Origin of the sequence: Streptomyces sp. NBC_01233 (assembly GCF_035989305.1) — a bacterium.
Taxonomy (GTDB): Bacteria; Actinomycetota; Actinomycetes; order Streptomycetales; family Streptomycetaceae; genus Streptomyces.
In genome coordinates this window covers 4,213,024-4,267,357 of record NZ_CP108514.1, presented here as the reverse complement: position 1 = coordinate 4,267,357, position 54,334 = coordinate 4,213,024, and the positions used below count along the sequence as shown (strand labels likewise).

Below are 54,334 nucleotides of genomic sequence, written 5' to 3'. Positions count from 1 at the left end.
GCAGCGTCACCTCGACCGCGCCGCCCGGCGGGCTGAACTTCACCGCGTTGTCGAGGACGTTGACCACCGCCCGCTCCAGCGCGGCCGCCTCGCCCCGTACGTACCAGGGCGCCAGGTCCGAGTCGAAGGTGAGCTCCGGACCGCGCAGCCGGGCCCGGGACAGCGCGGCCCCGGTGATCTCGTGCAGGGCGACCACCTGGAGCGGGTTCCCCGCCCCGGCGTCCGGCCGGGACAGCTCCTGCAGGTCGCCGATCAGCGAGGCCAGTTCCGTCATCTGCGCCTTGACCGAGGCCAGCAGCTCCCGCCGGTCGTCGGGCGGGATGGCCCGGCCGGTCTCCTCACTGCGCGCCAGCAGCTCGATGTTGGTGCGCAGCGAGGTCAGCGGGGTGCGCAGTTCGTGCCCGGCGTCCGCGATCAGCTGGGCCTGGCGGTCCTGGGAGGAGGCGAGGGCCGCCGTCATCGAGTTGAAGGACCGCGACAGGCGGGCGATCTCGTCGTCGCCCTCGTGGGGGATCCGTACGGTGAGGTCCTCGGTGCGGGCGATGTGCTCGACGGCGTCGGTCAGTTCGTCGACGGGACGCAGTCCCGTACGGGCCACCCACAGGCCGGCCGCGCCGGCGCCGACGACTCCGATGCCGCAGACCAGGAGCAGCACCCAGGCCAGCGTGGACAGGGGCTTGTCGACATCGGCGAGCGGCTTCGCGACGGACAGCGCGGCCAGTTGCCGGTTCACCAGGGCGGGCTGGGTGTAGACGCGGACCGGGACGCCGTCGGAGGTGGTCGAGTCGTACAGGACCGGGCCGCGACGGCGCTGGGCGACCTCCACGTCGGTCTCGGTGGCCTTCAGGGTGTTCTTGCCGTCGACCCAGCAGGTCTTGCCGTCCGGCAGCACGATCTGCACCTGTGCGCTCAGGTTGTTGGCGGGCCGCTCCGGCAGGGCCTGGCCGGACACACAGCCGCCGAACGCGTCGAACACCTGGTTGGCCTGGGCCGCCGCGTTGGTGGCGCGCAGGGAGCTGTCCAGCTGGTCGCGGAGCTGGGTCCGCACCATCACCCAGGACACCGCCGCCACGGCGGCCACGGCCAGGGCCACCGCCACCGTGACGAGCAGGGCGAGCCGGGAGCGCAGCGGGAGCGCGCGGAACCTGGCGGTCGGGCTCACTCGGGCCCGCTCTCGCCGGCGCGCAGGACGTAGCCCACCCCGCGCACCGTGTGGACGAGGCGGGACTCGCCGCCCGCCTCGGTCTTGCGGCGCAGGTACATCACGTACACGTCCAGGGAGTTGGAGCTGGGCTCGAAGTCGAAGCCCCAGACGGTCTTGAGGATCTGCTCGCGGGTCAGGACCTGGCGCGGGTGCGCGAGGAACATCTCCAGCAGCGTGAACTCGGTACGGGTCAGCTCCACCGGCCGCCCGCCCCGGGTGACCTCGCGGGTCGCGAGGTCCATGCGCAGGTCGCCGAAGGTCAGGGCGTCCTCGTGGCTCTCGCCGCCGGCCTGCGGGGCCGCGTAGGAGCTGCGGCGCAGCAGGGCGCGGACGCGGGCGAAGAGCTCGTCGAGCTCGAAGGGCTTGACGAGGTAGTCGTCGGCGCCCGCGTCGAGGCCGGTGACGCGGTCGCCGACGGTGTCGCGGGCGGTCAGCATCAGGACCGGCGTGACACTGCCGGAGGCGCGCAGCCGGCGGGCCGCCGTCAGCCCGTCCATCCGGGGCATCTGGATGTCCAGGACGATCAGGTCGGGGGAGTACGAGGCCGCCCGGTCGAGGGCGTCGATCCCGTCGACGGCGGTCTGCACGGCGTACCCCTCGAAGGCGAGGCTGCGGCGCAGGGCCTCGCGTACGGCCGGTTCGTCGTCGACGACGAGGATCCGCGCTTCGCCTTCGGCGGGAATCATGGATGGGTCTCCCAGGGGTGGTGGTCGGCCGTGGAATCCGACGGGTGACGGCGCTTCCAGCCTGCCACGGACGGGCTAGAACGAGGTGCCGAAGCCGTTGGCGGCGGAGCCGCTGCCGGAGGAGCCGCCGGAGCCCGAACCGCCGGGGCCGCCCTTGCGGAGGGACTCCAGGTCGGCCTTGACGGTGTTGACCGGGATGGCGAAGCCGAGGCCGACGCTGCCCGCGGCGGAGCCGCCGGACGAGGGGGAGTAGATCGCGGAGGGCATGCCCACGATCTCGCCGTTCATGTTGACCAGGGCGCCGCCGGAGTTGCCGGGGTTGAGGGAGGCGTCGGTCTGCAGGGCCTTGTACGAGGTGGTGTTCGAGCCGGTGTCCCCGTTGAACTCGCGGCCGCCGAAGGAGAAGGGCCAGCCGTCGCCGTCCTGCTGCCGGCCCTGCGGGGACTGCTGCTCGGACTTCGCCACCTTCACCTCGCGGTTCAGCGCCGAGACGATGCCGCTGGTGACGGTGCCGGTGAGTCCGTCGGGGGAGCCGATGGCGACGACCTGGTCGCCGACCTTGACGCTGCCGGAGTCGCCGAGCTTGGCGGGCTTGAGGCCGGTGGCGCCCTGGAGCTTGATCAGGGCCAGGTCCTTGTCGGGATCGGTGCCGACGATCGCGGCCTTGTACTTCTTGCCGTCGCTCATCGTCACCTGGATCTCGGCGGCGCCGCTCACGACGTGGTTGTTGGTGACGATCTCGCCGTCGGCGGTGACGACGATTCCGGAGCCGGTGCCCTGGCCGGACGCGGTGCGGGTGTCGATGCGGACGACCGAGGGGCTGACCTGTTCGGCGACGCCGGAGACGGTGCCGGTGCCCGTGCCGGTGCTCTGCGAGACGTTGGTGCCGTTGACGCCGCCGGCGCCGCCGTTGTGGTGGACCATCAGCTGCTGGACGGCGGCCGCGGTGCCGCCGCCGACCAGGGCCGCGGCGAGCGCGACGGCCGCCAGCAGGGCCACGGGCCGCTTCGCGCGGGGCGCGGGGGCGGCGTGGGCGGGCTGGCGGGGACCGCTGCCGCCGCCTGCGGGGACCGTCTCGCCGCGGATGACCGGGGGCTGGTGCGCCTCGTGCCAGCCGGGTGCGGCGGGCGGGTACGAGGGCGGCGGCGGGTACGCCCCCGCCGCGGCGTCCTGCGCCAGCCGGTCACGCCCGCGCTGCCAGTCCTCGCCGAAGGGCGCGTGCTGGGGGCGGTGTTCCTGCGGGTACTCGCCTTCGCGGCGGAAGCTCTCGGTCATGACCACGACTGTGCTGGCCGTTGATGAGAGCTTCCTGAGTCCGGCCTGAGAAGCCCGACAGAACCGCGTATGCCCGATGTAAAGACGCTTCCCGTTCCGTCCCCCCTTCCGCTATCTTGAACGCGTTCAAATGAACGTGTTCAAACGGGGATCGGGGGATCGTGGATGGACGAGGCCGTGCGGCAGAAGGTGTCCCGCGTGCCGTGGCGACTGGCCGTGACGGCGGCCGCGGTGACGGCCGTCGCCACGGTGTGCGCGGCGACCGTGGGGATGGGGGGCATGCCGGGCGGCGTGTACCTGGCGGTGCTGGCCGTCGCCGCCCTGCCGCTCCTCATGCGTGCCGCGCCGACGGTCTTCTACCGGGCCTGCCTGCTCACCGGGATGGTGCTGCTGGGGGCCTCGCTGATCGGGGCCACGTTCGGTCTCGGACCCGTCGTCCCGGCGGCGCTCCTGCTGCTGGTCGCCTCCGTCGCCGATCCCGACAACTCCCCGGGCGCCGCGTCGGTGGCGCTGGCCGCGGTGCTGCCGGTGTTCTTCCTGTTCCTCTTCTGCGCCTGGTGAGGCAGAGGACGACCTAGCGGCAGCCGCAGGAGCGGCGGATCACCAGGGCCGAGGGGAACTGCTTCAGGCGTTCGCGGCGCGAGCCGGCCACGCGGAGGCCGTCGTCCAGGACGAGGTCCACCGCGGCGCGGGCCATCGCCGGGCGGTCCGAGGCGATCGTGGTCAGCGGCGGGTCCGTGAGGGCCGCCTCCTTCACGTCGTCGAAGCCGGCCACGGCCAGTTCCCCGGGCACGTCGATGCGCAGCTCCCGCGCGGCGCGCAGCACGCCGATCGCCTGGTCGTCCGTGGCGCAGAAGATGGCCGTCGGCCGGTCGGGCCGGGCCAGGACCTCCAGGGCGACCTTGTACGCGTCGTAGCGGTTGTACGGGGCCTCGATGAGCTGGCCCTCGACGGAGCGGCCGGACTCCTGCATGGCCCGCCGCCAGCCCTCGACGTGGTCGGCGACCGGGTCGCCGACGGACGGGGTGTTCTCGACGCCGCCGATGCAGGCGACGTACTCGTGTCCGTGCTCCAGCAGGTGGCGGGTGGCGAGCTGGGCGCCGCCGATGTCGTCGGTGACGACGGCGACGTCGTCGATCGCCTCCGGGCGCTCGTGCAGCAGTACGACCCGTGCGTCCCAGGCCTCGATCTCGCTGGCGGCCTGCTCGCTCATGCCCTGGCTGACCAGGATGAGGCCCGAGACCCGCATGCCGAGGAAGGCCCGCAGGTAGTGGACCTCGCGCTCGGTGCGGTAGTCGGAGTTGCCGACCAGCACCATCTTCCCGCGCTCGGCGGCGGCCTGTTCGACCGCGTGCGCCATCTCCGCGAAGAACGGCTGCCGGGCGTCCGGGACGATCATGCCTATGAGGTCGGTGCGCCGCGAGGCCATCGCCTGGGCGACCCGGTCCGGGCGGTAGCCCAGTTCCTTGATCGCGGCGAGGACACGCTCGCGCGTGGCCGGGGCAACCGGCCGGGGTCCGTTGTTGATGACGTAGCTCACGACGGCGGTAGACGTACCCGCAAGTCGTGCCACGTCATCCCGCGTCACCTTGGCCACGCTCGGCAGTCTACGCGGGGTGACCTACCTCTGGGCAGGCCGTCCTGCCGAGTGGACGATCTCGGGCTCCTCCGCCGATCGGGTGACGGCCGCGGCCGGCTGCGCGGACGTCTGCGCGGTGGCCTGCGCGGCGGCCTTCGCCACCGCCTGGGCCGCGGCCTCCGCCGCCGCCCGCTCGACCTTCTCCGGCGTGACGAAGCGGTAGCCGACGTTGCGGACCGTGCCGATCAGCGACTCGTGCTCGGGACCGAGCTTGGCGCGCAGCCGCCGTACGTGGACGTCCACGGTCCGGGTGCCGCCGAAGTAGTCGTAGCCCCAGACCTCCTGCAGCAGCTGGGCGCGGGTGAAGACCCGGCCCGGGTGCTGCGCGAGGTACTTGAGCAGCTCGAACTCCTTGAAGGTGAGGTCCAGCACCCGGCCCTTGAGCTTGGCGGAGTACGTCGCCTCGTCCACCGACAGGTCGCCGTTGCGGATCTCCATCGGGGAGTCGTCCGAGCCCAGCTGCTGACGGCCGGTGGCCAGCCGCAGCCGCGCCTCGACCTCGGCCGGGCCGGCGGTGTCCAGGAGGACGTCGTCGATGCCCCAGTCGGCGGTGACGGCCGCGAGGCCGCCCTCGGTGACGACGAGGATCAGCGGGCAGCCGGGCCCGGTGGAGCGCAGCAGCTGGCACAGCGACCGCACCTGCGGCAGGTCGCGGCGGCCGTCCACGAGGATGACGTCGGCACCCGGGGTGTCCACGAGGGCCGGGCCCTCGGCCGGGGCCACCCGGACGTTGTGCAGCAGCAGGCCGAGTGCGGGCAGCACCTCGGTGGAGGGCTGCAGCGCGTTGGTGAGCAGCAGGAGTGAGCTCATGACCGACCACCTGCCCGGGTCGGACGGTGCACGGTTCGCTGGTCCATCACGTCGGTTCCTCCTCGGTCCCGTCGAGGACGTGCGCGGTACTGCTTCGTACGTCTTGCCTGGCGCCCCTGCGGTCCCCGCGCCCTGGGGTCCGCATGGATACCACTGTTCTCGGTTCGTTCAACGCGCTGAAAGCACAAAAGGACCCGGGGGCAACGTTGCCCGGATCCTCTCGCCAAGCAGAATAGCCCACCCGCCCGTCGGCGGCCGAGGCATCTACGACATCGCCTCCTGTGGGTTCTGCCACGCCCGTCCCCCGCGTATGCCCCGGTTTCACCGGATCGGCGGCCCGCCGGGCGGTGACCCGGCGCCGCCGGGGCGCACACGCGGAGCGTTGGTGCACGCCGGGGCGGACGGCCGGAGGGGCCATCATGGAGGCCGACGGTAGAGAGCCGACGATAGGAGCTGCAGTGGCAACCGGAACCATCCGCTACTGGGCGGCGGCCAAGGCCGCGGCCAAGACGGCGGAGGAGCCGTACTCGGCGCGCACACTGGCCGAGGCGCTCGACGCCGTGCGGGAGCGCCACCCCGGGGAGCTGACCCGGGTCCTGCTGCGCTGCTCCTTCCTCGTGAACGACGAGCCTGTGGGCAAGCGCCCGCATGATTCCGTCCTGCTGACCGAGGGGGGCACCGTCGAGGTGCTCCCCCCGTTCGCGGGCGGGTGAGCGGGAGCCGATGAGCACGCCTGAAGAACACCAGCAGCAGCGGGAACAGCGCGAACAGCAGGCGCAGTACGAGCAGCACGAGCTGCGGCGGCAGCAGTACGCGCAGCAGCAGGACCCGTACGGGACCCAGACCTGGCAGTCCGACACCTGGGACACCAGCCACCAGCCGGTGTATCCGGCGCTGGGCGCGGTGCCGGGGCAGCCGGTGGCGCCCGAGGGCTGGTTCCGCGACGAGGCCCCGGCCGCCGAGGCGCAGGCGCAGCCCCAGGCCCCGGCCGGCGGTTCCGGTGTGCCCTGGCCGGACGGTTCCGCGGCCGGGTCCGCCGATTCCTACGCGGCGTCGTACGAGTACCCGGCGGCCGGCGGGCCCGCGCAGCAGCCCGTGGCTCCAGAGGGCTGGTTCCGGGACGAGGCCCCGGCCCAGGCTCCGGCTCCGGCCCAGGACTGGTCCCGGGGCGGCCAGGGAGCGGGGACGCCCGCCGCGGCCGCCGAGACGGCCTACCTGCCGCCCTACCCCGGTCCCGCGCAGGAGGCCGCCGCCGAGCAGACCGCGTACATGCCGCCGTACCCCGGCCCCGCACAGCAGCCGGCCGCCCCTGAAGGCTGGTTCCGCGACGAGGTGCAGGCCCAGGCGCCGGCCCCCGCCCAGGACTGGTCCCGGGGCGGTCAGGGCGCGGGGATGCCCGCCGCGGCCGCCGAGACGGCCTACCTGCCGCCGTACCCCGGTCCCGCGCAGTCCCAGGCCCCGGCCGAGGAGACTGCGTACTTGCCGCCGGTGCCGGGCGCTGAGGGCATGGACGAGGCCCCGGCCGAGCAGACCGCCTACCTCCCGCCCCAGACAGCCGCCGCCCCGGTCCCGGCCGAGGACGGCGCCGAAGCGGTGGAGGTCACCGCCTGGTCCCCGCCCACCCTCGCCGGGAACACCGTGCGCGCCGTCGACCCGGCCCAGGCCCGCGCCGAAGGCCGGTCGCCGATCATCGACCCGGGCCCGCAGTCGGCCATACTGACCGCCGCCCTCGGCCTGCTGCTCGCCGTGGCCGCGGCCCTCGGGCAGTACGCCCTGCTCGTGCCGCTGATCGCCCTGCAGGGGCTCACCGCGGCCGGCTGGTTCCGCCTCAACGGCATGTGGCCGGCCCGCCAGGGCATCGCCCTCGCCTTCGCCGGGGCCGTGGTCGCCGACGTGGCCGTGCTCGCGGTGGACCGCACGTACGGCCCCGGCGCGATCGTCGGCACGCTCGGCGCCTGGGTGCTGCTCACCCTCGTCCTCCAGCTGCGCAGCCACGCCGATCCCGACGAGCGGATGTACGGGCTGATGGCCTCGGTGGCCTCGGCCGCCCTCGCCATCATCTGCGCCGGCTACCTGGCCGCCGGTTCCGCCGCCGTCACGGTCGGCGCGGCCCCCGTGGCGGTCGCCGTCTTCGCCCGTGCGCTGCCGCTGCCCACCGCACCCTCGGTCGGCGTCTCGCTGGCCGCGGCCGCCGGTGCGGGCATCGCGGTCGGCGGAATGACCTCCGTCGGGGTGGGCGGGGCGCTGCTCGGCCTGGTCTGCGGCGTGTGCGCGCTGATCGGGCTGCGGGTGGCGGCGTACGACTACCCGTCGAAGTTCGTGCACATGACGGCCGGCGTCGCTCTGCCGCTCGCGGCCGCCGCTCCCGCCGTGTACCTGATCGGCCGGGTGGTGGGCTGACGTTCCGCTGACGGGCGCACATGTTCCACTGGATCGCTCGTACCGACTAGCAGGGGGAGGGGCACGTGCGTGCTCTGCGGATCGTTGTGATCATCGGAGTGGTGCTGGGGGCGATCTTCGCGGGCCTGGACCGGTGGGCCGCCGGTTACGCGGAGAACCAGCTGGCCGACAAGATCCAGGCCCGCCAGGGCCTGGCCGGCAGTTCGGAAGTGGAGATCCGCGGATTCCCCTTCCTGACCCAGGCGCTCAGCCACGAGCTGGACCGGGTCGACCTGAAGCTCAGAGGTGTCGAGGTCGTCGCCGAGGGCCGCAAGACGCGGCTCTCGGAGCTCGACGCGAGCTTCCGCAGCGTGAAGCTGAACAGTGACTACAGCGGCGGCACCGCCGAGCGGGCCGAGGGCACCGGGCGCATCACGTACGCGGACCTGACCGCGGCCTCGCAGACCGGCGCGACCCTCACCTACGGCGGGGCGCCGGGCAAGGTGAAGGTCAGCGCGGCCGTGGACGTGCTCGGCAAGACCGTGACGCACAGCGTGGTGTCGACGATCTCCCTCGTGGACGCGCCGGACGGAAAGGGCGGCAAGCTCGTCCGGGTGCACGCCGACGAGGTGCCGGGCGCGGGCATACCCGGGGTCGAGAAGCTGATCCGCAAGAAGACCGACTTCGAGCGCAACCTCGAGGTCGGCATGCCGGCCGGGCTCCACCTCTCGGCCCTGACCTCGGACGAGGCCGGTGTGCACCTCACGCTGGGCGGCTCGAACGTGGTGGTGGCCGGATCGTGAGACGGTGCGGTCCGATCCGCAGAAGGACGGGCCGTACGACGGCTCCCGGGGGCGGCGCGGCGGCCGCCCGGGGGGTTCGTATCCCAGAATCCGGACGATCCTGTCTCGGAATATGACACACCGGTGACAGGGCGGCTGATTCGTCCCTACGATCCATGGCTATGAAGCATCAGCAGGCGGACCTCACGAAGCGACGGGCAGTAGACCTGTGTCGCGTCGCCGCCATGCTCTGTCGATCCATGTGACCTGTGAGCGCATCCGCTCCATCAGCCGGACGACGGCCCTACGGCCCTTCCCGCGTGACCGCACCCGCCTCCTGATCACCTGACGCCTCCCCGCGCAGGACCCGGAGCGCACCCGCAGGCACGCAGCACGCGTCACCCCGCACCGCCCCGCCGCACACTGCCCCGGAGGAGAACATCATGAGCCGCAGCGACGTCCTCGTAGACGCCGACTGGGTCGAGGCCCACCTGAACGACGCGAACGTCGTCGTCGTCGAGGTGGACGAGGACACGTCCGCCTACGACAAGAACCACATCAAGAACGCCGTCCGGATCGACTGGAAGCAGGACCTCCAGGACCCGGTCCGCCGTGACTTCGTGGACCAGGAGGGCTTCGAGAAGCTCCTCTCCGCCAAGGGCATCTCCAACGACGACACCGTCGTCCTCTACGGCGGCAACAACAACTGGTTCGCGTCCTACGCCTTCTGGTACTTCAAGCTCTACGGCCACCAGGACGTGAAGCTCCTCGACGGCGGCCGCAAGAAGTGGGAGCTCGACTCCCGCGACCTGGTCGACGGCAAGGACGTCCCGAACCGCCCGGCCACCGAGTACAAGGCCAAGGCCCAGGACACCTCCATCCGCGCCCACCGCGACGACGTCGTGGCCGCGATCGGCAACCTGAACCTGGTCGACGTCCGCTCGCCCGACGAGTTCTCGGGCAAGCTGCTCGCCCCGGCACACCTCCCGCAGGAGCAGTCGCAGCGCCCCGGCCACGTGCCGAGCGCCCGCAACATCCCGTGGTCGAAGAACGCCAACGACGACGGCACCTTCAAGTCCGACGAGGAGCTCAAGGCCCTCTACGAGGCCGAGGGCGTCGACCTGTCGAAGGACACCATCGCCTACTGCCGCATCGGTGAGCGCTCCGCGCTCACGTGGCTCGTGCTGCACCAGATCCTGGGCCAGACCAACGTCAAGAACTACGACGGCTCCTGGACCGAGTACGGCTCGCTCGTCGGCGTTCCGATCGAGCTCGGCCCCAACAAGTAATCCCGGGCACGCGACGCCCCGTAGTACGACCTCTCTAGGACAGGACAGAGAACATGTGTGGAGCACAGATCGGCGGGCCCGACCTCGCGACGCTCAAGCCCGGTGAGACCGCGATCCAGGGCCAGGTGACCAAGGGCGGCGAGCCCATCAGCGGTTACGTGCGGCTGCTGGACGGCGGCGGCGAGTTCACCGCCGAGGTCCCGACCTCGGCGACCGGCCAGTTCCGCTTCTACGCGGCTCCCGGCACCTGGACGCTGCGGGCGCTCGTCCCGGGTGCCCAGGCGGACCGTGCCGTCGTGGTCGCCGAGGCCGGCGGCGTGACGGACGTGGCGATCGCGGTCTGAGCACCGCACCTGTGATCGCTCGATAGATCGGCCGGAGGGCCGCACCCCAGGGGGTTGGACGCCACTGGACGGGGTGCGGCCCTTCGTGCCGTCCGCCTTGTGTCCGCGGGCGGCCGCTCTACGCTGGAGTCATGTACGCCCGGCGCCGACGCGCCTATTTCCTGCTCATGGGCGGATGCCTGGTCCTCTTCGTCTCCGCCTGGACCTGGGTGCGCCTGCTGTCGGTCGAGGCCGCGGTGGCGCTGTGCGTGGTCGCCATGGTCATCCCGCCGGTGGCCGCGATGGTCGCCAACCGGCGCGGCCCGGACGACCGGTGGTGGGACGACCCCTCGGGCGATCCGAAGTCCGACGAGTGGTGGGACGAACTGGACGGAAAGCGGCGCCACGAGGACTGAGGCGGCCGCGAGACAAGAACGTGATCAGCAGTCATACAACTGCGCCCCTCCCGGTCTGGTCATGGGTTACGCACGGGTATTCGACCTGTGCCTCCAGTCCTGTGGGGGACCCTCTTGGAACACGAACAGACCACCCCTGAGCAGCGGAATGCGGGGGAGGTCGGGGCAGATCCGCACGTTCCGGATGCTCCGGAATCCCCGGACGCCCCGGGTGCACCGGGTGCACCGGTCGCTCCGGCCCTGCGGCCCCGCCGGGGCCGTATGACGATCCTGATCGCGGGCGCGGCCGTGCTCGGCGTGCTCGCCGGGACGGTCACCGGCTATGCCGTCCAGTACCACCGCGAGCCCACGCCCCTGGTGCCGCTGGCCCAGCAGGACGTGAAGGGCCCGAAGCCGCTGGCGGTCAATGACACGACGACCCTGCGCTCGATCAACGCGAACCGCTGGCACAAGGCGGACGAGGACCTCGTCAAGAAGCTGGTGGAGGTCCCCGGCGGCGCCCAGAACGTCTTCTCGGGCCTGCAGTCCCCGGACGAGTTCTCCATCGACCACTTCGAGGATCCGTCCGGTGGGGTCGGCGGCCTCATCGCCGACGACGTCAGGCGGATCGCCGCCGTCCACTGGTCCGTGGACGACCGGGACTTCGTCGAGATCACCCTGCTCCAGTTCCAGAACCGCAGTGGGGCCGAGGGCTTCCAGTCGGGCGTGAACCGCTACATGCCGACGAAGAAGTTCGCGGGCAACAGCGGCCGGGAGGTTCCGGGCGTTCCCGAGGACTTCGGCCAGCTGTGGATCGACTCCGAAGCCGACGAGAAGCCCGGCTACCACCCGCTCCGCAGGGGCACCGCGATCGTCCGCCGCGGCGACATCGTCATGCACCTCCAGTACACGAACAACCGCGGCAAGGTCGACGAGAACGTCGTCGCCGAGCTGGCCAAGCGACAGATGGAGCGGCTGTGAGCGAGCGGCAGAACGTGACCGGCCCTGTCGAGGACGGCACGCCCGAGCCGGCCGTGCCCGAGGCCGTGGCACCGGAGCCCGACGCGCCGCAGCCGGTCGTGCCCGAGGCCGTGGTGCCCGAGGCCGTGGCGCCGGAGCCGGTCGCGCCCGAGCCCGCCGTGGCCCCGGCCGCCGCGCCTGAGGCCGTCGCGCCCGTGCCCGCCGTGGCCCCGGCCGTCGTGCCCGCGCCCCTCCAGGAGGCCGCGCCCGCGCGCAAGGCGAACCGCAGGACCGTCCGGCTGGTGGCGGCCGCCGTGGGCGCCGTCGTCCTCGCGGGCGGCGGCCTGTGGGCCGCGGCCGCACTCGGCGATGCCGACCGGACCGCGCCCACGCGCTACTGGCTGGCCGCGGACGCACCCATCGCCGAGCCGGGCGAGGCGCCGTCCGTACCGGCCAACGAACTCCAGGGCAAGCTGCTGCCGGTCCCCAAGAACTACTGGCTCGGCCCCGACATCGACGCCGAGGGCAACAACTACTTCATCTCGGGCGAGCGGGCGCTGCAGATCGCCAAGGAGGACCGCACGGGTCTCTCCGGCGACGAGCGCGCGGAGCGCGACAAGGCCCTCGCCGGCCTGAAACTCAACGGGGTGGCCGGGCGCAGCTACGCCACGCGCCACGGCGCCGGTGCGTCGGTGGTCGAGATCCAGCTCATGCAGGCGGATCCCCAGCAGCTCGCCCAGTTCGGCGAGTTCGCCAAGAAGATCATCTCGCTCGTCGACGCCGACGGGAAGGCGCCCAAGGTGGACGGCTTCCCGGACGCCAAGTGCATGCTGAGCCCCCTCGTCCGGGAGAAGGACGAGAAGATCGACGCCCTCGACTGCCTGGCCGTCCAGGGCGACGTGATGGTGAGCTTCCGGGTGTACGGGTCCGGGGACTTCCTGCCCAATGACGCAGCGGCCCTGTTCAAGGAACAGCTGAACCACCTCAAGTCCCCCGGAGAGTCCGCGTGAGCGAGCAGAACACCATCGACGCGACCCCCGCGGCCGCGGCCGGGGCGGCGGTCGAGGACGCGCCGGCGCCCGGCCCCTGGGCGGCACCGGAGACCCCGCCCAAGGACCGGCGCCGGCTGTTCGCCGCCCTGCGCTGGACCGCCGCCGTCGCCGTCTTCGCCGTCGTCGGCGCGGGCGTCGCGTACGGGATCACCCGGCCCGCGCGCACCGACATCCCCGGCCTGTCCACCGAGAGCGACGGCCGCTGGACGTTCCCGGCGCTCTCCAGGCCCGCGCTGCCCGCGGGCGCCCCCCTGGTCCAGGGCCCGGACAACAAGGACGAGACGCACTACGCGGTGCTCTCCGGCCTGCTCCTGCCCGCCCCCGAGGGAGCGAGGACCGACGACGCGTTCAAGGTGGACAAGGGCGGGGCGGTGTCGGTCGACGCCTTCCTGGAGGAGTACACCCCCGAGGCCCGCGAGAAGCTGAAGCAGCAGCTCGAATGGGACGGGCTGCGCCAGATCACCGGCCGCGGCTGGACCATGGCGGACGGCACGCGTACCCACGTGTACCTGCTGCGCTTCCACGCGTCGGGCTTCGTGGACGCCTTCAAGGGCTGCACGTTCAACGCGCCGCTGGACGGCGTCTCGGCCCTGGACCTGGACGACGTCTGGAACAAGGCCAAGAACACGCAGGCCAGCAGCCTCCCGATGGGATTCCCGGGGTCGGGCGTGATCGGCGAGCGCGAGGTCACCGTGTACCAGGAGGTCCCGCCTGTCCTCGGCGACGAGCAGACCAAGCTCGGCTGCCTCCAGGCGGGTGACGTCCTGGGCATGGTCGTCCAGACCCGCAAGGGCGAGGTGGCCCCCGTCCCCTTCCACCAGACCGTGCTGCTGCAGGGCCAGCTCCTGAGCTGACCGCCGGGGCCGGACCCCGGGGCCCGGCCCCGGCCGACCGCCGTGGCGACCGGTACGGCCCACCTCACACCGTGCGCCGGTCCCCGGGCCAGTAGGCTTGGGGACCGGCCCCGTACCGCCCCCGAAACGATTCCGAGGAGCACCCCGTGCTTGAGGCAGTCTTCACCTCCCTGCTGATCCTGGTCTGCGTCGGCGTCATGGCCTTCACCGGCCTGGCCGTCAAGAAGCTGTACCAGGGTCAGCGCTGAGCATCGGCTCGGCAGACCGCCCCGGAACCCCTCCCACAGATCGCCTGAGCAGCCATTCATGATCCAGATCCCGTCCGACCTGAACCCGGGCCTCGTCCCCCTCGCCTTCCTCCTCGGCAACTGGGAGGGTGCGGGAGTCTTCGACTTCCCCGGTGAGGAGAAGTGCAACTTCGGCCAGGAGGTCGTCTTCAGCCACGACGGCCGGGACTTCCTGGAGTACACCTCCCACACCTGGGTCCTCGACGCCGAGGGCAACAAGGTGCGGCCGCTGGAGTCCGAGTCCGGTTACTGGCGCATCGACAAGGACCGCAAGGTCGAGATCGTCATGGTCCGCGACCAGGGCGTCGTCGAGATCTGGTACGGCGAGCTCGCCGACCAGAAGCCGCAGATCGACCTCGTCACCGACGCGGTCGCCCGCACCGCGGCCTCCGGCCCGTACAGCGGCGGCAAGCGGCTCTACGGCTACGTGAAGAGCGACCTCATGTGGGTCGGCGAGAAGGCCACCCCCCACGTCGAGCTGCGTCCGTACATGTCGGCCCAGCTGAAGAAGGTCGTCACGCCCGAGGAGGTCGCCGAGATGGCGCGCAACCTCCCCGACATGCCGGACGACGGCATCGCCTTCTTCCGCTGAGCGCAGCGTCCACAGGCTGTGCACGAAAGGGGACCGCGGGCTCGCCCGCGGTCCCCTTCGCACACATACACTGGCGGAGTGGTGAGCACCGAGAGCACCGATGGAACCCCAGGCCTTGACTGGAAGAGCGACCTGCGGCAGCGCGGATACCGGCTGACACCGCAGCGCCAGCTCGTGCTGGAAGCGGTCGACGCGCTGGAGCACGCGACCCCGGACGAGATCCTCGTGGAGGTGCGCAAGACCGCCTCCGGGGTCAACATCTCCACGGTCTACCGGACCCTGGAGCTCCTGGAGGAGCTCAAGCTGGTCTCGCACGCCCACCTCGGGCACGGGGCCCCCACCTACCACCTCGCCGACCGGCACCACCACATCCACCTGGTCTGCCGCGACTGCGGCGACGTCATCGAGGCGGACGTGGACATCGCCGCCGAGTTCACGGCCAAGCTCCGTGCCACCTTCGGTTTCGAGACCGACATGAAGCACTTCGCGATCTTCGGCCTGTGCAAGAAGTGCGCCGCCCGGCAGCGTGCCGCCCAGGCGTAGCCGGGTCGTACGCTTGGTCCCATGACCAGCAGCCCCTTGCTCCATCTCCCCGGCGCCGTGCAGGCCGAAGGCCGCGACGAGGGCGTCGCCGCCCACTACGGCGAGCTGTACGGCGAACAGCGCTCCCTCGCGGACGGGCGCGGCTTCGTCGACCTCTCGCACCGCGGGGTCGTCACCGTCACCGGGCCGGAGCGGCTGAGCTGGCTGCACCTGCTGCTCACCCAGCACGTGACCGGGCTGCCGGCCGGGCAGGCCACCGAGGCGCTGATCCTCTCCGCGAACGGCCACATCGAGCACGCGCTCTACCTCGTCGACGACGGCGAGACCACGTGGGCGCACGTGGAGCCGGGCACCCAGGGCGAGCTGATCGCCTATCTGGAGTCCATGAAGTTCTTCTACCGCGTCGAAGTCGCCGACCGCACCGAGGAGTACGCGGTCGTGCACCTGCCGGCCGGCTCCATCGCCGAGGTCGCCAAGGAGCACGTCGTACGGGAGACCGCGCACGGCCGCGACGTCTTCCTGCCCCGCGCCGAGCTGGAGTCCTTCGCCGCCTCGCACGGCCCGGCCGCGGGCCTCCTCGCCTACGAGGCCCTGCGCGTCGAGGCGCACCGGCCGCGGCTCGGCCTGGAGACCGACCACCGGACCATCCCGCACGAGCTGGGCTGGATCGGCACCGCCGTGCACCTGCAGAAGGGCTGCTACCGCGGGCAGGAGACGGTGGCCCGCGTCCACAACCTGGGCAAGCCCCCGCGCCGCCTGGTCTTCCTGCACCTGGACGGCTCGGAGGTGCTGCTCCCGGCGCACGGCGCCCCGGTCCGGCTCGCCGCCGACGGGGAGGAGGGCCGCCAGCTGGGCTTCGTGACCACCGCCGTCCGCCACCACGAGCTGGGCCCGATCGCGCTCGCGCTGGTCAAGCGGAACGTGCCGGTCGACGCCCCGCTGCTGGCCGGGAAGACGGCCGCCGCACAGGAGGTCGTCGTGGCCCCGTGAGGGGTCAGACGTCGATGACGATGGTGAACGGGCCGTGGTTGGTCAGCGAGACCCGCATGTCCGCGCCGAACCGGCCCGTCTCCACCGTCGCGCCCAGCGCGCGCAGCTGCGCCACGACCTCGTCGACCAGCGGCTCGGCCACCGGGCCCGGCGCCGCCGCGTTCCACGTGGGGCGGCGGCCCTTGCGGGCGTCGCCGTAGAGCGTGAACTGGGAGATCACCAGCAGCGGCGCGTTCACGTCGCTGCAGGACTTCTCCGCCTCCAGGATCCGCACCGACCACAGCTTGCGGGCCAGCACCGCCGCTTTCTCCGGCGTGTCGTCGTGCGTCACCCCCACCAGCACGCACAGTCCCTCGCCGACGATCTCGCCCACGGTCTCGCCGCCCACGACGACGCTCGCGCCGTCCACCCTCTGCACCACAGCTCGCATACCACCTGTGTACCAGCCGTGCACCCGTCCGGGGCCGATCGGGTGGAGTGGGACTGCACCGGGGCCACGGAGAGTGGCACGATGCACGCAGGCGGTGCGGGTGCGCCGCACCGGTCGAGGGGACGGACTCGTTCGTATGAATACTTCTGGTACCTCCGTACCTGCATCACCCGCTTCCATCGCAGCTGCCGCGGTACGACCGCCCGCGCAGCGCACGGCCGAGACCCAGGGGACGCCGACCCCGACCACCGCGCTCGGGCTGCCGGAACTGCGCGCTCTGCGCCGCGACGCGCAGCGCGACGAGGCCGATCTGAGCTACGTGCGCAGACTGCTCCAGGGCCGCATCGACATCCTGCGCGCCGAACTCGCCCGGCGCAGCGACCCCGGGCTCGCCCGCCGGACCGACCCCGAGGCGCCGGTGGTGGACCGGCTCTCGGTGATCCTCGCCGACGCCCCCTCCAGCCGCAGCGCCTCCGCCCGGCACGTCACGCTCGGCACCCCGCACAGCGAGGAGTACCGGCTGCTGGCGGCGGAGATGCTGGCCGACGTGGAGCTCTCGGACCTGGGCGCCCGCACGGACGGTGAACTGCACGACGGGATGGGGCGGCTGGTGCGGTACGAGCAGCAGGTCTCGCGGCGCCGGCAGCAGCTTCAGTGGACGGTGGACGACTGCAGTGCGGAGATCACCCGGCGCTACCGGGAGGGAGAGGCGCAGGTGGACGACCTGCTGGCGTAGGAAATTCGGGCGACTGGCGCCGGTCGGGCGGTTAGCGTGGCCCGCTATGAGTGCTGACGTCCGGCCGATCGCCGAATCCGAACTCCCCGACTGGCTGCGAACCGTGAACACCGGGTTCCTGAGCACGGCCCGAGACACCGACTCGGACCTGGCCCAGCGGGTCAAGCACAACGATCTCGCCCGCACCCAGGGCGCGTTCGACACCGACACCGGCCGTTGCGTGGCGGCCTTCCGGTCCTTCGCGCAGCAGCTGACCGTGCCCGGCGGGGCCGCCGTCCCCTCCACCGCGATCTCCAACGTGGGCGTGCTGCCCACCCACCGCCGCCAGGGTCTGCTGACCCGGATGATGGCCGCCGAGTTCGCCGCGGCCGGGGCGCGCGGTGACGTGCTGGCGACGCTGATCGCAGCCGAGTACCCGATCTACGGGCGGTACGGGTTCGGGCCCGCCACCTCCCTCGCGGAATGGGAGATCGACGTACCGCGCACCGGGCTGGACCGGCGGCTGTCGGTGCCCGCGGACGGCGGGCGGATCGACCTGGTGGACGAGGCCGAGGTCCGGCAGGTCGGCCCGGAGCTGCACGAGCGGCTGCGGGCGCGCACGCCCGGCATGATCGACCGGAGCGAGCGCCACTGGCGCTTGAGGACCGGCCTGGAGCAGATCTCGTACCGCCCGTACAAGGAGAAGTTCTTCGCGGTGTACCGCACGGCGGAGGGGGAGGTGGCCGGGCTGGTCGCGTACCGGGCCGACGACCACTGGACGGACGCGAAGGTCCCGCAGAACACCGTGCAGGTCCACGACCTGCTGGCAGCCACCCCGCAGGCGGAGCGGGCGCTGTGGCAGTTCCTGTGCTCGATCGACTGGGTGCTGAAGGTCCGCACGGGCTACCGGGCCCCCGACGACCTCGTCCCGCAGCTGCTGCCCGACCCGCGTTCGGCCCGGATCGTCACCTCCGCGGACTTCCTGTGGGTGCGGGTGCTGGACGTCGTACGGGCGCTGCGCGCACGGACGTACGAGGTGCCCGGGGTGCTCGTGCTGGAGGTCGCCGACGGGACGGGACCGGCGGCCGGCCGCTACTGGCTGGACGCGGGCACCGGCGCGTGCGAGCGGACCGAGGAGGCGGCGGACCTGCGGCTGGACGTGTCCGTGCTGGGCTCCCTGTACCTCGGCAACGAGTCCGCGGTGCGGCTGGCCGCGCTCGGGCGGGTGACGGAGGAGCGGCCGGGGGCGGTCGCGCTGGCGGACGCGGTGTTCCGTACGGCCCGCCGGCCGTGGTGCCCGGACATCTTCTGACCCGTCCCGTCCACCGTCCCCTTCACCGTTCCCTTCCCCCTCCGGTCACCACCGCGGAGCCGCCGCCGGCGGACTCGGGGTCGGGCTCGCGCAGCTCGTCGTACGGGAGCAACTGGGGCCCGCCGGGCGGCAAGGGCGTTGCGGGCAGGGGGTTCGTGGTCGAGGGCGACCGTATTGTCGTAATGGACGTCCTTGCGGATCCGGCCAGGCTGGAGCGCATCGACGTCATCGTCTTGGAAAACTGAGGACTGAGGTTTTTGACGTCACTTGTGGGGTCCCTGCGCGCGGCCGGCTGTGTCTTCGCGGAGGAGGAGGCGGAGCTGCTGAGCGGCGCCGCCCGGGACGACGGCCACCTGGCGGAGCTGCTGGCCCGCCGGGTGGGCGGCGAGCCCCTGGAACACGTCGTGGGCTGGGCGGAGTTCTGCGGTCTGCGCATGGAGGTGGGCGCGGGGGCCTTCGTACCGCGCCGGCGCACCGAGTTCCTGGTGCAGGAGGCGGTGGGGTTGGCCCGGCCCGGTGCGGTGGTGCTCGACCTGTGCTGCGGGGTCGGCGCCCTGGGCGCGGCGGTGGCGGCGCAGGTGCCGGGCGGTGTGGAGCTGCACGTGGCGGACATCGACCCGGCGGCGCTGGGGTACGCGCGGCGCAACGTGGCCCCGTACGGCGGCCGGGTGTGGGAGGGCGATCTGTACGCCGCGCTCCCGGAGTCGCTGAAGGGCCGGGTGGACGTGTTGGTGGTCAACGCCCCGTACGTGCCGACGGAGGAGATCGGCCTGATGCCGTCGGAGGCGCGGGACCACGAGCCGCTGGTCTCGCTGGACGGCGGGGCCGACGGCCTCGACATCCACCGCCGGGTCGCGGCGGGCGCCGTGCCGTGGCTGGTCCCGGGGGGTCACCTGCTCATCGAGACGAGCGCCCGCCAGTCCCCGTCGACGGCCTCGGCCCTGGCGTCGGCGGGGCTCGCGGTCCGGGCGGTCACCTCGGAGGAGCTGTACGCGACGGTGGTGATCGGCACGGCCTGACCGGTGCCGTGCCCCTGAGGGGCGCCCCGGGCCGGGGCCGCCGGGCCGGGGCCGCCGGGCCGGCTTCAACGGCTGAGCCGAGGGGGTCCGTCTGCCGGGGGACCGGGGGCGAAGGGCGGAGCGTCCTGTTCGCACGTGGCGCCGACCGGGGGGAGGGCTCCGCCGAGGAAGTAGCGGACCGCGTGCCTGCTGACGCAACTGCTCGGATTGTCCAGTGCGGTGTGGCCGTATCCCTTGAGGGTGAGCAGGCGGGTGTTCGCGAGTTCCCGGGCCATGGCCCGACCTCCCCCGTACGGGGTGGCGGGGTCGTAGGTCGGATTGACGACCAGAACCGGGTGAGCGGTGGGGCGGTCCCAGGGGCCGGCATGGCGCGCCGCGGCGGTGGCCGGCCACGCCGCGCACGGCTCGTTGGCCCAGGCCCACCAGTGCCCGAGGTCCCCCGACCGTGCCGTGCTCAGCGTGTCGAGCACTGCGTACCGCCCCGGGTCACCGGGGTGGGGGCTTTCGGCACAGAGCACGCCGAGGGACTGTTCGAAGCCGGGATACGCCGGGGCGCCCGGAGGCGCCGGGGGTTCCTGCGGGGCGCGGCCCTCCCACAGGGTCTGCAGCGCTTCCGCCGTCTGGGTCCACCCGGGATGGACCGTGTAGAGGCCGCCCCGGACCTCGCTCACGGCTTTCGCGTACGTCCAGGAACCCACGGGCCGCGCCCTGAGCCTGCGCATCAACTCGGTGAACTTGGCGCGGGTCGCCGCCGGACGTCCTGCGGAGAAGGCACAGCGACCGGCCGGCGCACCCCCGCACAGGTCGAGGAACTGCCGAAGGGTTTCGGCCGATCCCCGATCCGACTCCAGGCGCAGGAAGGTGCTCAGCTCGGGCTCTTCCGCCGAACCGCCGTTCATCCAGGCCCGCGGATCGACGTTGCCGTCCAGCACCAGCCGGTCGACCCGGGACGGGAACAGGTTGGCGTACGTCGCCCCCAGGAGGGTGCCGTACGAGATGCCCCAGTAGCGCAAGTGCTCCTCACCCGCGGCCCGGCGCAGCCGGTCGAGGTCCCGGGCGACATCGGCGGTCGAGATGTGGCGCAGCAACTCCGGATCGTGGCGCTCGCAGCGCCGGCCGAGATCGGCGTACGCCGCGGTGAACGCCTTGCGCTGCTCCTCGCCCACGGGAAACGCGGGAACACGCGAGTGCCACGCGGTGGCTTCCTCCGCGGTGCCGAAACACCGCACCGGGGTGCTCTGTCCGACGCCGCGCGGGTCCCAGCTGATGATGTCGAACCGTTCCCGCAGCGGTGCGGGGAACTTCTCGTACAGCTCCGGCAGTCCTACGGTCCCCGCCCCGCCGGGCCCACCGGGGTTGAAGAACAACGACCGGGCCGGCCCACGGGGAGCCGTGGCCCTGTGCCTGATCACCGCCAGGTCGACGGTGCGCCACCGGGGGCGGGTGTGATCCAGCGGCACCGTGGTCGTGGCGCACTCGAATCCCCGCTGTGCTTCGCCCGTGCAGGGCTTCCACCGCAGCACCGTGCTCACGTCGCCGACGGGGGATCCCCCGCGGGACGGCTGGGCCGCGCCCGAACCCGACAGGACGGCGGTGGAGAGGAGCAGCGCCGCCGCGCACACGGCGCCGCGGTGTCGCCGCCTCGTCGCGACTGCTGGCATCGGCAGACCTTCCGGTGCGGGGTGTGCCGGCGCCATCCGTCGGCCGGCCCGTCAACATCCCATCGGCGGCGCCCGTACCGGGCAACCGGCGGGCGGCCGATCGGGTGGTCGCGGCGCGCTCGTGCGCGAGCGAGGTGGGAGATGTTGCAAGCGGCTTGCTTGCAAAAGTTAGCAAGGTGCGGCAGGATCGAAGCATGGCATCGCTCAACGTCGGAAATCTCGGCGAGTACCTCCGTGAGCAGCGTCGGCAGGCCCAGCTTTCGCTGCGGCAACTGGCCGAGGCGGCGGGGGTGTCGAATCCGTACCTGAGCCAGATCGAGCGCGGGCTGCGCAAGCCGAGCGCGGACATCCTGCAGCAGCTGGCCAAGGCGCTGCGGATCTCCGCGGAGACGCTGTACGTGCAGGCCGGGATCCTGGATGAGCGGGACCCGGACGAGGTGGAGACGCGAGCCGTCATCCTCGCCGACCCGAGCATCAACGAGCGGCAGAAGCAGGTGCTGCTCCAGATCTACGAGTCGTTCCGCAAGGAGAACGCGCTCGACGCGCCTGCCGCACCCGCCGAACCCGCCGACGAGATGCCGTCGAAGACGAACTGAAGTTGATCCGGGAGGACCAGCACATGGCCATCGCCGATGACCTGAAGAAGACCCTCACCGACCCCACCCCCCTCTACTTCGCCGCCGGCACGGCCGACCTGGCCGTGCAGCAGGCCAAGAAGGTTCCCGAGCTGATCGAGCAGCTGCGCGCCGAGGCCCCCGCGCGCATCGAGGCCGTGAAGAACACGGACCCGAAGGCCGTGCAGGAGGCGCTCACCGCCAAGGTCGCCGAGGTGTTCGGCGCCATCGACCCGAAGAAGCTAGGGGAGACCGCCCAGGACCTGGCGCTGCGCGGCGTGGGCGTGGCCGCGGAGTACGCGGTGCGCGCCAAGGAGACGTACGACAAGGTCGCCGAGCACGGCGAGCAGGCCGTGCGGACCTGGCGGGGCGAGTTCTCCGAGGAGATCGTCGACATCGCCGTGGCGGTGGAGCCGGCTGCCGACTCGGAGCCCGTGGCCGAGGCAGCCGGCGAGGAGAAGCCGGCCGCGAAGAAGTCCACCGCGCGCAGGACCTCGGCCAAGAAGGCCGCCGTCACCGCGGACGACGCGAGCTGAACCGGAACGGCATGAGCGACGGCGGGCCGGGCACCCTTCAGGGGCCCGGCCCGTTGAAGTTCGTGAGGGCGCCCGTGCCGGTAGCGTCGAGTCGTGCGGCATCGGAAGTGCGAAGCAGAGGCATGAGAAGGCGGTCGAAGCGATGTTGATGGACGGGTTCGATCGGGGCGTGCTCCCGCTGTTCGGGTACGCCATGCTGCTGCTCGCCGTCGCGGCCTTCGTGTTCGCGCTGCTGGCGCGCGAGGACGCGTACCGGGCGGCCGACAAGCAGACCAAGACCTTCTGGCTGGTCATCCTCGGCATCACCGTCGTGGTGGACGTGTTCCTGGGGATGCTCTTCCTGCAGATCGCCGGTCTCGTCGCGACCATCGTGTTCTTCGTCGACGTACGCCCCGCCCTCAAGCAGGTCTCGGGCGGCGGTCGTGGTGGCCGGCGCGGCGGAAGCAGCAGCGACGGCCCGTACGGGCCCTACAACGGCGGGCGGTAGCCCCCGCCCGGACCGCCGGGCTTACCCGCCCGGCGGTCAGCCCTCGGCGCGGGAGAGCAGGACCACGGCCACGTCGTCGGTGAGCTCGCCGCCGTTGAGGCGGCGGGCCTCGGTGACGGAGGCCTCCAGCAGGCCCTCACCGCTCAGCCCGCGGTCCAGGTGACGGTTGATCATCTCGACCATGCCGTCCTGGCCCAGCCGCTCCTTGCCCTCGCCGATCCTGCCCTCGATGAGGCCGTCGGTGTAGAGCATCAGACTCCAGCTGCCGCCGAGCTCGACCTGGCGGCGGGGCCAGCGGGCCCGGGGCAGCAGACCGAGGGCCGGGCCGCTGTTCTCGTACGGGAGCAGTCGCGCGCGGCGGCCCGGCCGTGAGATCAGCGGGGCCGGATGGCCGGCCAGGCACAGGCCCGCGCGGCGGCCGTCCGGCGCGATGTCGACCGTGCACAGCGTCGCGAAGATCTCCTCGTTCGGGCGCTCCACCTCCAGCACCTCCTGGAGGGTGGACAGCAGGTCGTCACCGCACAGGCCGGCCAGCGTCAGGGCGCGCCAGGCGATGCGGAGCTCGACGCCGAGGGCGGCTTCGTCGGGGCCGTGGCCGCAGACGTCGCCGATCATCGCGTGGACGGTGCCGTCGGGGGTGCGGACGGTGTCGTAGAAGTCGCCGCCGAGGAGGGCCCGGCTGCGGCCGGGGCGGTAACGGGCGGCGAAGCGGAGGTCGGAGCCCTCCAGGAGCGGTGTGGGGAGCAGGCCGCGTTCGAGGCGGGCGTTCTCCTGGGCGCGCAGTTTCGATTCTGCAAGCTTGTACTGGGCGATGTCGGCCCGTTTTCTCTCCACGGCGTAGCGGATGGCGCGGCTCAGCAGCCGGCCGTCCAGCTCGTCCCGGAAGAGGAAGTCCTGGGCGCCGACGCGGACGGCCTCGGCAGCGCGCTCGGCGTCGTCCTCGCCGGTGAGGACGAGGACGGCGTGCCGGGGCGCGATGCGCAGCACCTGGCGGAGGGCCGCCAGCCGGTCCACGGCGGTGGCCGTGGCGGAGCCGGCCGCTCCCGGCGCTGCCGGTGCCGCCGGTACTCCCGGCATGCGGGCACTGGCGTCCGGGAGGGACAGGTCGAGCAGGATGCAGTGCACGTCGGGGGTGAGCAGCCGCTCGGCCTCGGTGAGGTTGCGGGCGGTGCGGAGCCGGATGCGGTGGCCGTCGGCGTCGAGGATCTCGGGGACGGTGAGGCCGCCGGCCGGGTCGTCCTCGATGACCAGGAGGGTCAGCGGGATCGTGTGAGGGGTGGCTTGCGGGGTCGCCTGCGGAGTCGCTTGCGCGACGGCGGTGGCGGTGGCGGCGGGCGGTGCGGCGGGCGGTGCGGCGGTGTGCAGAACGGCCTGACCGCCCTCCGTGGCCGGGGTGTTCCTCTGCCGCGGTACGGGTACGGACATCGTCTCCGGTTCCTTCCCTCCCCCCGAGGGTGCGCTCGTCCGGCAGACCCTAGCGGTCCCGGCCCGGCGAGCGGAATGCCGTTCTTCGTCGGGGCCTCCGGCATATGCCGTTATCGCGGGGGAAAAACGTCCTCACTGGATGACAAAGGTCACGGCGGGGGTCGGGATCCGTCCCGCCTAACGAGACGTCCGACACACCCGCTTGGTTGCCTCACGCCTCAAACGCCGGCGGGGCTCCATTTCGGCCGTCCGGCGTTTGAGGACCGGGGTCCGGGGCGGAGCCCCGTTCTTTCGGCCTCGCCCGTGTCCGGCCGGCCGCAGGCGAGGGCCTCCGGCCCGATCCCTGGCCGACGCACGGCCTGTGCCGCCGTGACCGAGGCCGCCCCGCTCCCGGCCCACGGTCGACCCCCACGCTCCCAGCCGAAGCCCGGTCCGCGGCCCGCCTGCGAACGGGCGAGCCCTGGCCGGCGTACGGCCGGCGGCGCCCGCGCCAGGGCCCCGCACCGGCCGGTGTCCAGCCCGTGGCCGGCATGCGGCCAAAGGCCCGGGCATGCCTGGCCCGGGCCTGGCGGCCGGGGCTCAGGCGGCCGGGGGTCCGGCCGCGGCCCGGGCGGGATCGGGGCCGGGGCGCGGGCCGGGGGAGTGACGGTTCGGCTCCCCGCGAGGGGCTACGCGTCGGGGCGGACCACGGCCTTGATCGGCATCGAGCCCGCGCCCGCCATCGTCACGTTGCGGCCGGGGCGCGGGGCGTGGACCATCGCGCCGTCGCCGACGTACATGCCGACGTGGCTCGCGTCGTCGAAGTAGATGATCAGATCGCCGGGGCGCATGTCCTTGAGCGCGACCTTCGGGAGCAGCCGCAGCTGCTCCTGCGAGGTGCGCGGGATGCCGCGGCCCGCCGCCAGCCAGGCCTGCGAGGTCAGGCCGGAGCAGTCGAACGAGCCCGGGCCGACGGCGCCCCAGCGGTACGGCTTGCCTATCTGCGCCGTGGCGAACTGAACGGCCCGCTTGCCGGCGTCCGTCGCCTTGCCGTTGACGTCCTTCATCGCGCCCGTCGACAGCCAAGCGGTCTGCGCCTTGTACTGGGCTTCCTGCTCCAGCTGGATCAGCCGGGCCTTCTCCTCGGCCTCCAGCTTGCTCTCCAGCTCCTCCGCCGCCTTGATCTTCTCCTCGATCTGCTTCTTCGAGTCCTCCTGCTTGACCCGGTTGGCCTCCAGCGTCTTCCAGCGGTCACTCGCCTCCTGGGCGTAGCGCTGCAAGTCGCTCTGGGTCCGGCCGAGTTCGGAGAGGAGGTCCGAGGTGGCCTTCTCGCCCTGCCGCAGCCGGCCCGCCCCGTCGAGGAACTGGCCCGGGCTGTCGCTCAGCGCCAGCTGCGCGCCCGGCGGCAGTCCGCCCGAGCGGTACTGGGCGCGGGCGGCCGCGCCCGCACGGCTCTTGAGGGTGGTGATCCGCTCCTGGCCGGCGACGACCAGGTTGGCGATCTCGACGATCTTCTCCGACTGGGTCTTGGTCTCGGCCTCGGCGAGGTTGTAGGCGTCCGTGGCGGTGCCCGCCTGCCGGTAGAGCTCCTCGATGTCCTTGCGGACCTGCTCGAGGGACTTCCCGCCCGGCCCGGGCAGCGGAGCGGCGCGATCCCCGGGAGAGGCGGGTGCGGCGGGCGCAGTGGGCGCGCCCGGTGAGGCAGGTGCGGCCGGTGCCGCGTTCGCCATGCCCGTCGCGAGACCCGGCGCCGTCAGTATCGCCATCGCGCACAGCAGCACGAGCGAGCTTGCGCCACGTCGTCGCCTTACGGCCCCCATGGTCCCCCCAGGCACCCGGGTCAGACCTCGTATCAGATCTGACTATTCATCAGTAACTTCTCACTGCCATCGGGATGGTGCCACGAGTCGATGAATTCCGACAGCCTTGTGGTCTTTCCGATCTTGTCCGCCCCAACGGACGCCGTGTCCCGCCCCTCATGGATCAACGGCCCGCCCGCATCCCCGGTTCCCCACCGCACCGCATTCACCCCACCGGGCGCAACGCCTCCCAGCGCAGGGTCAGTTCCCCCTGCCGCCACCGTCCCGGCCCGTCCGCCAGCGGCCAGTCGACGGCCAGCGCCCGCGCCGTGCGGATCCACCGCTGCCGCGCTCCGTAAGAGGCGTACGGGGCCGCAGCCGCCCACGCCCGGTCGAAGTCGCGCAGGAACGCGTGCACCGGCTCGCCCGGCACGTTGCGGTGGATCAGCGCCTTCGGAAGCCGCTCCGCCAGGTCCGAGGGGCGCTCCAGGGAGCCCAGCCGGGTCGCGAAGGTCACCGTGCGCGGCCCCTCCGGGCCCAGCGCCACCCACACGTGCCGCCGCCCGATCTCGTCGCAGGTCCCCTCCACCAGCAGCCCGTCCGGGGCCAGGCGCGCACACAGCCGCGCCCACACCTCCGCGACCTGCTCCTCGTCGTACTGGCGCAACACGTTCGCCGCGCGGATCAGCGCCGGGCGCGCCCCGCCGTCCAGCGGAACCTCGAAGCCGCCGTGCCGGAAGCTCAGCCCCTCCCGCTCGTACGGCTTCGCCCCCGCCACCCGCGCGGGCTCGATCTCGATGCCGACCACCCGCACCCGAGGCGCCGCCTCCCGCAGCCGGGCCAGCAGCTCGACCGCCGTCCACGGCGCGGCGCCGTAGCCGAGGTCGACCGCGACCGGTGCCTCCGCGCGCCGCAGCGCGGCCCCGTGCGTGGCCGCGATCCAGCGGTCCATCCGGCGCAACCGGTTCGGATTCGTCGTCCCGCGCGTCACCGAGCCCACGGGGCGGCCAGGGACGCGACCGGGCGCGCGGCTGGTGGGCGGGGTGGTGCGGGAGGCCATGAGCCGAGGGTAAGCGGAGTGCACGCGCCGCATGAAAATCCGGCGGTGCCCCGAGAAAAACGGGGAAACCGCAAGGAAAACCGGAGACCCCGGAATGCGGGGGGCCGCCATCCGGGTTGCACTCCTTGCAGGGCGCCTCCCGCGCCCTCGTCGGTATGCCATCCAGTCACGCCGTCCGCCCTGCCGTCCGAGCGTCTTGTGCGCGCACCGTCCGAGCCGAGAGGAACTGCTCCCTTGAGCCAGTACGTGTCCCGCCTCGGCGGCAGCCTCAGTGGCCGTCTCGCCGCCGCCCGCGCCACCCGTCACGAGCCGCCGCGCCTGCGCCTGCCGGCCGTGGGCCACCACCGCAAGCCGCGCCGCGTGGCCATGCTCAGCGTGCACACCTCGCCGCTGCACCAGCCCGGCACCGGCGACGCCGGCGGGATGAACGTCTACATCGTGGAACTGGCCAAACGGCTCGCCGCGATCAACATCGAGGTCGAGATCTTCACCCGGGCCACCACAGGCGGGCTGCCGCCCGTGGTCGAGCTGGCCCCCGGAGTCCTCGTACGGCACGTGGACGCGGGCCCGTACGAAGGCCTCGCCAAGGAGGAGCTCCCGGCCCAGCTGTGCGCCTTCACCCACGGCGTGATGCAGGCCTGGGCCGGCCACCGGCCCGGCTACTACGACCTGGTCCACTCCCACTACTGGCTCTCCGGCCACGTGGGCTGGCTCGCCGCCGAACGCTGGGGCGTGCCGCTGGTCCACGCCATGCACACCATGGCCAAGGTCAAGAACGCGGCGCTGGCCGAGGGCGACACCCCCGAACCGGCCGCCCGCGTCATCGGCGAGACCCAGATCGTGGCCGCCGCCGACCGGCTCATCGCGAACACCGCCGAGGAGGCCGACGAGCTCGTCCGGCACTACGAGGCCGACCCCGGCAAGGTGGCCGTCGTCCACCCCGGCGTGAACCTCGACCGCTTCACGGTCGGCGACGGCCGGGCCGCCGCCCGCGCCCGCCTCGGTCTGCCGCAGGACGCCGTCATCCCGCTCTTCGCCGGGCGGATCCAGCCGCTGAAGGCCCCCGACATCCTGCTGCGCGCCGTCGCCGTCCTGGTCGACCGGGATCCCTCGCTGCGCCGCCGCCTCTTCGTCCCCGTCGTCGGCGGCCCCAGCGGCAGCGGCCTCGCCAAGCCGGAGGGCCTGCAGAAGCTCGCCGCGAAGCTCGGCATCGCCGACCTCGTGCACTTCCACCCGCCGGTGGCGCAGGACGGGCTCGCGGACTGGTTCCGGGCAGCGTCCGTGCTGGTCATGCCCTCGTACAGCGAGTCGTTCGGGCTCGTCGCGATCGAGGCCCAGGCCGCCGGCACGCCGGTGCTCGCCGCCGAGGTCGGCGGACTGCCCGTCGCCGTCAACGACGGGGTCACGGGGCTCCTCGTACCCGGGCACGACCCGGTGGACTACGCGCGGGAGCTGCGGCGCTTCGTGGACGATCCCGGGCTCGCGGACCGGATGGGCGCCGACGCGGCGCGGCACGCGCAGTTCTTCGGCTGGGACACCGCGGCGAGCGGCACGGCCGACGTCTACACGGGAGCCATGCATGATCACCGCCGTCGCGTACGCTCCCACCATGGCTGACGCTGACACCGCCGGGATCATCGAAAGCGCGCTCAACGGCGCCGAGCTGAGCTGGGAGAGCCCCGAGCCGGGCTCGTACGTCGTCCAGCTCCCCGGCACCCGCAAGCTGAGCACCACCTGCTCGCTGCGGATCGGCCGCCACTCGCTGTCGGTCAACGCCTTCGTGATCCGCCACCCCGACGAGAACGAGGCGGGCGTCCACCGCTGGCTGCTGGAGCGCAACCTCAAGCTGTTCGGGATGGCGTACGCGGTGGACCGCCTCGGCGACATCTACCTGACGGCCAGGCTCCCGCTCTCGGTCGTCACCGCCGAGGAACTGGACCGCCTCCTCGGCACGGTCCTGGAGGCGGCCGACGGCTCCTTCAACACCCTGCTGGAACTGGGCTTCGCGAGCGCGATCCGCCGCGAGTACGAATGGCGCGTCTCCCGCGGCGAACCGACCTTCAACCTCGACGCGTTCAAACACCTGACACAGCCGTCCTGACAGGTGGCCCCGCCGGCGTTCGAGGCGTGGGTCCGGGGCGGAGCCCCAGCAGCGGCGCAGGCCGCGTTACGCCTCCGTGGCAGCCGGAAGCGGCTTGTCTCCCGCTGCGGCAGCACCACCGGCCACGGCCACACCCGTACCCGCATCGCCCTCGGAGAGATTCCGCATCAGGAGCCAGTACCCCGCCGCCGCCACCGTCCCCAGGACACCCGTGGCCCCCCAGAGCCAATCCGCCCCGTACCGGTCGATCACGAAGCCGGCCATCAGCGGCGCCACCAGCGAGGCCACCGCCCAGGACAGGTTGTAGACCCCCTGGTAGCGGCCGCGCCCGTGCACCGGCGAGAGCCGCACGACCAGGCCCATCTGGGTCGGCGAGTTCACGATCTCCGCAAGCGTCCACACGCACACCGTCAGCGCGTACGCCCACACCGGCCCGGCGAAGGCCGTCAGCGCGAACCCGTACCCGGCCAGCAGTGCCGAGACCACCAGCAGCTTCTGCGGGTCGCGGCGCTCGATGAACGCCGTGACCGGTATCTGCAGCAGCACGATCAGCAGCCCGTTCACGGCCACCACCAGCCCGTAGTCCCCGGGGGAGAACCCGGCGGCGCCCATCGCGACCGGCAGGCCGACCGAGCCCTGCGTGAAGATCAGCGAGATCAGGAACGACAGCCCGACCACGCTCATGAACCGCCCGTCCCGCAGCACGCTCCCGAGCCCGATCGCCGGCTCCGCCCCGGTCGTGGCCCCGGCCGCGGCCGCCTTGCCGGCGGTGGCGGGCGCGCCGGGCCCGCCTTCGGGCCGGGACTCGGGCAGCTTCACGTACACGAGCACCGCGCACGTCAGCGTCAGCGCCGCCTCGCCCAGGAAGCCGGCCAGGTAGCTGTACTCCGCGATCACTCCCGCCGCCGTGGCGCTGACGGCGAAGCCGAGGTTGATGGCCCAGTAGTTGAGCGCGAAGGCCCGTACGCGGTCCTCCGGGCGGACGATGTCCGCCATCATCGCCGCGACCGCCGGCCGGGACGCGTTCGAGGTCATGCCGACGAGCATGGCCACCGCGGCGATCGCCGCCGGGTGCTCCATGAAGCCGAGCAGCGCCACCGAGAACGCGGTCGAGGCCTGGGCCGCCAGCAGCGTGGGGCGCCGCCCCAGCCGGTCGGTCATCACGCCCGCGACGAGCGAGGAGACGACACCGCCGAGCCCGTGGAGGGCGACCACGAGTCCCGCGAAGGAGGCCGAATAGCCCCGGTCCAGGGTCAGGTACAAGGTCATGAAGGTGGCGACGAAGGCCCCGAGCCGGTTGACGAGCGTGCTCGTCCAGAGCCACCAGAAGGCGCGGGGCAGACCCGAGACGCTCTCCCGGGCGGCCCGTCTCAGACTGGCAGCGGACATAAGGGATCCCCCCGAGGCGTAAGTGTCGCTTGAGCAGGGGGCACATTACGAGTGACGGGCCTCCGGGCGCCACTCGATTGACGTGCGACGTCAATCGGAGGACCGCCCCGCCTCGCGCGCGAGCGCCCCCCGCCCGTCCATTAGGCTCGTACGCATGGCCGACGCACCGTACAAGCTGATCCTCCTCCGCCACGGCGAGAGCGACTGGAACGCGAAGAACCTGTTCACCGGCTGGGTGGACGTCAACCTCACCGAGAAGGGCGAGAAGGAGGCGGTCCGCGGCGGTGAGCTGCTGAAGGACGCCGGCCTGCTGCCCGATGTCCTGCACACCTCCCTCCAGAAGCGCGCCATCCGCACCGCGCAGCTCGCGCTCGAGGCCGCGGACCGCCACTGGATCCCGGTGCACCGCTCCTGGCGCCTGAACGAGCGCCACTACGGTGCGCTCCAGGGCAAGGACAAGGCGCAGACCCTCGCCGAGTTCGGCGAGGAGCAGTTCATGCTGTGGCGCCGCTCGTACGACACCCCGCCGCCGGTCCTCGAGGACGGTACGGAGTTCTCGCAGTCCGAGGACCCGCGCTACGCGTCGATCCCGAACGAGCTGCGTCCGCGCACCGAGTGCCTCAAGGACGTCGTCGAGCGCATGCTGCCGTACTGGTACGACGGCATCGTCCCGGACCTGCTGGCCGGCCGCACGGTGCTGGTCGCCGCGCACGGCAACTCCCTGCGCGGTCTGGTCAAGCACCTCGACGGCATCTCGGACGCCGACATCACGGGCCTGAACATCCCGACCGGCATCCCGCTCGTCTACGAACTGGACGCCGACTTCAAGCCCCTCAAGCCGGGCGGCACCTACCTCGACCCGGCCGCGGCCGCGGCCGCCATCGAGGCCGTCAAGAACCAGGGCAAGAAGTAACCCGAACGCACGGAACAGCCCCCACCTGCCGACTTCGGCAGGTGGGGGCTGTCTTCTGTCGCGGGGGGCGTCTCCGGGCCGTGCTACAGCCGCTTGAACGAGAGCTGGAGTGCCACGAGGAGTGCGACGGGCGCCACCAGTTCGGGCGGTGCGCCGGCCGAGCCGGCCAACGCCGCGCCACCTGCGCCGAGGAGTACGAGCGGTAGTTCCCGTACTCGGACGTCGATCCTCAGCCCACGCTGTGAGAACATGGATTCCTTCCGTTGAGCGGTCAGTTCTGCTGGATACAGGACAAATTGGACGCGGAGATGGAACGTAAGGCCGCCTCCTGCCAGAGGCGGCCTTTTCCGCGTTTGAAACTGTACTCACAGCCTGATAGGACCCGCAAATTCCCTGGTGAATGGCGGCGCCTTGCCTAAATGGAGTCGGTGATCGTGAGTCTCGGTGGGCCTCGGTAGGCGGTGATGTGCCTCGGTGAGCCTCGGCGAGTCGACCCCCGCCTCGCGGCCTGACCTGGGGTGGCGAAACCCTGCATAAGCTGGCGCACCCATGGCGAAGGGTGGCGCTTAGTCGCGGGGACCAGCGGTTCGCGGAGCATGAATTTCGAGCATTTCCCGCCTGATTTCCGAGCCCCCATTTTTCCCTGATTAATGTCCGCGTTAGTGGTGTCGATTTGTTTCGCGATGAGTGGTGCGCCGCTTATATCGCCCGCATCGTTCGGCTTCTACTGGTGGGCATCAGATGTGCGTACACCCGGAGGGTGAGGCCCGGATCCGTGTGGCCCAGGTATTCAGCCAGGGCTTTTACGTTCTCCCCTGCGTCCGGCAGCACCGATCGATCGCGTCCACGTCGACGCGGCCCCAAGGCGATCGGGCCGCGCACGAACCGAGCTCGGTAGCGGAGCCCGGATCCGTGGCGCCCGGTCTTGACCTCGACGGGCTTGCGGCCGGACCCGGGCTCGAACTCGTACCGGCGACGGGGGCAGGTGGACGGCGGCGGTTTCCGCCCAAAGCCGCTCCGCCGACATCCTCTTGTCGCTACGCTTTGCGGGAGCACGAGCCTTCCAACGCGGGCATGCAACGAGTGCTTCGCCTTGGAGAGCAACCGAGGTTCAGGACCCAGACCGGATGCGGTCGGACTGAGCTCTCGGTTGGGCTGGTTCGACCACTGGACGAGAGTGGCGGATCGCGTGGACGGTATTGCACTCCTCATGCTCGGCATGGCCGGGCTCGGTTCGGCAGGGATCTATGCGGCCCGGTCCCTTCTGGATCAGCTCCCCGATCTCATCGAGGCATGGCGCAGGGTACGGAGCGCCTGGCGAGGAGATGATCAGGCCTGATGCTGCCCCTCAGAGCCGGGCCCTCTGCGGGCCGGGCCGGGCTGACGGCGGGCCTAGGTCCAATGGCGCATGGCGCGGCGGCCGGGCGGTCGCAAGAGTGGCGGCCATGGAACCTCTCGGCACCGCCCGCACCGACGCCTACCTGCGCCGCCTGGGAGCGGCGCGCCCCGCCCGGCCCACGGCCGCCTCGCTGCGCGAACTGCACCTGCGCCACCTGCGCACCGTGCCGTTCGAAAACCTGTCGATCCACTTGGGCGAGGACCTCGTGCTCACCCGGGACGCCGTCTTCGACAAGATCGTGACCGCCCGGCGCGGCGGCATCTGCTACGAACTGAACGCCGGATTCGCCGAGTTGCTGGGCGCTCTCGGCCACCGGGTGGAACTCCTCCAGGCCCGCGTGTACGGCAAGGACGGCGCGCTGGGCGTCCCGTACGACCACCTCGCGCTGCGCGTCGACGGGCGCTGGCTCGCGGACGTGGGCTTCGGCGACCACACCGCACACCCGCTCGACCTGGACGAGCCGGGGGAGCAGAAGGATCCCGGCGGGGTGTTCCTCGTCCGGCCGGCCCGGGCCGACGGGGAGGGCGCCGGCGGCGACCTCGATGTGCTGCACGACGGCGTGCCGGTGTACCGGCTGGAGACCCGCCCCCGCGTGCTCGCCGACTTCCGGACCGGCGCCTGGTGGCACCGCACCAGTCCGGAGTCCGGCTTCACCAAGGGCCCGGTGTGCTCGCGCCTCACCGAGGACGGCGGCCGGATCACCCTGCGGGACCACACCCTCATCGCCACCTCGGCGGACGGCGACCGCACGGAGGAGGAGCTGGCGACCGACGAGGAGGTACGGGCCGCCTACCGCACCGAGTTCGCCATCGTGCTCGACCGGCTGCCCGTGCCGCTGCACCCTCGGCCCTGAGCCGATCGGCCGCGAGCCCGCGGGCGGCGCCTGCGGGCCGGACGCGTGCGCGGCGGGCCCCGACGGCCTCAGGCGACCTCGGTCCACGGGCCGGCGCTCTCCTCCTTCGGGATCCAGAGCAGGGGCTGGCTCGTGCGGCAGTGTTCGCCCGCCCCCTCTTCCCAGGGGAAGCGCCCCTCCCTGTCCGGCCAGAACAGCTGCATGATGGGCAGGGGCGGGGTCTGGTAGAAGTCGATGCCCGCGCCGAAGAAGTCGTAGTACCAGCTGGGGTGCACGGGCCGGACGATCACGTCGAAGCCGTCGAGAACGTCGTCCCGGCGCTGGTCCGGCCCGAGCGGATTGCCGCCCCGGATCGCCGCCCCCGCCACGTTCGCCACGCGCATCGCGGTCTCGGAGGACAGGCCGAACACGCTCACCTCGGGGCTGCGCAGGGTGTGCCAGAGGCCGATGGAGTAGGCCCAGTCGCCGGGGGAGTCACCGCCTGCCACGCCCATGACGTGCCAGCCGTAGTCCGCGACGTTCTTCGTGGTGCGGGCGTCCCGCTCCTCCGACGGGGGCCCGCCGAACTCGGTCGGGGCGCAGATGAGGCAGAAACAGGGGAAGTCGTTCACCCGAGGAGAGTACGTCCAGCCCATGGGCCCCTCCGGAGACGCACGAAGGGCCCCGGCCGAAGGAACTCGGACGGGGCCCTTCGCGTGCGTCGAGCCGGTGACGGCGGCGGTCAGCCGCCGCACTGGCACGGGGCGCCGGACTGGCAGCCGCAGCCGCAGCCCGAGCCGCAGCCGCATGCTGCGAGCAGCGGGAGGCGCAGCGGCTCCGGCCGCGGCGGCTGCTCCTGCTCCGGGGTGATGGGGACGGGGGAATCGGGCATGGTTCCTCCTCGCAGGCGGTGTACAGGGAGTCGTACTGCCTTCGCCTCATTCATGCCCAGTGCCACCGGCGCGTCAACGGCGCATTGGGGCTCGGCGTGCCCCGGGCGTCAGACCCCGTCGACCTGGGTCGGCTGCTGGAGGTCGTCCGCGTGCTCGCCCGTCACCAGGTAGACGACGCGCTTGGCCACCGACACCGCGTGGTCCGCGAAGCGCTCGTAGTAGCGGCCCAGCAGCGTCACGTCCACCGCCGTCTCGATGCCGTGCTTCCAGCGGTCGTCCATCAGGTGCTGGAACAGCGTGCGGTGCAGCTGGTCCATCTCGTCGTCGTCCTGCTCCAGCTGGAGGGCGAGGTCGACGTCCTTCGTGATGATCACCTCGGCGGCCTTCGCCATCAGGCGCTGCGCCAGCTGACCCATCTCCAGGATGGTGGCGTGCAGGTCCCGCGGGACCGCCGTGGCCGGGAAGCGCAGCCGGGCGAGCTTCGCCACGTGCTGGGCCAGGTCGCCGCTGCGCTCGAGGTCGGCGCTCATCCGCAGCGAGGTGACGACGATGCGCAGGTCGGTGGCGACCGGCTGCTGGCGGGCCAGCAGGGCGATGGCGCGGGCCTCCAGGTCGTGCTGGAGGTCGTCGACCTTCTGGTCGGCGGCGATGACGCTCTCGGCGAGCTTCAGGTCGGCGTCGAGCATGGATGTCGTGGCCCGCCCGATCGCGGAACCGACGAGCCGGGCCATCTCGACCAGGCCTTCTCCGATCGAGTCCAGTTCCTCGTGGTACGCGTCGCGCATGTCTCGTGTCCCTCTCTCGACCTACTACTGCAGTACTGCCCGGGGCGGGCCGGGGCGGCCTTCGGCCCCACGTTGACACGGTGAGCCGCAAACGCGTCCGACTCCGGCATCACAAGTGAATCAACCCCGTCCCCAGGGTGAACTCTGGGCGACGACTGTTCGAGGTGCCACCCGAACGGCTGTGGAAGTGTCGTCGGGCCTGCTTAACCTGGATCCATGGACGTGAACGCGGCGGTCGCCGCAGCTGCAGCGATCGCCGGTCTTTGCACCGGCGTGATCGCGATGCTGGCGTTCCGCTGGAGCGAGCGCGACCAGGCCCGCCCCACCCGGAGCTCCATGCGCCCCGACATCAATGCGGTGCTCCCGCCCGGCGTGGACACCGTCCTCTCCGTGCTCCGCTCCTCCGCCGTCGTACTGGACGAGGGCGACGCGGTGGTCAAGGCCAGCTCGGCGGCGTACGCCCTCGGCCTGGTCCGCGGCGGCAAGCTCGCCGTCGAGCCCATGCTCCACATGGCCCGTGACACCCGGCGCGACGGGGAGATACGCCAGGTGGAGCTGGACCTGCCCCGGCGCGGCACCGGCCGCGGCGAGGCCCTCGCGGTCTCGGCGCGCGTCGCCCCGCTCGGCTCCCGCCTGGTGCTCCTCCTGGTCGAGGACCTCACCGAGGCCCGCCGCATCGAGGCCGTACGCCGCGACTTCGTGGCCAACGTGTCGCACGAGCTGAAGACCCCGGTCGGGGCGATCTCCCTGCTGTCCGAGGCCGTCATGGACGCCTCGGACGACCCCGAGGCGGTCAGCCGCTTCGCGGGCCGCATGCAGATCGAGGCCACCCGGCTGATCAACCTCGTGCAGGAGCTCATCGACCTCTCCCGGGTACAGAACGACGACCCGCTGGAGGACGCCGAGCCCGTGCGCGTGGACACGCTCGTCGCCGAGGCCATCGACCGCTGCCGCCACACGGCGTCCTCGAAGCAGATCACCATGGCCGCGGGCGGCACCGCCGACCTGCGCGTCTGGGGCAACCGCGGACAGCTCGCGGCCGCCCTCGGAAATCTGGTCGAGAACGCCGTCAACTACAGCCCCGCCCGCACCCGCGTCGGCATAGCCGGACGCAGGGTGGCGGCACCTGGGGGAGACTTGATCGAGATCGCCGTGACCGACCAGGGCATCGGCATCCCGGAAAAGGACCGCGAGCGCATCTTCGAGCGCTTCTACCGCGTGGACCCGGCCCGCTCCCGTGCCACGGGAGGAACGGGCCTCGGCCTTGCGATCGTGAAGCACGTGGCGGCCTCGCACGGCGGGGAGGTGTCGGTCTGGAGCTCGGAGGGCCAGGGTTCCACCTTCACCCTGCGACTCCCCGAAGCAGCCGCGCCGGCCCCGGCGGAGGCCCCCCACACCCACCCCACCCCTGCCTGAACCAGAACCGCACCAGCCATTCCTGCCCCGGAGGTCCTTCCGTGACCCGAGTGCTCGTCGTCGAGGATGAGGAATCCTTCAGCGACGCCCTGTCGTACATGCTCCGCAAGGAGGGCTTCGAGGTCGCCATCGCCGCGACCGGGCCCGACGGGCTGGACGAGTTCGAGCGCAACGGCGCCGACCTCGTCCTCCTCGACCTGATGCTTCCCGGCCTGCCCGGCACGGAGGTCTGCCGGCAGCTGCGCGGCCGCTCCAACGTTCCCGTGATCATGGTGACCGCCAAGGACAGCGAGATCGACAAGGTCGTCGGGCTGGAGATAGGAGCAGACGACTACGTCACGAAGCCCTTCTCCTCGCGGGAGCTGGTCGCCCGCATCCGCGCGGTCCTGCGCCGCCGCGGCGAGCCGGAGGAGGTCACCCCGGCCGCCCTGGAGGCCGGTCCGGTACGGATGGACGTCGACCGCCACGTGGTCACCGTCGCCGGCGGCAAGGTGGACCTCCCGCTGAAGGAGTTCGACCTGCTGGAGATGCTGCTGCGCAACGCGGGCCGCGTGCTGACCCGCATGCAGCTGATCGACCGGGTCTGGGGCGCCGACTACGTCGGTGACACCAAGACCCTCGACGTCCACGTCAAGCGCCTGCGCGCCAAGATCGAGCCGGACCCGGGCGCGCCGCGCTACCTGGTGACGGTCCGCGGCCTCGGCTACAAGTTCGAGCCGTAAGCCGAAGACGTTCCTGCAGTACGGAGGCCGGTCGGAGGCCGGCGCAGCGTCGCGAAGCCGGTGAGGCCCCCTGGGCCTCGCCGCGCGAGGGGCGCACGCGGGAGGGGTTCGAGCCGTAAGCCGAAGGCCTCCCGGCAGAACGGGAAGGACCCCCAGCCGCCGATGCGGATGGGGGCCCTTCCCGTATGCGTACGGCGCTACGCCGCCTTCGGGCTCAGTGGCCCGCGCTGTGCGAGGGAGAACCCGACGGCGCGGCGGCGCTGCCCGAGGGGGACCCGGACGGGCTGCCCGAGGCCGCACCGCCGGCCGCGCCCGACGGGGAGCCGGAGGGGGTGCCGGACGGGGTGGAGCCGGCGGCCGGGGTGGCGGCCGGGGCCACGGTCGGACCGTAGGGCGCGTACATGCCGGTGTTGGGGACCACGAAGGCCTCCAGCTCGACGCCGCCCGTGCTGCTCAGCTGGAAGACGACCTTCTGCACGTCGCCGTCCCGGACGGTCGCGGCACCGTTCTCGATCACGGCGGAGGCGTTGCCCTTGCCGCCGATCACCACGGAGCCGAGGGCCGGCACGGTGACCTTGCCGGAGCCTTCGGCCGGCTTCAGCGTGACCTTGCCCTTGCCACCCGGAAGGGTGATGGCGTCAAGGGTCTGGGCCGTGGTGCCGTTGTTGAAGAGCGTCGCCGAAACGACCGCGGGGCCCTTCTCGCCCTTCTGGCCCTGGGTGATCACCAGTGCGTTCTGGACTTCGATCTCGCCCTTGGTGGCGGCGGCGTTGTCCGGCTTGATCTGGAGGGTCTGCGCGTCCTGGCCCGCACCGCATGCGGCCAGCGAGGCGATCGAGAACACGACGGCAGTGGCGGCGAGGGCGCCGCGTCGAAGGCTGCGGCTCACGGCGGCGGCATCTCCTTGGACGAACGGAAGGGACGGGTGGACGCTCGGAACGGCCGAGGTAAAGCCGCTCTAAGGGTGTGTCAGCGCGCTTAGGTTACCGAGCCGCCGCCCCGCCCCCGCACCCGACCCTCCGCAGCGCAGCCGCCGCCCTGCGGGTGCCCCGCGATCTTGCATTCCGCATGCCCTTCCGCATGCTCATCGCCGTGCTCTTCGCCGCGCCGATCATGCGGCGCTCGCATATCGTGCGCCGGATGCCCGGTGATCAATTTCCGGGATTCCTCCGAACACCACTTCGTGATCAATTCGGGATTGGGCCGGAACCCGCTCCGCACGGGCGGCCGCCAGTCGAACGGAGTAGTTCGGTTTCCCGACTCCAAAACCGGCAAAACGGGGCGTATGTCACACTGATGGGGGTGCCGGGCAGGTGTAGCGTGGCCCTTTCGCCTGGTCCGCGCAGCGCCCCCGACCTGCGAATACCCCCTTCCGCAAGCCTTCCGCAGCACGTTCCTGTCGCTGTTGTCAAGCCCCGAGACGTGCCCTGACCTGCGAAAACGCCATTCATAACAGTCAGTTCTCGTGTTACCCTAGATAGCCACGGAAGGGGTACCTGTCACATGACGTTCAAGGTTGGCGACACCGTGGTCTATCCCCATCACGGGGCCGCGCTGATCGAGGCCATTGAGACTCGTCAGATCAAAGGCGTGGACAAGACCTACTTGGTGCTCAAGGTCGCCCAGGGCGACCTGACGGTTCGTGTGCCTGCGGACAATGCAGAGTTCGTCGGCGTTCGCGACGTAGTCGGCCAGGACGGGCTGGACCGGGTCTTCGAGGTGCTCCGCGCACCGTATGCAGAAGAGCCGACGAACTGGTCCCGGCGCTACAAGGCAAATCTGGAGAAGCTCGCTTCTGGCGATGTCATCAAGGTCGCCGAAGTGGTGCGTGACCTGTGGCGTCGTGAGCGCGAGCGCGGGCTCTCCGCGGGTGAGAAGCGCATGCTCGCGAAGGCACGCCAGATCCTGGTGAGCGAGCTCGCGCTCGCTGAGAACACGAACGAGGACAAGGCCGAGGCCCTCCTCGACGAGGTGCTCGCGTCCTGACGCGAGGCATCCCGTGCACAGCCTCTGTGCACAGTCTGCCGCGGTGCCCGATGACAACGTCTCTCCTCCACAAGAGACCTGTTGCCGGGCGCTGCGGCATGTCTGTATCCGTACTCTTCTGCACTACCACACTGCCACCGTCTCGATGGCGTGCCGGGCCCGGACAGCCTGCTCGACCGGTCGTCACGGAAGGGGCGAGGGCGTCGCACCCGGCACGCTTCAGGCCATACCCATGTCGGCCGAAGTCACAAACCTGGCTCGGAGCTACTGATGTCTGACGTAACGCGCCCCCACCGCACCGCCGCGGTGATCCCGGCCGCCGGCCGCGGGGTACGCCTCGGCCCCGGTGCCCCCAAGGCCCTGCGGGCCCTCGGCGGCACCCCGATGCTCGTCCACGCCGTACGCGCGATGGCCCGCTCCCGCGCGGTCTCGCTCGTCGTGGTCGTCGCCCCGCCCGCCGAGACCGCCGAGGTGCGCCTCCTGCTGGGCGAGCACGCGCTGCCCGAAAGGACCGAGCTCCTCGTCGTCCCCGGCGGCGAGACCCGCCAGGAGTCCGTACGCGCCGGCCTGGACGCGCTGCCGCAGGACGTCACCTCCGTGCTCATCCACGACGCGGCCCGCCCGCTCGTCCCCGTGGACACCGTGGACTCCGTCGTCGAGGCCGTGCGCGACGGAGCCCCGGCCGTGGTGCCCGCGCTGCCCCTGGCCGACACCGTCAAGGAGGTCGAGCCCGGCAAGCCCGGCGAGGCCGAGCCGGTCCTCGCCACGCCCGAGCGGGCCCGGCTGCGCGCCGTGCAGACCCCGCAGGGCTTCGACCTCGCCACCCTCCTGCGGGCGCACGCCGCGATCGTCGTCGACGGCGAGGGCGCCACCGACGACGCCGGAATGGTGGAACGGCTCGGCGTCACCGTCGTGGTGATCCCCGGCCACGAGGAGGCCTTCAAGGTCACCCGCCCGCTCGACCTGGTCCTCGCAGAGGCCGTACTCGCCCGCAGGAGGGCCACCGATGGTTTCTAGTCCGCAGAGTCCGCAGAGTCCGCAGAGTCCGCAGAGTCCGCAGAGTCCGCAGGCCCCGCTGATCCCGCTCGTCGGCATCGGCACCGACGTGCACGCCTTCGAAGCCGGCCGCGAGCTGTGGTGCGCCGGCCTGCTGTGGGAGGGCGAGGACGGCCTCGCCGGCCACTCCGACGGCGACGTCGCCGCGCACGCCGCCTGCGACGCCCTCTTCTCCGCCGCCGGCGTCGGCGACCTCGGCGCGCACTTCGGCACCTCCCGCCCCGAGTGGTCCGGCGCCGCCGGTGTCACCCTCCTGGCGGAGGCCGCCCGGATCGTCCGCGCCGAGGGCGTCGAGATCGGCAACATCGCCATCCAGGTGATCGGCGTACGCCCGAAGATCGGCAAGCGGCGCGAAGAGGCGCAGAAGGCGCTCGCCGCCGCTGCCGGCGCCCCCGTCTCCGTCTCCGGCACCACCACCGACGGCCTGGGCCTCACCGGCCGGGCCGAAGGGCTCGCCGCGATCGCCACCGCCCTCGTGTACCGGACGAACCGGGCCTGAACACCCGTAGCGGCCGCACATCTGCGCAACAAAGGTGCCCCGGGTCCCGAAAGGGTCGCGGGGCACTGCTACAGGGCCACTACCCTGGATGCCGTGACTATTCGCCTGTACGACACCAGCGCCCGGCAGATCCGCGACTTCACCCCGCTCACCGCGGGCTGTGTCTCGATCTACCTGTGTGGCGCCACGGTGCAGGCCGCCCCGCACATCGGGCACATCCGGTCGGGCCTCAACTTCGACATGATGCGCCGCTGGTTCGAGTACCGGGGCTACGAGGTCACCTTCATCCGCAACGTCACGGACATCGACGACAAGATCATCGCGAAGGCCGCCGAGCAGCGCCGCCCGTGGTGGTCCATCGGCTACGAGAACGAGCGCGCCTTCAACGACGGCTACACCGCCCTCGGCTGCCTGCCGCCCACCTACGAGCCGCGCGCGACCGGCCACGTCACCGAGATGGTCGAGATGATGCGCGGCCTCATCGAGCGCGGTCACGCCTACGAGTCCGAGGGCAACGTCTACTTCGACGTGAAGTCCTACGCCGACTACCTCTCGCTCTCCCGCCAGGAGCTCGACAACATCCGCCAGCCGGAGAGCACCGGCGAGACGGGCAAGCGCGACGCCCGCGACTTCGCCATGTGGAAGTCCGTCAAGCCCGGCGAGCCCTCCTGGGAGACCCCGTGGGGCCGCGGCCGCCCCGGCTGGCACCTGGAGTGCTCGGCGATGGCGCACAAGTACCTCGGCGAGGCCTTCGACATCCACGGCGGCGGGCTCGACCTGATCTTCCCGCACCACGAGAACGAGATCGCCCAGGCCAAGGCCTTCGGCGACGCGTTCGCCAAGTACTGGGTCCACAACGCCTGGGTCACCATGTCCGGCGAGAAGATGTCCAAGTCGCTGGGCAATTCGGTGCTCGTCTCCGAGATGGTCAAGCAGTGGCGCCCGATCGTCCTGCGCTACTACCTCGGCACCCCGCACTACCGGTCGATGATCGAGTACAGCGAGGGCGCCCTGCGCGAGGCCGAGTCGGCCTTCGCCCGGATCGAGGGCTTCTACCAGCGCGTCATCGAGAAGGCCGGCGGCCCCGTCGAGCCGGCGGCCGAGGTCCCGCCCGCCTTCGCCGAGGCCATGGACGACGACCTGGGCGTCCCGCAGGCGCTCGCCATCGTCCACACGACCGTCCGCCAGGGCAACAGCGCGCTCGCCGCCGACGACAAGGACGCGGCCATCGCGCGCCTGTCCGAGGTGCGGGCCATGCTGGGCGTCCTCGGTCTGGACCCGCTCGGCCCCCACTGGGACGGCGGGAACGGCTCCGACCGCGGCGAGGAGCTCCACGGCGCCGTGGACACGCTCGTCCGACTCGTCCTGGAGCAGCGCGAGTCCGCCCGGGCCCGCAAGGACTGGGCGACCGCCGACGCCATCCGTGACCAGCTCCAGCAGTCCGGGCTGGTCATCGAGGACAGCCCGACGGGCCCGCGCTGGACGCTCGGCCCCCGCTGAGCCCGGGCAGCTGAGCTTGGTGTGCTGCCCGGCGCTCCGGGCGGCACACTCTTCATACGTACATACCGCAGCACCAACGAAAACAGGTAGAAGTCATGGCCGGGAACAGCCAGCGCAGGAACCGCCGCACGTCCAACAAGAAGGGCGCGACGGTCGGCAGCGGTGGCCAGCGGCGCAAGGGTCTGGAAGGCAAGGGCCCCACGCCCAAGGCCGAGGACCGCAAGAAGCACAAGGCGAACCGCATCAGCAACGCGATGGCCCGGCAGGCCGCCAAGCGGCGCCCGGCCCCCCGTCGCGGCGGACCCAAGGGCACCAGCGAGATGGTCGTCGGCCGCAACCCGGTCTTCGAGGCGCTGCGTGACGGTGTACCGGCCACCACGCTGTACGTCCAGCAGTTCATCGACAACGACGAGCGCGTCCGCGAGGCCCTGCAGCTCGCCGCCGAGCGCGGCAACATCAACCTGATGGAAGCCCCGCGCCCCGAGCTCGACCGGATGACCAACGGGCTCAACCACCAGGGCATGGTCCTCCAGGTCCCGCCGTACGAGTACGCGCACCCCGAGGACCTCACCGCCGCCGCGTACGACAACGGCGACGACCCGCTGATCGTCGCCCTCGACGGCGTCACCGACCCGCGCAACCTCGGCGCGATCGTCCGCTCCGTCTCCGCCTTCGGCGGCCACGGCGTGGTCATCCCCGAGCGCCGCGCCGCCGGCATGACCGCCGGCGCCTGGAAGACCTCGGCCGGCACCGCCGCCCGTACGCCGGTCTCCCGCGTCACGAACCTGACCCGCGCCCTCCAGGACTACAAGAAGGCCGGCATCACCATCGTCGGCCTCGCCGCCGAGGGCGAGCACACGGTCAACGACCTCGACGCGCTCGCCGGCCCGGTCGTCATCGTCGTCGGCTCCGAGGGCAAGGGCCTCGGCCGCCTCGTCGGCGAGAACTGCGACTACCTCGTGCGCATCCCGATGCCGGGCGGCGCCGAGTCCCTCAACGCCGGTGTCGCCGCGGGCGTCGTGCTCTACGAGGCGGCCCGCCGCCGCGCGGACCGCGGCCGCGTCTGATCACCCGGAGCTCCCGCTCCCTTGATCCACTTGGCTCACGGAAAGTGACCCGTGAGCGTGTCACCCCGCCCGTTTCGGGCGGGGTGGCTTGATCTTGACGGGTCTCGGACACATCCCTGTCGTCAAGGCAGTGTCCTAAACACTGATCACTCGGTTAGATGAGTGTGGACACCAGAACGTCAGGGTTCGACGACCAGCCCGCGCTGAGCATGGTCAAGGTGCCGTGCGATCCCGCACAGGTCATCGTCAACCACGCCAGCTTCCGCGTGCGGCTCGCACCGAGCCCGAGCGCGCGTTCCAAGACCGCCAAGGCCCCCGGCCGCGCGCCCGTCCTGGGCGGTGCCGTGGTGGCGGCCGCCGGGGCCACCCGCCGCCGCGCCCCCGTGGTCTGGAGCGGAAAGTCCGACGCCGGCGACGCCGCGGCCATGGGCGGACTGCTGCAGGCCGTACGCGAGGCCGGGCGCGGCCGCGACGCCTACGACGGCGGCGAGTACGACGGCGGAGCCACGCAGGTCATTCCGCGCATCGACCTCGCCCACGACCTCGCCGAGGACACCCTCGCCACGCCGACCGTCATCGGCCAGCGCAGCTACGGGGACCCCGCCGAGACGCGCCCGCTGGCCGCCGTACGGGACCTGCCCCACCAGGAGCCGCCCGGCTCCGGACCCGGGGCGGACTCCCGGCGCTCCGTCGCCGACTCCCGCGGACAGGCCTCGTACTATCCCGGCCGCCGCATGAACCTCGGGGTCGTCCTCCTCCCGCTGCGCGTCTTCCTCGGCTTCATCTCCATCTACGCCGGCATGGGCAAGCTGTGCGACCCCGTCTACTTCGACGGCGGCGAGCGCGGCTCCATGGTCACCTGGCTGCACACGCTCACCCCGTGGGCGCTCGCCGAGCCGCTGCGCGACTTCGCCCTCGCGCACCCGGTCGGCGCGGGCCTGAGCGTGGCCTTCCTCCAGGTCATCGTGGGCGTGCTGACGGTGTTCGGCCTGTGGCAGCGGTTCGCCGCCTGCTTCGGGGCGCTCCTGTCCGCCGCGCTGCTGATGACGGTGAGCTGGAAGACCGTCCCCGCCTACGACGCGCCCGACATCATCTACCTCGCCGCCTGGAGCCCGCTGATCATCGCGGGCGCCCCGGTCTACTCCCTCGACGGACGCCTGGCCGGCGAGGCCTGGCGCACCCTCGGGCCGCGCTCGGAGGTCTGGCGGCTGCGGCGGCGCGTGCTGCGCCGCGGGGCCGTCATGGCCACCGTCGTGTGCGGGCTCACCCTCCTCGTCGGCTCGCTCCTCGGCGGCGCCGTCCGCTCCACCACCGTCGTCACCGTCCCCGGGCCCGGACAGGCCCCGAGCAACTACCTGCCGGGCCGGCCGCTGCCGCAGACCCCGGCCAGGCAGCAGCCCTCCGCGCAGCCGACGGCCAAGGCGGGGACCCCCTCGGCCTCCGCCACTCCCACCGAGCCCGCCGCGAAGTCCGGCAAGGGCGCCTCGGGCGCACCGGCCCGGGAGACCGCCGGGACGGGCTCCCAGTCGCCCACGGCGACGCGGGGCACCACCGGCAGGCAGCAGACCCCGCGCAGCACCCCCCGCCAGTCCACGTCGCCCCGACAGCCGTCCTCCTCGGGCAGCTCGAGCGGCGGGAGCGGGACTCCGACCAAGCAGCCCGGCCTCATCGGCGGTCTCATCGGCTGAGCCGCACCGGCGGGGACCGGTACGACGACCGGGGGCCCGGCGCGCGCGAGCGTGCCGGGCCCTTCGGCGTGCGCCGGGCCGCGCGCGAAGCGCCGTACGGGGGTGGGCGGTGGGCGCCGCGAACCGTGAGCGGCCTCAGGAGCCCGTCTGCGCCGCCAACTCCCGTGCGGCCTCGGTCAGGTCCTTCGCGGTGTCGATCGCCCGCCAGTAGGCCCCCTGGGGCAGCGGGAAGCCCGCCAGCCGCCGCTCGCGTGCCAGCCGCGGGAACGTCGTCCGCTCGTGGTCCCCGAAGTCCGGGAGCAGGGAGGCGAATTCGGGCCCGAAGACGTACACGCCGGCATTGACCGGGTACGGCGACGGCGGAGCCTCGATGAAGTCCAGTACGTGCCCGAACTCGTTGGTCTCCACCACCCCCCAGGGAATCCGCGGCCGGGCCAGCGCCAGCGTGGCCACCGCACCGCGTTCGGCGTGGAAGGACGCCATCTCGCGCAGCGAGAACCGGGTCCAGATGTCGCCGTTCGTCGCGTACCAGGCCCGGTCCGGGTGCGGGAGGTGCCGTGCGGCGCACTTGAGGCCGCCGCCGCGCCCCAGCGGCTCCTCCTCGACCACCGTGGTCACGCGGAGCGGCAACTGTGCGCCGGACAGCCACTCCTGGAGCACCCCGGCGAGGTGCCCGCAGGAGACCACCGCGTCCGTGACCCCCTCCGCCGCCAGCCAGGCCAGCTGGTGCCCGATGATCGGCACCCCCGTCCCCGGGATCTCGACCATCGGCTTGGGGCGGTCGTCCGTGTACGGACGCAGCCGCGAACCCTGGCCGCCCGCCAGGACGACTGCCTGGGTGGGAGCGGCGGGGAACGCGGCTGCGGAGGAGGAAGACGGGGCGGATCGGTGGTCGTCGGTCATGGCGGCCAGCGTAGGGACGCGGGATGCGTCAGCCCATGGAGGCGACGCCGGAGGCGTACGAGGTGTCGCAGACGGGACGGGCGAAGGACTGGGCCTTCGTCGGGCCGTACGCGTCGACGGCGGCCCGCCCCAGCGCCCGGGCGATCCCCACGCAGTGCTCGGCGAGCGACGGCCGCCGGTTCACCTCCTGCTGGAGGTGCGTGAGGACGTCGTCCGGCGCCTGGCCCTGCTGCAGATCACCGACGAGCTGTTCGCGCAGCACCTCGTGCGCGGCGCGCGGCTTCGCCGGGGCGGAGACGCCCTCGGCGGAGGCGGTCAGGATCTGGGAGGAGGACGTGTCCGCCCAGGGGACCATGGTGACCGCGAGGGTCCCGGACAGGACGAGGACGACGGGCAGGACCAGGGCGAGGGAACGGCCGATGCGGCGGGCAGTGTGGGTCACGAAGGCGAGAGTAGCGCTCGGTGAAGATTTGGCGACATTTAGTCACCCTGTCGAGGGACGGTTCGACGTGGCTTTTCGAATTGCGGGTTGACGGAGAGGGCTGAATGGCCCGGTCTGCCGGAGTTGGGCAACGCACGGCGGAGGGGCGCCCCTTGACGGAACGCCCCTCCGGTCGTGCGCTGTCGCGGAGTGCGGGGTCAGCCCGAGAGCCGCTCGCCGGAGGAGGTCGAGAACACGTGGATCTCGTCGGCCCGCGGCACCACGTGCAGGCTGGAGCCCTTCTCCGGCACCTGGCGGCCGTTGACGCGGACCACGAGGTCCTGCGAGCCCTTCTCGCCGGGGGTGGAGCCGTAGACGTAGCCGTCGGCGCCGAGTTCCTCGACGACGTTCACGTCGATGGTCAGGCCGCCGGTCTCGGCGAGGTCGAAGTGCTCGGGGCGCACGCCGACCGTGACGGTGCGGTCGCCGGCGTCGGCCGCGGCGGACAGCGCCTCGCGCGACACCGGGACGACGCTGTCGCCGAACTTCACGCCGCCGTCGGTGATCGGGACCTCGACCAGGTTCATGGCCGGGGATCCGATGAAGCCGGCCACGAAGAGGTTCGCGGGACGGTCGTACATGTTGCGGGGGGTGTCGACCTGCTGCAGCAGCCCGTCCTTCAGCACGGCCACGCGGTCGCCCATCGTCATCGCCTCGACCTGGTCGTGGGTGACGTAGACGGTGGTGATGCCGAGGCGGCGCTGCAGGCCCGCGATCTGCGTACGGGTCGACACGCGGAGCTTGGCGTCCAGGTTCGACAGCGGCTCGTCCATCAGGAACACCTGCGGCTGGCGCACGATCGCGCGGCCCATCGCGACGCGCTGGCGCTGACCGCCGGAGAGCGCCTTGGGCTTGCGGTCGAGGTAGGGACGCAGGTCGAGGATGTCGGCCGCCTCCTCCACCTTCTTGCGGATGGTGGCCTTGTCCACGCCGGCGATCTTGAGCGCGAAGCCCATGTTGTCGGCGACGGACATGTGCGGGTAGAGCGCGTAGTTCTGGAACACCATCGCGATGTCCCGGTCCTTGGGCGGCAGGTGCGTGACGTCACGGTCACCGATGCGGATGGCACCGCCGTTGACGTCCTCCAGGCCGGCGAGCATGCGCAGCGAGGTGGACTTGCCGCAGCCGGAAGGACCGACGAGGACGAGGAACTCGCCGTCCTCGATCTCCAGCTCCAGCTGGTCGACGGCGGGCTTGTCGCCGCCGGGGTACAGCCGGGTCGCCTTGTCGAAAGTGACAGAAGCCATGGTGATGAATCCCTTCTACCGGCAGGAACGTGCCGGACGATCCGAGTGGAAGGAAGAATGGGTCTAGTCCAGTAACACCGAACTCCGCCCGACGCTACCTTCCCGAACGCCTTCTGTCAGCACCCGCGGCCACCGGACTGTCGGTGTGACCTGTTTCCATGCCCCCGTGACCGTCCACGAGATCCTCCCGGCCCTGCCCGATGTCCCGGCCCTGCGCGACCGCTGCCGGGCGCCGGCCATGCTGGAGGCCGTGATGGACGCCACGGGCTTCGGCTTCTTCGGGTACGCCGGCTGCTGGTCCGAAACGGAGGAAGTGGCCCTGATGGACAACGGCTCCGGCGACGACTGCGCCATCGTGTTCTCCCCGGCGGGTGCCTGCGCGCGCGGTTTCGCCCACGAGTCCCGGATGAGCCCGTACGGCGACGAGGACCGGGCGGTCTGGCACGGGCTGGTGGACGCGGTGCCGCCGGCCTTCCGGCGGTACGTGACGGAGCCGGCGTTCTGCGACGAGGGCGTTCCGCGCGCGACGGTGGTCTTCTGGCGCGAGACCGCGGACGGGTCCTGGCGCACGGGGCCGGTGGAGTTCCCGACCGACGACCCGGACGGCTACGCCGACGGTGCGGAAGACCTCTTCGGGGTGCTGGCGGCGGGCACGCCGGAGGCCTACCGCGACTTCGCCGAGGACTGCTACGAGCCCGAGCGCCCCCTCACGGAGGCGGTGCTCACGGCCCTGAACCCGGAGGCGGACCCCGCCGGAGCGGCGCGGGCGGCGACGCGGATCGGGTACCCGGTGGCGGGCTGACGGCGCCGGGCGGTTGCCCCGGGGGCGGCTCAGGCGGTGCCGTCCGACGGCGGTTCGGGCTTCGTGTGGAGGATTTCGCGGGCCTGGTCCGCGGCGCGGGCGATGCTCTCGGAGACGAAGTCGACGAAGCGGGCGATGTTCTCCAGGCGGGCGGCGGCCGGGGTGCCGTGGCCGAGGATGGTGACGCCCTGGCGTGCGGTCTCGGCGAGCAGGGCGTTGGCCCGGGCGCCGGCGATCGTCGACTGGTACATGACGTCGTCGTCGACGACGTAGCGCTCGCGGCGGCGGTCGTCGCGTTCCCGGCGGATGAGGCCCTGGCTCTCCAGGAACGCCACCGCCTTGGAGATGGACGCCGGGCTGACCTGGAGGCGCTGGACGAGTTCGGACGCGGTGAGGCTGCCCGCGTCGGTCGTGTAGAGGGACGCCAGCACGCGGGCCGTCATCGTGGGCAGGCCCTGCTGTGTGAAGAGGGTCGTGAACGTCTCCTCGTACGCGCGCACGGCCTCGGCGTCGCGTCCGTGGGCCTGCTCGGGGGCCTGCGCCCCCCGGGGTGCGGGCTGCCTGCGGCGGTGGGCGCGGCGTTCGGTGGCGCGGTGGGCCAGTTCGGCGCGGTAGGAGGCGGGGCCGCCGTTGCGCATGACCTCGCGCGTGATCGTCGAGGTCGGCCGGTCGAGGCGTCTGGCGATCTCCGCGTAGGCGAGGTCGTCGGCCAGCCCCACCGCGATCTGCTGGCGTTCCTGCTGGGTGAGTCTGCCTCCCGGCATGGCGGCCTCCTTCGTGGTCCGTGGTGGGTCGAGCATAGCGTTCAGTCTTCATTCATTGCAACGTGATGGGCGCGAGTTGTTGCATTGAAATCAGATCCATTGCAATGAATTACCTGTTCTGAGCTGCGGTAATGTCTTCTGTGCGCAACGAACTCGTTGCTGAATCTGTGAATGCAACGTAGCTTTTCGTTCATCAGAAACGACGGGCCGATGGAGTGCCCGCCGCTGGAGAAGGAGAAGCACGATGCAGAAGTTCGACACCCCCGCCCCCGTCTCGGCCGTCCTCGACATTCCGGCGGGTCGTATCCGCTTCATCGCCGCGGACCGGGCGGACACCCGGGTCGAGGTGCTGCCGGCGAACGCTTCGAAGGGCCGTGACGTGAAGGCGGCGGAGCAGACCACCGTCGAGTACGGCGAGGGGGTTCTCCGGATCACGACGCCGGAGGGGAGGAACCGGCTCCTCGGGGCTTCCGGGTCGGTCGAGGTGACGGTCCGGCTGCCGGCGGGTTCCCGGGTCGAGGCGAAGGCGGCCAGTGCCGAGTTCCGCGGGGTCGGACGCCTCGGTGACGTCGCGTTCGAGGCGGCGCAGGGCACGGTCAAGCTCGACGAGACCGCCGGTGCGCAGCTGACGCTGTTGGCGGGTGACGTGTCGGTCGGCCGGCTGGGCGGTCCCGCCCGGGTCAGCACGCAGAAGGGCGACATCAAGGTCGCCGAGGCGGTGCACGGTGTGGTCGAGCTGCGGACCCAGGCCGGTGACGTGTCGGTCGGCGCCGCCCGCGGGGTCTGCGCCTCCCTGGACGCCGGTACCGGCCACGGCCGGATCCACAACTCCCTGCGGAACAGCGACGGCGCCACCGCCGCCCTCACCATCCACGCGACCACCGCCTACGGCGACATCACCGCCCGCAGCATCTGAGGAGCACCCACCATGACGAACCTGGCCATCGCGGCGCACGGGCTGCGCAAGTCCTACGGCGACAAGGTCGTGCTCGACGGCGTCGACCTGACCGTTCCCGAAGGAACGATCTTCTCCCTGCTCGGCCCGAACGGCGCCGGCAAGACCACCGCCGTCAAGATCCTCTCCACCCTCACCTCCGCCGACCCGGGCACCGGCGGCATCCACGTCGGCGGCCACGACCTGGCCGCCGACCCCCAGGCGGTGCGGGCCGCGATCGGTGTCACCGGGCAGTTCTCCGCCGTCGACGGCCTGATCACCGGCGAGGAGAACATGCTCCTCATGGCGGACCTGCACCACCTGTCCAAGAGCGAGGGGCGGCGGGTGGCCGCCGAGCTGCTGGAGCGCTTCGACCTGGTCGAGGCCGCGAAGAAGCCGGCGTCCACGTACTCCGGCGGCATGAAGCGCCGCCTGGACATCGCCATGACGCTGGCCGGCGGTCCGCGGATCATCTTCCTCGACGAGCCGACCACCGGCCTCGACCCGCGCTCCCGCCACACCATGTGGCAGATCATCCGCGAGCTGGTCGCCGACGGCGTCACCGTCTTCCTCACCACCCAGTACCTGGAGGAGGCCGACCAGCTGGCCGACCGCATCGCCGTGCTCAACGACGGCCGGATCGCCGCCCAGGGCACCGCCGAGGAGCTGAAGCGGCTCATCCCCGGCGGACACGTGCGACTGCGCTTCGCCGACCCGGCCGCGTACCGGACCGCCACCGCCACCCTGCGCGACGTCACCAGGGACGACGAGGCCCTTGCCCTGCAGATCCCCAGCGACGGCAGCCAGCGCGAGCTCCGCGCCATCCTCGACCGGCTGGACTCCGCCGGCATCGAGGCCGACGAACTGACCGTGCACACCCCCGACCTCGACGACGTCTTCTTCGCCCTGACCGGCGCGACGAACGTCCCCGACCAGCCCAAGGAGGCCGTCCGATGAGCTCCTTCTCCCTCGCCGTCCGCGACTCGAACACGATGCTGCGCCGCAACCTCCTGCACGCCCGGCGCTATCCGTCGCTCACCCTGAACCTGCTGCTCACGCCGATCATGCTGCTGCTCCTCTTCGTCTACATCTTCGGAGACGTGATGAGCGCCGGCATCGGAGGCGGCGCGGACCGCTCCGCGTACATCGCGTACGTCGTCCCGGGCATCCTGCTGATGACCGTCGGCGGCACCGTCGTCGGGACCGCCGTGTCCGTCTCCAACGACATGACCGAGGGGATCATCGCCCGCTTCCGCACCATGGCGATCCACCGCGGGGCGGTGCTCATCGGGCACGTCGTCGGCAGCGTGCTGCAGTGCGTGATGAGCGTGGTCCTCGTGGGCGCCGTCGCCGTGGCCATCGGTTTCCGGTCCACGGACGCGACCGCCCTGGAGTGGCTGGCGGCGTTCGGGCTGCTCGTGCTCTTCGCCACGGCGCTCACCTGGATCGCGGTCGGCATGGGCCTGATCAGCCCGAACGCCGAGGCCGCCAGCAACAACGCGATGCCGATGATCCTGCTGCCGCTGCTCTCCAGCGCTTTCGTCCCGGTCGACGCGATGCCGGGCTGGTTCCAGCCGGTCGCCGAGTACCAGCCCTTCACGCCGGTCATCGAGACCCTGCGCGGACTGCTGCTCGGCAGCGAGATCGGCCACAACGGGTGGCTCGCGGTCGCCTGGTGCCTGGGTCTCGCGGTGCTCGGCTACTTCTGGTCGGCCGCGAGGTTCAACGGCGACGCGAAGTAACCGGCCGGGTGACGCCTGCAGCTTTCAATGTGATGGCCCGTGCAAGAGCGGTCTGTGTAGAGTGATGGCGGCTTGCCTCCTTAGCTCAGCTGGCCAGAGCACCGCTCTTGTAAAGCGGGGGTCGTCGGTTCGAACCCGACAGGGGGCTCTGTGCCCGAAGGCCCCGGACCTGCATGGTCCGGGGCCTTCGGCATGTCCTGGGCGGCCGGGCTTCAGTGGCGGCCCGAGATGCGGTCCGCCAGGCGGGCCAGGGGTGTTGTCGTGGGGCGGTGGGTGGCCGTTTCGCGACGGTCGGCCTCGCGGTAGGCGGCGTAGAGGGCCTGGACGCCGAGCCAGCGGAAGGGTTCCGGCTCCCAGCGGCGGACCTTGTGGCCCACCCAGGGGAGGGCGGTGAGGTCGGTGGACTCGCCGAGGACGAGGTCGCGCAGGGTGCGGGCGGCGAGGTTGGCGGTGGTGACGCCCGAGCCGACGTAACCGCCGGCCCAGCCCAGCCCCGTGGTGCGGTCGAGGGTGACGGTGGCGCACCAGTCGCGGGGGACGCCGAGGACGCCGGACCACGCGTGGGTGATCTCCGTACCCGTGAGCTGCGGGAAGAAGGAGAAGAGGAGGTCGCGCAGGGATTCGATCGTGGCGGGCTGGGTGCGGCCTGTGTTTTCGGCGGTGGCCGCGCGTGATCCGAAGCGGTACGGGACTCCGCGCCCGCCGATCGCGATGCGGTCGTCCGCGGTGCGCTGGGCGTACATGTACGCGTGGGCCATGTCGCCGAGGACCGGGAAGTCCGACCAGCCCAGTTGGGCCCAGGTCGCGGCGGGGAGCGGGGCGGTGACGATCATCGAGGAGTTCATCGGCAGCCACGCGCGCTTCTGGCCCTTGAGGGCGGCGGTGAAGCCCTCGGTGCAGCGCAGGACGTACGGGGCGCGGACGGTGCCGTAGGGGGTGACGGCGCGGCGGGGGGCGATCTCGGTGACGGGGGTCGACTCGTGGATGACGACGCCGAGGCGTTCGCAGGCGGAGGCGAGGCCCTTGACCAGCTTGAGGGGGTGGATGCGGGCGCCGTGCGGGCTCCAGCTGGAGCCGACGGCGTCGGCGATGGTGATGCGCCGGTGGGTCTCGGTGGCGTCGAACAGTTCCCGGTCGCTCTCGCCGAAGGAGAGTTCGGCGGCGTGGAAGGCCTTGAGGCGGCCGAGCTGGGCGGGGGTGCGGGCGACTTCGAGGACGCCGCCGCGGTGGATGTCGGCGTCGATGCCTTCCTTGGCGGTGACGTCGATGACCTCGGTGACCGTCTCGTTCATGGCGTGCTGGAGGCGGCGGGCGGCCTCGTGGCCGTGGAGTGCGGCGTAGCGGTCGCGGCCGGCGATGCCGTTGTAGAGCCAGCCGCCGTTGCGGCCGGAGGCGCCGTAGCCGCAGAACTTCTGTTCCAGGACGGTGATGTGGAGGTCGGGGGCGGCCTGCTTGAGGTAGTAGGCGGTCCACAGGCCGGTGTAGCCGCCGCCGACGATGACGACGTCGGCGGTGCTGTCGGCGGTGAGGGGGGCGCGGGGTGGGGTGGCCGCGGCGTCCGGGTCGGTCGCGTACCAGAAGGAAATACCGCCGTTGATCGTCATGGGGGAGTTGGTACACCCGGTTCCGGCGGGGCGTCCAGGGGCTGGTTGTCGTGCGTTGGGGCGGGTTTCCAGGCCCGATGGCCGATGTGGGAGGGGTGGCGGGGACCGTAGGGTGGTGGGGGTTTTGTTGTATTTTCGGGTGAGAGGTCCGGTTGATGACGGGCGGCATACGCAGGGCAGGGCGCGCGGGGCGGATCGTCACGGGGATGGCGGCGGCGGTGCTGTCGGTCGGGGCGGTGGCCGGCTGCGGGGCGGACGGCGCCGGCGGCGGGAGCGGGAACGGGCGGGCCGGCGCGGACCCGGCCGCCGTGCGGACGAGTCCGATCGCGGACGTGCTGGCGAAGCTGCCGGCTCAGGTCGACGGGGCGAAGGTCGTCGTGGGGAAGCCGGACGCGCCGCGCACGGCGCAGGTGCTGGTGGATCCGCGGTGCGGCTCCTGCGCGAAGTTCGAGGCGGCCGGCGGTGAGACGCTGCTGAAGCTGGCGGCGGCCGGCCGGGTGAAGGTGGAGTACCT

57 protein-coding genes, 1 tRNA gene and 1 pseudogene (2 of these 59 running past the window's edge) are annotated in these 54,334 nt (G+C 72.0%); 38 read left to right on the top strand and 21 right to left on the bottom strand.

What is annotated here, in order from left to right; all coding sequences use genetic code 11:
• From OG332_RS20055 to OG332_RS20045, 3 genes are all read right to left on the bottom strand, one after another.
• On the bottom strand, nt 1-1,162 hold the 5' portion of the coding sequence (locus OG332_RS20055) for a HAMP domain-containing sensor histidine kinase (RefSeq protein ID WP_327414780.1). 275 nt of this gene lie to the left of the window's left edge; 1,162 of the gene's 1,437 nt are visible here — the first part of the coding sequence; the start codon lies at nt 1,160-1,162; its stop codon lies beyond the left edge, outside the window.
• The gene (locus OG332_RS20050) at nt 1,159-1,890 is read right to left on the bottom strand and encodes a response regulator transcription factor (protein WP_327414779.1); all 732 of its coding nucleotides are present in this window, start codon (nt 1,888-1,890) and stop codon (nt 1,159-1,161) included. Before OG332_RS20050 ends, OG332_RS20055 begins: the two co-directional genes overlap by 4 nt.
• 75 nt (nt 1,891-1,965) lie before the next feature.
• Nucleotides 1,966-3,165, bottom strand: coding sequence for a S1C family serine protease (locus OG332_RS20045; RefSeq protein ID WP_327414778.1), 1,200 nt, complete (start codon nt 3,163-3,165; stop codon nt 1,966-1,968).
• 165 nt (nt 3,166-3,330) lie between these two features.
• Here OG332_RS20045 and OG332_RS20040 point away from each other — a divergent pair, with 165 nt between their 5' ends.
• Nucleotides 3,331-3,726 (top strand): hypothetical protein, encoded by a 396-nt coding sequence (locus tag OG332_RS20040; protein ID WP_327414777.1) that lies wholly within the window; start codon nt 3,331-3,333, stop codon nt 3,724-3,726.
• A 13-nt stretch (nt 3,727-3,739) separates the two neighbouring features.
• On the opposite strand, the gene OG332_RS20035 is transcribed toward OG332_RS20040, so the two are convergent.
• Both OG332_RS20035 and OG332_RS20030 read right to left on the bottom strand, forming a co-directional pair.
• Nucleotides 3,740-4,762 carry a LacI family DNA-binding transcriptional regulator gene (locus OG332_RS20035; RefSeq protein WP_327414776.1) on the bottom strand — a complete coding sequence of 341 codons (1,023 nt, stop codon included), beginning with the start codon at nt 4,760-4,762 and terminating at the stop codon, nt 3,740-3,742.
• A gap of 24 nt (nt 4,763-4,786) precedes the next feature.
• Nucleotides 4,787-5,614 (bottom strand): response regulator transcription factor, encoded by an 828-nt coding sequence (locus OG332_RS20030; protein ID WP_327414775.1) that lies wholly within the window; start codon nt 5,612-5,614, stop codon nt 4,787-4,789.
• A 458-nt stretch (nt 5,615-6,072) separates the two neighbouring features.
• Here OG332_RS20030 and OG332_RS20025 point away from each other — a divergent pair, with 458 nt between their 5' ends.
• The 13 genes from OG332_RS20025 (at nt 6,073) to ygfZ (ending at nt 16,060) form a co-directional block, all read left to right on the top strand.
• Nucleotides 6,073-6,327: a MoaD/ThiS family protein gene (locus OG332_RS20025; protein WP_069921255.1), complete on the top strand. Its 255-nt coding sequence runs from the start codon at nt 6,073-6,075 to the stop codon at nt 6,325-6,327.
• A 10-nt stretch (nt 6,328-6,337) separates the two neighbouring features.
• Nucleotides 6,338-8,014, top strand: coding sequence for a hypothetical protein (locus OG332_RS20020; protein WP_442816183.1), 1,677 nt, complete (start codon nt 6,338-6,340; stop codon nt 8,012-8,014).
• Nucleotides 8,015-8,079: 65 nt separating this feature from the next.
• Nucleotides 8,080-8,796 (top strand): LmeA family phospholipid-binding protein, encoded by a 717-nt coding sequence (locus tag OG332_RS20015; protein WP_327414774.1) that lies wholly within the window; start codon nt 8,080-8,082, stop codon nt 8,794-8,796.
• Between the two features lie 155 nt (nt 8,797-8,951).
• Nucleotides 8,952-9,041, top strand: coding sequence for an Ms5788A family Cys-rich leader peptide (locus OG332_RS47845; RefSeq protein WP_350875872.1), 90 nt, complete (start codon nt 8,952-8,954; stop codon nt 9,039-9,041).
• A 177-nt stretch (nt 9,042-9,218) separates the two neighbouring features.
• Nucleotides 9,219-10,064 carry a sulfurtransferase gene (locus tag OG332_RS20010; RefSeq protein WP_327414773.1) on the top strand — a complete coding sequence of 282 codons (846 nt, stop codon included), beginning with the start codon at nt 9,219-9,221 and terminating at the stop codon, nt 10,062-10,064.
• Between the two features lie 53 nt (nt 10,065-10,117).
• Nucleotides 10,118-10,408 carry a DUF1416 domain-containing protein gene (locus tag OG332_RS20005; RefSeq protein ID WP_030718391.1) on the top strand — a complete coding sequence of 97 codons (291 nt, stop codon included), beginning with the start codon at nt 10,118-10,120 and terminating at the stop codon, nt 10,406-10,408.
• A gap of 131 nt (nt 10,409-10,539) precedes the next feature.
• Nucleotides 10,540-10,803: a DUF3099 domain-containing protein gene (locus tag OG332_RS20000; RefSeq protein WP_327414772.1), complete on the top strand. Its 264-nt coding sequence runs from the start codon at nt 10,540-10,542 to the stop codon at nt 10,801-10,803.
• 261 nt (nt 10,804-11,064) lie between these two features.
• Nucleotides 11,065-11,763 carry a hypothetical protein gene (locus OG332_RS19995; protein WP_327414771.1) on the top strand — a complete coding sequence of 233 codons (699 nt, stop codon included), beginning with the start codon at nt 11,065-11,067 and terminating at the stop codon, nt 11,761-11,763.
• Complete coding sequence (locus OG332_RS19990; RefSeq protein WP_327414770.1) at nt 11,760-12,752, top strand: hypothetical protein; 993 nt, start codon at nt 11,760-11,762, stop codon at nt 12,750-12,752. Before OG332_RS19995 ends, OG332_RS19990 begins: the two co-directional genes overlap by 4 nt.
• Nucleotides 12,749-13,648, top strand: coding sequence for a hypothetical protein (locus OG332_RS19985; RefSeq protein ID WP_327414769.1), 900 nt, complete (start codon nt 12,749-12,751; stop codon nt 13,646-13,648). The genes OG332_RS19990 and OG332_RS19985 overlap by 4 nt, the downstream gene beginning before the upstream one ends.
• Nucleotides 13,649-13,954: 306 nt before the next feature.
• Complete coding sequence (locus tag OG332_RS19980) at nt 13,955-14,527, top strand: FABP family protein (protein WP_327414768.1); 573 nt, start codon at nt 13,955-13,957, stop codon at nt 14,525-14,527.
• Between the two features lie 78 nt (nt 14,528-14,605).
• A complete protein-coding gene (locus tag OG332_RS19975; protein WP_327414767.1) occupies nt 14,606-15,070 on the top strand; it encodes a Fur family transcriptional regulator in 465 nt (154 codons plus the stop codon).
• A gap of 21 nt (nt 15,071-15,091) precedes the next feature.
• Nucleotides 15,092-16,060, top strand: a complete 969-nt coding sequence (ygfZ, locus tag OG332_RS19970; protein ID WP_327414766.1) for a CAF17-like 4Fe-4S cluster assembly/insertion protein YgfZ — start codon at nt 15,092-15,094, stop codon at nt 16,058-16,060.
• 4 nt (nt 16,061-16,064) lie between these two features.
• Here ygfZ and dtd read toward each other — a convergent pair whose 3' ends face one another.
• Nucleotides 16,065-16,490 (bottom strand): D-aminoacyl-tRNA deacylase, encoded by a 426-nt coding sequence (dtd, locus tag OG332_RS19965; RefSeq protein WP_319724899.1) that lies wholly within the window; start codon nt 16,488-16,490, stop codon nt 16,065-16,067.
• A 136-nt stretch (nt 16,491-16,626) separates the two neighbouring features.
• On the opposite strand from dtd, the gene OG332_RS19960 reads away from it, so the two are divergent.
• From OG332_RS19960 to OG332_RS19950, 3 genes are all read left to right on the top strand, one after another.
• The gene (locus tag OG332_RS19960; RefSeq protein WP_327414765.1) at nt 16,627-17,226 is read left to right on the top strand and encodes an RsiG family protein; all 600 of its coding nucleotides are present in this window, start codon (nt 16,627-16,629) and stop codon (nt 17,224-17,226) included.
• Nucleotides 17,227-17,272: 46 nt separating this feature from the next.
• Entirely contained in the window at nt 17,273-18,517 is a 1,245-nt protein-coding gene (locus OG332_RS19955) for a GNAT family N-acetyltransferase (protein ID WP_327414764.1), read from the top strand.
• Nucleotides 18,518-18,774: 257 nt separating this feature from the next.
• Complete coding sequence (locus OG332_RS19950; protein WP_442816182.1) at nt 18,775-19,536, top strand: putative protein N(5)-glutamine methyltransferase; 762 nt, start codon at nt 18,775-18,777, stop codon at nt 19,534-19,536.
• Nucleotides 19,537-19,601: 65 nt separating this feature from the next.
• Here the strand turns inward: OG332_RS19950 and OG332_RS19945 are convergent, their stop codons facing one another.
• The gene (locus OG332_RS19945; RefSeq protein ID WP_327414763.1) at nt 19,602-21,197 is read right to left on the bottom strand and encodes an alpha/beta hydrolase; all 1,596 of its coding nucleotides are present in this window, start codon (nt 21,195-21,197) and stop codon (nt 19,602-19,604) included.
• 194 nt (nt 21,198-21,391) lie between these two features.
• Here OG332_RS19945 and OG332_RS19940 point away from each other — a divergent pair, with 194 nt between their 5' ends.
• From OG332_RS19940 to OG332_RS19930, 3 genes are all read left to right on the top strand, one after another.
• The gene (locus OG332_RS19940) at nt 21,392-21,793 is read left to right on the top strand and encodes a helix-turn-helix domain-containing protein (protein ID WP_327414762.1); all 402 of its coding nucleotides are present in this window, start codon (nt 21,392-21,394) and stop codon (nt 21,791-21,793) included.
• A gap of 23 nt (nt 21,794-21,816) precedes the next feature.
• On the top strand, nt 21,817-22,347 hold the full coding sequence (locus tag OG332_RS19935; RefSeq protein ID WP_327414761.1) for a hypothetical protein: 531 nt from the start codon (nt 21,817-21,819) through the stop codon (nt 22,345-22,347).
• A gap of 142 nt (nt 22,348-22,489) precedes the next feature.
• Nucleotides 22,490-22,834, top strand: coding sequence for a DUF2516 family protein (locus tag OG332_RS19930; protein ID WP_327414760.1), 345 nt, complete (start codon nt 22,490-22,492; stop codon nt 22,832-22,834).
• A 36-nt stretch (nt 22,835-22,870) separates the two neighbouring features.
• On the opposite strand, the gene OG332_RS19925 is transcribed toward OG332_RS19930, so the two are convergent.
• From OG332_RS19925 to OG332_RS19915, 3 genes are all read right to left on the bottom strand, one after another.
• Complete coding sequence (locus tag OG332_RS19925) at nt 22,871-24,259, bottom strand: PP2C family protein-serine/threonine phosphatase (protein WP_327414759.1); 1,389 nt, start codon at nt 24,257-24,259, stop codon at nt 22,871-22,873.
• A 668-nt stretch (nt 24,260-24,927) separates the two neighbouring features.
• A complete protein-coding gene (locus OG332_RS19920; protein WP_327414758.1) occupies nt 24,928-26,058 on the bottom strand; it encodes a C40 family peptidase in 1,131 nt (376 codons plus the stop codon).
• 205 nt (nt 26,059-26,263) lie between these two features.
• Nucleotides 26,264-27,097 carry a class I SAM-dependent methyltransferase gene (locus tag OG332_RS19915; RefSeq protein WP_327414757.1) on the bottom strand — a complete coding sequence of 278 codons (834 nt, stop codon included), beginning with the start codon at nt 27,095-27,097 and terminating at the stop codon, nt 26,264-26,266.
• 234 nt (nt 27,098-27,331) lie between these two features.
• On the opposite strand from OG332_RS19915, the gene mshA reads away from it, so the two are divergent.
• Complete coding sequence (gene mshA, locus OG332_RS19910) at nt 27,332-28,714, top strand: D-inositol-3-phosphate glycosyltransferase (protein ID WP_442816181.1); 1,383 nt, start codon at nt 27,332-27,334, stop codon at nt 28,712-28,714.
• Entirely contained in the window at nt 28,707-29,198 is a 492-nt protein-coding gene (locus tag OG332_RS19905; RefSeq protein ID WP_327414756.1) for a YbjN domain-containing protein, read from the top strand. The genes mshA and OG332_RS19905 overlap by 8 nt, the downstream gene beginning before the upstream one ends.
• Nucleotides 29,199-29,264: 66 nt before the next feature.
• Here OG332_RS19905 and OG332_RS19900 read toward each other — a convergent pair whose 3' ends face one another.
• Nucleotides 29,265-30,587: an MDR family MFS transporter gene (locus OG332_RS19900; RefSeq protein WP_327414755.1), complete on the bottom strand. Its 1,323-nt coding sequence runs from the start codon at nt 30,585-30,587 to the stop codon at nt 29,265-29,267.
• Nucleotides 30,588-30,741: 154 nt separating this feature from the next.
• Here OG332_RS19900 and OG332_RS19895 point away from each other — a divergent pair, with 154 nt between their 5' ends.
• On the top strand, nt 30,742-31,500 hold the full coding sequence (locus OG332_RS19895) for a phosphoglyceromutase (RefSeq protein WP_327414754.1): 759 nt from the start codon (nt 30,742-30,744) through the stop codon (nt 31,498-31,500).
• Between the two features lie 83 nt (nt 31,501-31,583).
• Here the strand turns inward: OG332_RS19895 and OG332_RS19890 are convergent, their stop codons facing one another.
• On the bottom strand, nt 31,584-31,751 hold the full coding sequence (locus OG332_RS19890) for a hypothetical protein (protein WP_327414753.1): 168 nt from the start codon (nt 31,749-31,751) through the stop codon (nt 31,584-31,586).
• A gap of 1,194 nt (nt 31,752-32,945) precedes the next feature.
• Between OG332_RS19890 and OG332_RS19885 the strand changes: the two genes are divergently transcribed.
• Complete coding sequence (locus tag OG332_RS19885; RefSeq protein WP_327414752.1) at nt 32,946-33,752, top strand: arylamine N-acetyltransferase family protein; 807 nt, start codon at nt 32,946-32,948, stop codon at nt 33,750-33,752.
• A 68-nt stretch (nt 33,753-33,820) separates the two neighbouring features.
• On the opposite strand, the gene OG332_RS19880 is transcribed toward OG332_RS19885, so the two are convergent.
• The 3 genes from OG332_RS19880 to phoU all read right to left on the bottom strand — a co-directional run bounded on the left by OG332_RS19880 (nt 33,821) and on the right by phoU (nt 35,409).
• Entirely contained in the window at nt 33,821-34,363 is a 543-nt protein-coding gene (locus OG332_RS19880) for a DUF4262 domain-containing protein (protein ID WP_327414751.1), read from the bottom strand.
• Nucleotides 34,364-34,473: 110 nt separating this feature from the next.
• Complete coding sequence (locus OG332_RS19875; protein WP_167344738.1) at nt 34,474-34,623, bottom strand: hypothetical protein; 150 nt, start codon at nt 34,621-34,623, stop codon at nt 34,474-34,476.
• A gap of 108 nt (nt 34,624-34,731) precedes the next feature.
• Complete coding sequence (phoU, locus tag OG332_RS19870) at nt 34,732-35,409, bottom strand: phosphate signaling complex protein PhoU (protein ID WP_327414750.1); 678 nt, start codon at nt 35,407-35,409, stop codon at nt 34,732-34,734.
• A gap of 216 nt (nt 35,410-35,625) precedes the next feature.
• Between phoU and OG332_RS19865 the strand changes: the two are divergent.
• Together OG332_RS19865 and OG332_RS19860 are read left to right on the top strand one after the other, a co-directional pair.
• Nucleotides 35,626-36,870 (top strand): annotated as a pseudogene (locus OG332_RS19865) (sensor histidine kinase).
• On the top strand, nt 36,867-37,547 hold the full coding sequence (locus OG332_RS19860; protein ID WP_030387286.1) for a response regulator transcription factor: 681 nt from the start codon (nt 36,867-36,869) through the stop codon (nt 37,545-37,547). Before OG332_RS19865 ends, OG332_RS19860 begins: the two are co-directional and overlap by 4 nt.
• Before the next feature lie 214 nt (nt 37,548-37,761).
• Here OG332_RS19860 and OG332_RS19855 read toward each other — a convergent pair whose 3' ends face one another.
• Nucleotides 37,762-38,436 carry a DUF461 domain-containing protein gene (locus OG332_RS19855; protein ID WP_327414748.1) on the bottom strand — a complete coding sequence of 225 codons (675 nt, stop codon included), beginning with the start codon at nt 38,434-38,436 and terminating at the stop codon, nt 37,762-37,764.
• 614 nt (nt 38,437-39,050) lie between these two features.
• Here OG332_RS19855 and OG332_RS19850 point away from each other — a divergent pair.
• The 6 genes from OG332_RS19850 (at nt 39,051) to OG332_RS19825 (ending at nt 45,343) form a co-directional block, all read left to right on the top strand.
• Nucleotides 39,051-39,533, top strand: coding sequence for a CarD family transcriptional regulator (locus OG332_RS19850; protein WP_003953493.1), 483 nt, complete (start codon nt 39,051-39,053; stop codon nt 39,531-39,533).
• Nucleotides 39,534-39,803: 270 nt separating this feature from the next.
• Nucleotides 39,804-40,550 carry a 2-C-methyl-D-erythritol 4-phosphate cytidylyltransferase gene (gene ispD, locus OG332_RS19845; protein WP_327414747.1) on the top strand — a complete coding sequence of 249 codons (747 nt, stop codon included), beginning with the start codon at nt 39,804-39,806 and terminating at the stop codon, nt 40,548-40,550.
• Nucleotides 40,540-41,088, top strand: a complete 549-nt coding sequence (ispF, locus tag OG332_RS19840; protein ID WP_327414746.1) for a 2-C-methyl-D-erythritol 2,4-cyclodiphosphate synthase — start codon at nt 40,540-40,542, stop codon at nt 41,086-41,088. The genes ispD and ispF overlap by 11 nt, the downstream gene beginning before the upstream one ends.
• 93 nt (nt 41,089-41,181) lie before the next feature.
• A complete protein-coding gene (gene cysS / locus OG332_RS19835; RefSeq protein WP_327414745.1) occupies nt 41,182-42,588 on the top strand; it encodes a cysteine--tRNA ligase in 1,407 nt (468 codons plus the stop codon).
• A gap of 95 nt (nt 42,589-42,683) precedes the next feature.
• Nucleotides 42,684-43,655: a 23S rRNA (guanosine(2251)-2'-O)-methyltransferase RlmB gene (rlmB, locus tag OG332_RS19830; RefSeq protein WP_327414744.1), complete on the top strand. Its 972-nt coding sequence runs from the start codon at nt 42,684-42,686 to the stop codon at nt 43,653-43,655.
• A 158-nt stretch (nt 43,656-43,813) separates the two neighbouring features.
• A complete protein-coding gene (locus OG332_RS19825; protein WP_327414743.1) occupies nt 43,814-45,343 on the top strand; it encodes a DoxX family membrane protein in 1,530 nt (509 codons plus the stop codon).
• A gap of 135 nt (nt 45,344-45,478) precedes the next feature.
• On the opposite strand, the gene OG332_RS19820 is transcribed toward OG332_RS19825, so the two are convergent.
• The 3 genes from OG332_RS19820 to OG332_RS19810 all read right to left on the bottom strand — a co-directional run bounded on the left by OG332_RS19820 (nt 45,479) and on the right by OG332_RS19810 (nt 47,974).
• Entirely contained in the window at nt 45,479-46,246 is a 768-nt protein-coding gene (locus OG332_RS19820; protein ID WP_327414742.1) for a nucleotidyltransferase family protein, read from the bottom strand.
• Nucleotides 46,247-46,274: 28 nt separating this feature from the next.
• On the bottom strand, nt 46,275-46,688 hold the full coding sequence (locus OG332_RS19815; protein WP_319730330.1) for a hypothetical protein: 414 nt from the start codon (nt 46,686-46,688) through the stop codon (nt 46,275-46,277).
• A 197-nt stretch (nt 46,689-46,885) separates the two neighbouring features.
• Nucleotides 46,886-47,974: an ABC transporter ATP-binding protein gene (locus OG332_RS19810; RefSeq protein ID WP_327414741.1), complete on the bottom strand. Its 1,089-nt coding sequence runs from the start codon at nt 47,972-47,974 to the stop codon at nt 46,886-46,888.
• 166 nt (nt 47,975-48,140) lie between these two features.
• Between OG332_RS19810 and OG332_RS19805 the strand changes: the two genes are divergently transcribed.
• Nucleotides 48,141-48,776: a hypothetical protein gene (locus OG332_RS19805; protein ID WP_327414740.1), complete on the top strand. Its 636-nt coding sequence runs from the start codon at nt 48,141-48,143 to the stop codon at nt 48,774-48,776.
• A gap of 29 nt (nt 48,777-48,805) precedes the next feature.
• Here the strand turns inward: OG332_RS19805 and OG332_RS19800 are convergent, their stop codons facing one another.
• The gene (locus tag OG332_RS19800) at nt 48,806-49,540 is read right to left on the bottom strand and encodes a GbsR/MarR family transcriptional regulator (protein WP_327414739.1); all 735 of its coding nucleotides are present in this window, start codon (nt 49,538-49,540) and stop codon (nt 48,806-48,808) included.
• Nucleotides 49,541-49,784: 244 nt separating this feature from the next.
• On the opposite strand from OG332_RS19800, the gene OG332_RS19795 reads away from it, so the two are divergent.
• The 4 genes from OG332_RS19795 to OG332_RS19780 all read left to right on the top strand — a co-directional run bounded on the left by OG332_RS19795 (nt 49,785) and on the right by OG332_RS19780 (nt 52,364).
• A complete protein-coding gene (locus OG332_RS19795; RefSeq protein WP_327414738.1) occupies nt 49,785-50,456 on the top strand; it encodes a DUF4097 family beta strand repeat-containing protein in 672 nt (223 codons plus the stop codon).
• A gap of 12 nt (nt 50,457-50,468) precedes the next feature.
• A complete protein-coding gene (locus OG332_RS19790; RefSeq protein WP_327414737.1) occupies nt 50,469-51,431 on the top strand; it encodes an ATP-binding cassette domain-containing protein in 963 nt (320 codons plus the stop codon).
• Nucleotides 51,428-52,216 carry an ABC transporter permease gene (locus OG332_RS19785; RefSeq protein WP_327414736.1) on the top strand — a complete coding sequence of 263 codons (789 nt, stop codon included), beginning with the start codon at nt 51,428-51,430 and terminating at the stop codon, nt 52,214-52,216. The genes OG332_RS19790 and OG332_RS19785 overlap by 4 nt, the downstream gene beginning before the upstream one ends.
• 74 nt (nt 52,217-52,290) lie before the next feature.
• Nucleotides 52,291-52,364: transfer RNA gene (locus OG332_RS19780), tRNA-Thr, on the top strand.
• 64 nt (nt 52,365-52,428) lie between these two features.
• Here OG332_RS19780 and OG332_RS19775 read toward each other — a convergent pair.
• A complete protein-coding gene (locus OG332_RS19775) occupies nt 52,429-53,820 on the bottom strand; it encodes an NAD(P)/FAD-dependent oxidoreductase (RefSeq protein WP_327414735.1) in 1,392 nt (463 codons plus the stop codon).
• A 155-nt stretch (nt 53,821-53,975) separates the two neighbouring features.
• Between OG332_RS19775 and OG332_RS19770 the strand changes: the two genes are divergently transcribed.
• A protein-coding gene (locus tag OG332_RS19770; protein ID WP_327414734.1) for a DsbA family protein crosses the window boundary here: on the top strand, nt 53,976-54,334 show its beginning. The gene runs 382 nt beyond the window's last position; the window shows 359 of its 741 coding nt (coding positions 1-359); it begins with the start codon at nt 53,976-53,978; its stop codon lies beyond the right edge, outside the window.

Coding starts and splice junctions, on each gene's coding strand:
- OG332_RS20050 (WP_327414779.1), bottom strand. CDS start 1,890: ATGATTCCCGCCGAAGGCGAAGCGCGGATCCTCGTCGTCGACGACGAA.
- OG332_RS20045 (WP_327414778.1), bottom strand. CDS start 3,165: ATGACCGAGAGCTTCCGCCGCGAAGGCGAGTACCCGCAGGAACACCGC.
- OG332_RS20040 (WP_327414777.1), top strand. CDS start 3,331: ATGGACGAGGCCGTGCGGCAGAAGGTGTCCCGCGTGCCGTGGCGACTG.
- OG332_RS20030 (WP_327414775.1), bottom strand. CDS start 5,614: ATGAGCTCACTCCTGCTGCTCACCAACGCGCTGCAGCCCTCCACCGAG.
- OG332_RS20020 (WP_442816183.1), top strand. CDS start 6,338: ATGAGCACGCCTGAAGAACACCAGCAGCAGCGGGAACAGCGCGAACAG.
- OG332_RS47845 (WP_350875872.1), top strand. CDS start 8,952: ATGGCTATGAAGCATCAGCAGGCGGACCTCACGAAGCGACGGGCAGTA.
- OG332_RS20010 (WP_327414773.1), top strand. CDS start 9,219: ATGAGCCGCAGCGACGTCCTCGTAGACGCCGACTGGGTCGAGGCCCAC.
- OG332_RS20005 (WP_030718391.1), top strand. CDS start 10,118: ATGTGTGGAGCACAGATCGGCGGGCCCGACCTCGCGACGCTCAAGCCC.
- OG332_RS20000 (WP_327414772.1), top strand. CDS start 10,540: ATGTACGCCCGGCGCCGACGCGCCTATTTCCTGCTCATGGGCGGATGC.
- OG332_RS19995 (WP_327414771.1), top strand. CDS start 11,065: ATGACGATCCTGATCGCGGGCGCGGCCGTGCTCGGCGTGCTCGCCGGG.
- OG332_RS19980 (WP_327414768.1), top strand. CDS start 13,955: ATGATCCAGATCCCGTCCGACCTGAACCCGGGCCTCGTCCCCCTCGCC.
- ygfZ (WP_327414766.1), top strand. CDS start 15,092: ATGACCAGCAGCCCCTTGCTCCATCTCCCCGGCGCCGTGCAGGCCGAA.
- dtd (WP_319724899.1), bottom strand. CDS start 16,490: ATGCGAGCTGTGGTGCAGAGGGTGGACGGCGCGAGCGTCGTCGTGGGC.
- OG332_RS19960 (WP_327414765.1), top strand. CDS start 16,627: ATGAATACTTCTGGTACCTCCGTACCTGCATCACCCGCTTCCATCGCA.
- OG332_RS19955 (WP_327414764.1), top strand. CDS start 17,273: ATGAGTGCTGACGTCCGGCCGATCGCCGAATCCGAACTCCCCGACTGG.
- OG332_RS19945 (WP_327414763.1), bottom strand. CDS start 21,197: ATGCCAGCAGTCGCGACGAGGCGGCGACACCGCGGCGCCGTGTGCGCG.
- OG332_RS19940 (WP_327414762.1), top strand. CDS start 21,392: ATGGCATCGCTCAACGTCGGAAATCTCGGCGAGTACCTCCGTGAGCAG.
- OG332_RS19935 (WP_327414761.1), top strand. CDS start 21,817: ATGGCCATCGCCGATGACCTGAAGAAGACCCTCACCGACCCCACCCCC.
- OG332_RS19930 (WP_327414760.1), top strand. CDS start 22,490: ATGTTGATGGACGGGTTCGATCGGGGCGTGCTCCCGCTGTTCGGGTAC.
- OG332_RS19925 (WP_327414759.1), bottom strand. CDS start 24,259: ATGTCCGTACCCGTACCGCGGCAGAGGAACACCCCGGCCACGGAGGGC.
- OG332_RS19920 (WP_327414758.1), bottom strand. CDS start 26,058: ATGGGGGCCGTAAGGCGACGACGTGGCGCAAGCTCGCTCGTGCTGCTG.
- OG332_RS19915 (WP_327414757.1), bottom strand. CDS start 27,097: ATGGCCTCCCGCACCACCCCGCCCACCAGCCGCGCGCCCGGTCGCGTC.
- OG332_RS19905 (WP_327414756.1), top strand. CDS start 28,707: ATGGCTGACGCTGACACCGCCGGGATCATCGAAAGCGCGCTCAACGGC.
- OG332_RS19900 (WP_327414755.1), bottom strand. CDS start 30,587: ATGTCCGCTGCCAGTCTGAGACGGGCCGCCCGGGAGAGCGTCTCGGGT.
- OG332_RS19895 (WP_327414754.1), top strand. CDS start 30,742: ATGGCCGACGCACCGTACAAGCTGATCCTCCTCCGCCACGGCGAGAGC.
- OG332_RS19890 (WP_327414753.1), bottom strand. CDS start 31,751: ATGTTCTCACAGCGTGGGCTGAGGATCGACGTCCGAGTACGGGAACTA.
- OG332_RS19885 (WP_327414752.1), top strand. CDS start 32,946: ATGGAACCTCTCGGCACCGCCCGCACCGACGCCTACCTGCGCCGCCTG.
- OG332_RS19875 (WP_167344738.1), bottom strand. CDS start 34,623: ATGCCCGATTCCCCCGTCCCCATCACCCCGGAGCAGGAGCAGCCGCCG.
- phoU (WP_327414750.1), bottom strand. CDS start 35,409: ATGCGCGACGCGTACCACGAGGAACTGGACTCGATCGGAGAAGGCCTG.
- OG332_RS19850 (WP_003953493.1), top strand. CDS start 39,051: ATGACGTTCAAGGTTGGCGACACCGTGGTCTATCCCCATCACGGGGCC.
- ispD (WP_327414747.1), top strand. CDS start 39,804: ATGTCTGACGTAACGCGCCCCCACCGCACCGCCGCGGTGATCCCGGCC.
- ispF (WP_327414746.1), top strand. CDS start 40,540: ATGGTTTCTAGTCCGCAGAGTCCGCAGAGTCCGCAGAGTCCGCAGAGT.
- rlmB (WP_327414744.1), top strand. CDS start 42,684: ATGGCCGGGAACAGCCAGCGCAGGAACCGCCGCACGTCCAACAAGAAG.
- OG332_RS19825 (WP_327414743.1), top strand. CDS start 43,814: ATGAGTGTGGACACCAGAACGTCAGGGTTCGACGACCAGCCCGCGCTG.
- OG332_RS19820 (WP_327414742.1), bottom strand. CDS start 46,246: ATGACCGACGACCACCGATCCGCCCCGTCTTCCTCCTCCGCAGCCGCG.
- OG332_RS19810 (WP_327414741.1), bottom strand. CDS start 47,974: ATGGCTTCTGTCACTTTCGACAAGGCGACCCGGCTGTACCCCGGCGGC.
- OG332_RS19800 (WP_327414739.1), bottom strand. CDS start 49,540: ATGCCGGGAGGCAGACTCACCCAGCAGGAACGCCAGCAGATCGCGGTG.
- OG332_RS19795 (WP_327414738.1), top strand. CDS start 49,785: ATGCAGAAGTTCGACACCCCCGCCCCCGTCTCGGCCGTCCTCGACATT.
- OG332_RS19790 (WP_327414737.1), top strand. CDS start 50,469: ATGACGAACCTGGCCATCGCGGCGCACGGGCTGCGCAAGTCCTACGGC.
- OG332_RS19785 (WP_327414736.1), top strand. CDS start 51,428: ATGAGCTCCTTCTCCCTCGCCGTCCGCGACTCGAACACGATGCTGCGC.
- OG332_RS19775 (WP_327414735.1), bottom strand. CDS start 53,820: ATGACGATCAACGGCGGTATTTCCTTCTGGTACGCGACCGACCCGGAC.